Annotated in this window: 72 protein-coding genes, 1 rRNA gene and 1 pseudogene (1 of these 74 running past the window's edge); 45 read left to right on the forward strand and 29 right to left on the reverse strand. The window is 39.7% G+C overall.

Features of this window, described 5'->3' with window-relative positions; all coding sequences use genetic code 11:
- The first annotated feature begins 43 nt into the window (after positions 1-43).
- The 7 genes from rrf to mscL all read left to right on the forward strand — a co-directional run bounded on the left by rrf (position 44) and on the right by mscL (position 5,799).
- A 5S ribosomal RNA gene (gene rrf, locus DPV85_RS08800) occupies positions 44-159 on the forward strand.
- Positions 160-282: 123 nt separating this feature from the next.
- A complete protein-coding gene (def, locus tag DPV85_RS08805) occupies positions 283-792 on the forward strand; it encodes a peptide deformylase (protein WP_111327761.1) in 510 nt (169 codons plus the stop codon).
- A 59-nt stretch (positions 793-851) separates the two neighbouring features.
- The gene (gene fmt, locus DPV85_RS08810; protein ID WP_111327762.1) at positions 852-1,808 is read left to right on the forward strand and encodes a methionyl-tRNA formyltransferase; all 957 of its coding nucleotides are present in this window, start codon (positions 852-854) and stop codon (positions 1,806-1,808) included.
- Positions 1,808-3,145 carry a 16S rRNA (cytosine(967)-C(5))-methyltransferase RsmB gene (gene rsmB / locus DPV85_RS08815; protein WP_111327763.1) on the forward strand — a complete coding sequence of 446 codons (1,338 nt, stop codon included), beginning with the start codon at positions 1,808-1,810 and terminating at the stop codon, positions 3,143-3,145. Before fmt ends, rsmB begins: the two co-directional genes overlap by 1 nt.
- Complete coding sequence (locus DPV85_RS08820) at positions 3,146-3,961, forward strand: glycosyltransferase family A protein (protein ID WP_111327764.1); 816 nt, start codon at positions 3,146-3,148, stop codon at positions 3,959-3,961.
- A complete protein-coding gene (gene trkA, locus DPV85_RS08825; RefSeq protein ID WP_111327765.1) occupies positions 3,958-5,334 on the forward strand; it encodes a Trk system potassium transporter TrkA in 1,377 nt (458 codons plus the stop codon). Before DPV85_RS08820 ends, trkA begins: the two co-directional genes overlap by 4 nt.
- A gap of 78 nt (positions 5,335-5,412) precedes the next feature.
- Complete coding sequence (gene mscL, locus DPV85_RS08830) at positions 5,413-5,799, forward strand: large-conductance mechanosensitive channel protein MscL (protein WP_049364681.1); 387 nt, start codon at positions 5,413-5,415, stop codon at positions 5,797-5,799.
- Between the two features lie 58 nt (positions 5,800-5,857).
- Here mscL and ispF read toward each other — a convergent pair whose 3' ends face one another.
- The 3 genes from ispF to ftsB are packed head-to-tail and all read right to left on the reverse strand — an operon-like array spanning position 5,858 to position 7,292.
- Positions 5,858-6,334 carry a 2-C-methyl-D-erythritol 2,4-cyclodiphosphate synthase gene (ispF, locus tag DPV85_RS08835; RefSeq protein ID WP_111327766.1) on the reverse strand — a complete coding sequence of 159 codons (477 nt, stop codon included), beginning with the start codon at positions 6,332-6,334 and terminating at the stop codon, positions 5,858-5,860.
- Positions 6,331-7,014 carry a 2-C-methyl-D-erythritol 4-phosphate cytidylyltransferase gene (ispD, locus tag DPV85_RS08840; protein ID WP_111327767.1) on the reverse strand — a complete coding sequence of 228 codons (684 nt, stop codon included), beginning with the start codon at positions 7,012-7,014 and terminating at the stop codon, positions 6,331-6,333. The genes ispF and ispD overlap by 4 nt, the downstream gene beginning before the upstream one ends.
- Entirely contained in the window at positions 7,014-7,292 is a 279-nt protein-coding gene (gene ftsB / locus DPV85_RS08845) for a cell division protein FtsB (RefSeq protein ID WP_014064556.1), read from the reverse strand. The genes ispD and ftsB overlap by 1 nt, the downstream gene beginning before the upstream one ends.
- Positions 7,293-7,540: 248 nt before the next feature.
- Here ftsB and DPV85_RS08850 point away from each other — a divergent pair, with 248 nt between their 5' ends.
- Positions 7,541-8,359, forward strand: a complete 819-nt coding sequence (locus tag DPV85_RS08850) for a 5'-nucleotidase, lipoprotein e(P4) family (RefSeq protein WP_049368061.1) — start codon at positions 7,541-7,543, stop codon at positions 8,357-8,359.
- Positions 8,360-8,426: 67 nt separating this feature from the next.
- On the opposite strand, the gene fabR is transcribed toward DPV85_RS08850, so the two are convergent.
- Positions 8,427-9,050: an HTH-type transcriptional repressor FabR gene (fabR, locus tag DPV85_RS08855; protein ID WP_014064558.1), complete on the reverse strand. Its 624-nt coding sequence runs from the start codon at positions 9,048-9,050 to the stop codon at positions 8,427-8,429.
- A 25-nt stretch (positions 9,051-9,075) separates the two neighbouring features.
- Positions 9,076-9,981, reverse strand: a complete 906-nt coding sequence (gene oxyR / locus DPV85_RS08860; RefSeq protein ID WP_111327768.1) for a DNA-binding transcriptional regulator OxyR — start codon at positions 9,979-9,981, stop codon at positions 9,076-9,078.
- A 131-nt stretch (positions 9,982-10,112) separates the two neighbouring features.
- Here oxyR and pgdx point away from each other — a divergent pair, with 131 nt between their 5' ends.
- Entirely contained in the window at positions 10,113-10,838 is a 726-nt protein-coding gene (gene pgdx / locus DPV85_RS08865; protein WP_005695068.1) for a hybrid peroxiredoxin PGdx, read from the forward strand.
- 101 nt (positions 10,839-10,939) lie between these two features.
- On the opposite strand, the gene DPV85_RS08870 is transcribed toward pgdx, so the two are convergent.
- A complete protein-coding gene (locus DPV85_RS08870; protein WP_049381414.1) occupies positions 10,940-11,257 on the reverse strand; it encodes a DUF5389 domain-containing protein in 318 nt (105 codons plus the stop codon).
- Between the two features lie 50 nt (positions 11,258-11,307).
- Between DPV85_RS08870 and DPV85_RS08875 the strand changes: the two genes are divergently transcribed.
- Both DPV85_RS08875 and DPV85_RS08880 read left to right on the forward strand, forming a co-directional pair.
- Complete coding sequence (locus DPV85_RS08875; protein ID WP_111327769.1) at positions 11,308-11,934, forward strand: rhomboid family intramembrane serine protease; 627 nt, start codon at positions 11,308-11,310, stop codon at positions 11,932-11,934.
- Between the two features lie 21 nt (positions 11,935-11,955).
- On the forward strand, positions 11,956-12,711 hold the full coding sequence (locus tag DPV85_RS08880; protein WP_049373094.1) for a DeoR/GlpR family transcriptional regulator: 756 nt from the start codon (positions 11,956-11,958) through the stop codon (positions 12,709-12,711).
- A gap of 422 nt (positions 12,712-13,133) precedes the next feature.
- Here DPV85_RS08880 and trmL read toward each other — a convergent pair whose 3' ends face one another.
- Both trmL and rsmD read right to left on the reverse strand, forming a co-directional pair.
- A complete protein-coding gene (gene trmL / locus DPV85_RS08885) occupies positions 13,134-13,610 on the reverse strand; it encodes a tRNA (uridine(34)/cytosine(34)/5-carboxymethylaminomethyluridine(34)-2'-O)-methyltransferase TrmL (protein ID WP_054418431.1) in 477 nt (158 codons plus the stop codon).
- 9 nt (positions 13,611-13,619) lie between these two features.
- Positions 13,620-14,204, reverse strand: a complete 585-nt coding sequence (gene rsmD / locus DPV85_RS08890; protein WP_070592723.1) for a 16S rRNA (guanine(966)-N(2))-methyltransferase RsmD — start codon at positions 14,202-14,204, stop codon at positions 13,620-13,622.
- A gap of 98 nt (positions 14,205-14,302) precedes the next feature.
- Between rsmD and ftsY the strand changes: the two genes are divergently transcribed.
- The 31 genes from ftsY (at position 14,303) to rplQ (ending at position 31,420) form a co-directional block, all read left to right on the forward strand.
- Positions 14,303-15,760 carry a signal recognition particle-docking protein FtsY gene (gene ftsY / locus DPV85_RS08895; protein WP_111327770.1) on the forward strand — a complete coding sequence of 486 codons (1,458 nt, stop codon included), beginning with the start codon at positions 14,303-14,305 and terminating at the stop codon, positions 15,758-15,760.
- A 14-nt stretch (positions 15,761-15,774) separates the two neighbouring features.
- On the forward strand, positions 15,775-16,431 hold the full coding sequence (ftsE, locus tag DPV85_RS08900) for a cell division ATP-binding protein FtsE (protein ID WP_070592721.1): 657 nt from the start codon (positions 15,775-15,777) through the stop codon (positions 16,429-16,431).
- 9 nt (positions 16,432-16,440) lie between these two features.
- The gene (gene ftsX, locus DPV85_RS08905; protein ID WP_070592719.1) at positions 16,441-17,373 is read left to right on the forward strand and encodes a permease-like cell division protein FtsX; all 933 of its coding nucleotides are present in this window, start codon (positions 16,441-16,443) and stop codon (positions 17,371-17,373) included.
- Between the two features lie 330 nt (positions 17,374-17,703).
- A complete protein-coding gene (rpsJ, locus tag DPV85_RS08910; protein ID WP_001181005.1) occupies positions 17,704-18,015 on the forward strand; it encodes a 30S ribosomal protein S10 in 312 nt (103 codons plus the stop codon).
- Between the two features lie 16 nt (positions 18,016-18,031).
- Positions 18,032-18,658 carry a 50S ribosomal protein L3 gene (gene rplC / locus DPV85_RS08915; RefSeq protein WP_005632753.1) on the forward strand — a complete coding sequence of 209 codons (627 nt, stop codon included), beginning with the start codon at positions 18,032-18,034 and terminating at the stop codon, positions 18,656-18,658.
- Positions 18,659-18,673: 15 nt separating this feature from the next.
- Complete coding sequence (gene rplD, locus DPV85_RS08920) at positions 18,674-19,276, forward strand: 50S ribosomal protein L4 (RefSeq protein WP_005695085.1); 603 nt, start codon at positions 18,674-18,676, stop codon at positions 19,274-19,276.
- Positions 19,273-19,572 carry a 50S ribosomal protein L23 gene (gene rplW, locus DPV85_RS08925; protein ID WP_005632756.1) on the forward strand — a complete coding sequence of 100 codons (300 nt, stop codon included), beginning with the start codon at positions 19,273-19,275 and terminating at the stop codon, positions 19,570-19,572. The genes rplD and rplW overlap by 4 nt, the downstream gene beginning before the upstream one ends.
- 17 nt (positions 19,573-19,589) lie before the next feature.
- Positions 19,590-20,411: a 50S ribosomal protein L2 gene (gene rplB, locus DPV85_RS08930; protein ID WP_014064570.1), complete on the forward strand. Its 822-nt coding sequence runs from the start codon at positions 19,590-19,592 to the stop codon at positions 20,409-20,411.
- 24 nt (positions 20,412-20,435) lie between these two features.
- Complete coding sequence (gene rpsS, locus DPV85_RS08935; RefSeq protein ID WP_005539416.1) at positions 20,436-20,711, forward strand: 30S ribosomal protein S19; 276 nt, start codon at positions 20,436-20,438, stop codon at positions 20,709-20,711.
- Positions 20,712-20,722: 11 nt separating this feature from the next.
- Positions 20,723-21,055, forward strand: a complete 333-nt coding sequence (gene rplV / locus DPV85_RS08940; RefSeq protein WP_005625897.1) for a 50S ribosomal protein L22 — start codon at positions 20,723-20,725, stop codon at positions 21,053-21,055.
- A 17-nt stretch (positions 21,056-21,072) separates the two neighbouring features.
- On the forward strand, positions 21,073-21,780 hold the full coding sequence (gene rpsC, locus DPV85_RS08945) for a 30S ribosomal protein S3 (protein WP_005640982.1): 708 nt from the start codon (positions 21,073-21,075) through the stop codon (positions 21,778-21,780).
- A gap of 13 nt (positions 21,781-21,793) precedes the next feature.
- Positions 21,794-22,204, forward strand: coding sequence for a 50S ribosomal protein L16 (gene rplP, locus DPV85_RS08950; RefSeq protein ID WP_005695088.1), 411 nt, complete (start codon positions 21,794-21,796; stop codon positions 22,202-22,204).
- On the forward strand, positions 22,204-22,395 hold the full coding sequence (gene rpmC, locus DPV85_RS08955) for a 50S ribosomal protein L29 (RefSeq protein WP_014064571.1): 192 nt from the start codon (positions 22,204-22,206) through the stop codon (positions 22,393-22,395). The genes rplP and rpmC overlap by 1 nt, the downstream gene beginning before the upstream one ends.
- Positions 22,395-22,652, forward strand: coding sequence for a 30S ribosomal protein S17 (rpsQ, locus tag DPV85_RS08960; RefSeq protein ID WP_005695091.1), 258 nt, complete (start codon positions 22,395-22,397; stop codon positions 22,650-22,652). The genes rpmC and rpsQ overlap by 1 nt, the downstream gene beginning before the upstream one ends.
- Before the next feature lie 238 nt (positions 22,653-22,890).
- Positions 22,891-23,262 carry a 50S ribosomal protein L14 gene (gene rplN / locus DPV85_RS08965; protein WP_005619403.1) on the forward strand — a complete coding sequence of 124 codons (372 nt, stop codon included), beginning with the start codon at positions 22,891-22,893 and terminating at the stop codon, positions 23,260-23,262.
- Between the two features lie 13 nt (positions 23,263-23,275).
- Complete coding sequence (gene rplX, locus DPV85_RS08970) at positions 23,276-23,587, forward strand: 50S ribosomal protein L24 (protein ID WP_005695092.1); 312 nt, start codon at positions 23,276-23,278, stop codon at positions 23,585-23,587.
- Positions 23,588-23,604: 17 nt separating this feature from the next.
- Positions 23,605-24,144 carry a 50S ribosomal protein L5 gene (gene rplE, locus DPV85_RS08975; RefSeq protein WP_018356926.1) on the forward strand — a complete coding sequence of 180 codons (540 nt, stop codon included), beginning with the start codon at positions 23,605-23,607 and terminating at the stop codon, positions 24,142-24,144.
- 11 nt (positions 24,145-24,155) lie between these two features.
- On the forward strand, positions 24,156-24,461 hold the full coding sequence (rpsN, locus tag DPV85_RS08980) for a 30S ribosomal protein S14 (RefSeq protein WP_007242504.1): 306 nt from the start codon (positions 24,156-24,158) through the stop codon (positions 24,459-24,461).
- A 36-nt stretch (positions 24,462-24,497) separates the two neighbouring features.
- The gene (gene rpsH / locus DPV85_RS08985) at positions 24,498-24,890 is read left to right on the forward strand and encodes a 30S ribosomal protein S8 (RefSeq protein ID WP_005625877.1); all 393 of its coding nucleotides are present in this window, start codon (positions 24,498-24,500) and stop codon (positions 24,888-24,890) included.
- Between the two features lie 15 nt (positions 24,891-24,905).
- Complete coding sequence (rplF, locus tag DPV85_RS08990) at positions 24,906-25,439, forward strand: 50S ribosomal protein L6 (RefSeq protein ID WP_070592717.1); 534 nt, start codon at positions 24,906-24,908, stop codon at positions 25,437-25,439.
- A gap of 13 nt (positions 25,440-25,452) precedes the next feature.
- The gene (gene rplR, locus DPV85_RS08995; protein WP_005695097.1) at positions 25,453-25,806 is read left to right on the forward strand and encodes a 50S ribosomal protein L18; all 354 of its coding nucleotides are present in this window, start codon (positions 25,453-25,455) and stop codon (positions 25,804-25,806) included.
- Between the two features lie 14 nt (positions 25,807-25,820).
- A complete protein-coding gene (gene rpsE, locus DPV85_RS09000) occupies positions 25,821-26,321 on the forward strand; it encodes a 30S ribosomal protein S5 (RefSeq protein WP_005695098.1) in 501 nt (166 codons plus the stop codon).
- A gap of 6 nt (positions 26,322-26,327) precedes the next feature.
- Positions 26,328-26,507, forward strand: a complete 180-nt coding sequence (gene rpmD / locus DPV85_RS09005; protein WP_046339253.1) for a 50S ribosomal protein L30 — start codon at positions 26,328-26,330, stop codon at positions 26,505-26,507.
- 4 nt (positions 26,508-26,511) lie between these two features.
- Positions 26,512-26,946: a 50S ribosomal protein L15 gene (rplO, locus tag DPV85_RS09010; protein WP_005695100.1), complete on the forward strand. Its 435-nt coding sequence runs from the start codon at positions 26,512-26,514 to the stop codon at positions 26,944-26,946.
- 7 nt (positions 26,947-26,953) lie between these two features.
- Positions 26,954-28,279 carry a preprotein translocase subunit SecY gene (gene secY, locus DPV85_RS09015; RefSeq protein WP_005695101.1) on the forward strand — a complete coding sequence of 442 codons (1,326 nt, stop codon included), beginning with the start codon at positions 26,954-26,956 and terminating at the stop codon, positions 28,277-28,279.
- 28 nt (positions 28,280-28,307) lie between these two features.
- Positions 28,308-28,421, forward strand: coding sequence for a 50S ribosomal protein L36 (gene rpmJ / locus DPV85_RS09020; RefSeq protein WP_005625868.1), 114 nt, complete (start codon positions 28,308-28,310; stop codon positions 28,419-28,421).
- Between the two features lie 141 nt (positions 28,422-28,562).
- A complete protein-coding gene (gene rpsM, locus DPV85_RS09025) occupies positions 28,563-28,919 on the forward strand; it encodes a 30S ribosomal protein S13 (protein ID WP_005548758.1) in 357 nt (118 codons plus the stop codon).
- Positions 28,920-28,935: 16 nt separating this feature from the next.
- Entirely contained in the window at positions 28,936-29,325 is a 390-nt protein-coding gene (rpsK, locus tag DPV85_RS09030; protein ID WP_005543603.1) for a 30S ribosomal protein S11, read from the forward strand.
- A 29-nt stretch (positions 29,326-29,354) separates the two neighbouring features.
- On the forward strand, positions 29,355-29,975 hold the full coding sequence (gene rpsD, locus DPV85_RS09035; protein ID WP_005625866.1) for a 30S ribosomal protein S4: 621 nt from the start codon (positions 29,355-29,357) through the stop codon (positions 29,973-29,975).
- Positions 29,976-30,006: 31 nt separating this feature from the next.
- Positions 30,007-30,996: a DNA-directed RNA polymerase subunit alpha gene (locus DPV85_RS09040; protein WP_005695102.1), complete on the forward strand. Its 990-nt coding sequence runs from the start codon at positions 30,007-30,009 to the stop codon at positions 30,994-30,996.
- A 40-nt stretch (positions 30,997-31,036) separates the two neighbouring features.
- Complete coding sequence (gene rplQ, locus DPV85_RS09045; RefSeq protein ID WP_005695104.1) at positions 31,037-31,420, forward strand: 50S ribosomal protein L17; 384 nt, start codon at positions 31,037-31,039, stop codon at positions 31,418-31,420.
- 58 nt (positions 31,421-31,478) lie between these two features.
- On the opposite strand, the gene rluA is transcribed toward rplQ, so the two are convergent.
- Both rluA and rapA read right to left on the reverse strand, forming a co-directional pair.
- Positions 31,479-32,138, reverse strand: a complete 660-nt coding sequence (gene rluA / locus DPV85_RS09050; RefSeq protein ID WP_111327771.1) for a bifunctional tRNA pseudouridine(32) synthase/23S rRNA pseudouridine(746) synthase RluA — start codon at positions 32,136-32,138, stop codon at positions 31,479-31,481.
- Between the two features lies 1 nt (position 32,139).
- Positions 32,140-34,902 carry an RNA polymerase-associated protein RapA gene (gene rapA / locus DPV85_RS09055; RefSeq protein ID WP_111327772.1) on the reverse strand — a complete coding sequence of 921 codons (2,763 nt, stop codon included), beginning with the start codon at positions 34,900-34,902 and terminating at the stop codon, positions 32,140-32,142.
- Between the two features lie 199 nt (positions 34,903-35,101).
- Between rapA and pnuC the strand changes: the two genes are divergently transcribed.
- The gene (gene pnuC / locus DPV85_RS09060; RefSeq protein ID WP_111327773.1) at positions 35,102-35,785 is read left to right on the forward strand and encodes a nicotinamide riboside transporter PnuC; all 684 of its coding nucleotides are present in this window, start codon (positions 35,102-35,104) and stop codon (positions 35,783-35,785) included.
- Positions 35,786-35,819: 34 nt separating this feature from the next.
- On the opposite strand, the gene DPV85_RS09065 is transcribed toward pnuC, so the two are convergent.
- Entirely contained in the window at positions 35,820-36,518 is a 699-nt protein-coding gene (locus tag DPV85_RS09065; RefSeq protein ID WP_165816492.1) for a tRNA1(Val) (adenine(37)-N6)-methyltransferase, read from the reverse strand.
- Between the two features lie 70 nt (positions 36,519-36,588).
- On the opposite strand from DPV85_RS09065, the gene srmB reads away from it, so the two are divergent.
- A complete protein-coding gene (gene srmB, locus DPV85_RS09075; RefSeq protein ID WP_111327774.1) occupies positions 36,589-37,917 on the forward strand; it encodes an ATP-dependent RNA helicase SrmB in 1,329 nt (442 codons plus the stop codon).
- Positions 37,918-37,960: 43 nt separating this feature from the next.
- Here the strand turns inward: srmB and DPV85_RS09080 are convergent, their stop codons facing one another.
- The 14 genes and pseudogenes from DPV85_RS09080 to nudE all read right to left on the reverse strand — a co-directional run bounded on the left by DPV85_RS09080 (position 37,961) and on the right by nudE (position 48,324).
- On the reverse strand, positions 37,961-38,164 hold the full coding sequence (locus DPV85_RS09080) for a YMGG-like glycine zipper-containing protein (RefSeq protein WP_054418456.1): 204 nt from the start codon (positions 38,162-38,164) through the stop codon (positions 37,961-37,963).
- Positions 38,165-38,293: 129 nt separating this feature from the next.
- The gene (locus DPV85_RS09085; protein ID WP_111327775.1) at positions 38,294-38,614 is read right to left on the reverse strand and encodes a DUF4298 domain-containing protein; all 321 of its coding nucleotides are present in this window, start codon (positions 38,612-38,614) and stop codon (positions 38,294-38,296) included.
- A 79-nt stretch (positions 38,615-38,693) separates the two neighbouring features.
- Complete coding sequence (gnd, locus tag DPV85_RS09090) at positions 38,694-40,148, reverse strand: decarboxylating NADP(+)-dependent phosphogluconate dehydrogenase (RefSeq protein WP_111327776.1); 1,455 nt, start codon at positions 40,146-40,148, stop codon at positions 38,694-38,696.
- 87 nt (positions 40,149-40,235) lie between these two features.
- Positions 40,236-40,631 carry a hypothetical protein gene (locus DPV85_RS09095; protein ID WP_111327777.1) on the reverse strand — a complete coding sequence of 132 codons (396 nt, stop codon included), beginning with the start codon at positions 40,629-40,631 and terminating at the stop codon, positions 40,236-40,238.
- A gap of 24 nt (positions 40,632-40,655) precedes the next feature.
- Positions 40,656-40,812, reverse strand: a pseudogene (locus tag DPV85_RS10005) (GNAT family N-acetyltransferase); the annotation flags it as partial.
- Between the two features lie 16 nt (positions 40,813-40,828).
- Positions 40,829-41,161 carry an avidin-fold protein gene (locus DPV85_RS09105; RefSeq protein WP_111327778.1) on the reverse strand — a complete coding sequence of 111 codons (333 nt, stop codon included), beginning with the start codon at positions 41,159-41,161 and terminating at the stop codon, positions 40,829-40,831.
- A gap of 32 nt (positions 41,162-41,193) precedes the next feature.
- Positions 41,194-41,610, reverse strand: coding sequence for a hypothetical protein (locus DPV85_RS09110; RefSeq protein WP_075875579.1), 417 nt, complete (start codon positions 41,608-41,610; stop codon positions 41,194-41,196).
- A gap of 26 nt (positions 41,611-41,636) precedes the next feature.
- The gene (locus DPV85_RS09115; RefSeq protein WP_111327780.1) at positions 41,637-42,029 is read right to left on the reverse strand and encodes a GNAT family N-acetyltransferase; all 393 of its coding nucleotides are present in this window, start codon (positions 42,027-42,029) and stop codon (positions 41,637-41,639) included.
- A gap of 33 nt (positions 42,030-42,062) precedes the next feature.
- Positions 42,063-42,761 carry a 6-phosphogluconolactonase gene (pgl, locus tag DPV85_RS09120; protein ID WP_111327781.1) on the reverse strand — a complete coding sequence of 233 codons (699 nt, stop codon included), beginning with the start codon at positions 42,759-42,761 and terminating at the stop codon, positions 42,063-42,065.
- A gap of 68 nt (positions 42,762-42,829) precedes the next feature.
- Positions 42,830-44,311 (reverse strand): glucose-6-phosphate dehydrogenase, encoded by a 1,482-nt coding sequence (gene zwf / locus DPV85_RS09125; protein WP_111327782.1) that lies wholly within the window; start codon positions 44,309-44,311, stop codon positions 42,830-42,832.
- 72 nt (positions 44,312-44,383) lie between these two features.
- On the reverse strand, positions 44,384-45,190 hold the full coding sequence (gene cysQ, locus DPV85_RS09130) for a 3'(2'),5'-bisphosphate nucleotidase CysQ (RefSeq protein WP_111327783.1): 807 nt from the start codon (positions 45,188-45,190) through the stop codon (positions 44,384-44,386).
- A gap of 9 nt (positions 45,191-45,199) precedes the next feature.
- A complete protein-coding gene (locus DPV85_RS09135) occupies positions 45,200-45,604 on the reverse strand; it encodes an HI_0559 family membrane protein (RefSeq protein ID WP_111327784.1) in 405 nt (134 codons plus the stop codon).
- Between the two features lie 50 nt (positions 45,605-45,654).
- Positions 45,655-47,655 carry an OPT family oligopeptide transporter gene (locus DPV85_RS09140; RefSeq protein ID WP_111327785.1) on the reverse strand — a complete coding sequence of 667 codons (2,001 nt, stop codon included), beginning with the start codon at positions 47,653-47,655 and terminating at the stop codon, positions 45,655-45,657.
- Positions 47,656-47,778: 123 nt separating this feature from the next.
- On the reverse strand, positions 47,779-48,324 hold the full coding sequence (gene nudE, locus DPV85_RS09145) for an ADP compounds hydrolase NudE (protein ID WP_111327786.1): 546 nt from the start codon (positions 48,322-48,324) through the stop codon (positions 47,779-47,781).
- 64 nt (positions 48,325-48,388) lie between these two features.
- Here nudE and hslR point away from each other — a divergent pair, with 64 nt between their 5' ends.
- Complete coding sequence (hslR, locus tag DPV85_RS09150) at positions 48,389-48,784, forward strand: ribosome-associated heat shock protein Hsp15 (protein WP_111327787.1); 396 nt, start codon at positions 48,389-48,391, stop codon at positions 48,782-48,784.
- A 255-nt stretch (positions 48,785-49,039) separates the two neighbouring features.
- Here hslR and DPV85_RS09160 read toward each other — a convergent pair whose 3' ends face one another.
- The 4 genes from DPV85_RS09160 to DPV85_RS09175 form a co-directional block, all read right to left on the reverse strand.
- Positions 49,040-49,597 (reverse strand): TIGR00645 family protein, encoded by a 558-nt coding sequence (locus tag DPV85_RS09160; protein ID WP_111327789.1) that lies wholly within the window; start codon positions 49,595-49,597, stop codon positions 49,040-49,042.
- Between the two features lie 81 nt (positions 49,598-49,678).
- On the reverse strand, positions 49,679-51,289 hold the full coding sequence (locus tag DPV85_RS09165) for a DNA recombination protein RmuC (protein ID WP_111327790.1): 1,611 nt from the start codon (positions 51,287-51,289) through the stop codon (positions 49,679-49,681).
- 115 nt (positions 51,290-51,404) lie between these two features.
- Complete coding sequence (gene aphA / locus DPV85_RS09170) at positions 51,405-52,112, reverse strand: acid phosphatase AphA (RefSeq protein ID WP_111327791.1); 708 nt, start codon at positions 52,110-52,112, stop codon at positions 51,405-51,407.
- A gap of 420 nt (positions 52,113-52,532) precedes the next feature.
- A protein-coding gene (locus tag DPV85_RS09175) for a helix-turn-helix domain-containing protein (protein ID WP_111327792.1) crosses the window boundary here: on the reverse strand, positions 52,533-53,231 show its 3' portion. The gene runs 6 nt beyond the window's last position; 699 of the gene's 705 nt are visible here — the last part of the coding sequence; its start codon lies off the right edge, out of view; its stop codon occupies positions 52,533-52,535.

Raw genomic sequence — 53,231 nt, forward strand, 5'->3', positions numbered from 1 at the left:
ATAGCGGAGCAGAGAGAAATAGAAAAGTTATTAAAGGAATAATCCTGGCGGCGATAGAGCGGTGGTCCCACCTGACCCCATACCGAACTCAGAAGTGAAACGCCGATGCGCCGATGGTAGTGTGGGGTTTCCCCATGTGAGAGTAGGACACCGCCAGGTACTGAATGTGAACCCCGAGCTAAATGGCTTGGGGTTTTTTGTTTATGGAATTTTCAATATTTTAGCAAAGCGTTGATTCTATGATACAATCACCGCTGTAATTTTAATAAAACAAGAGAAAATATGACCGCACTTAATGTATTAATTTATCCAGATGATCACCTAAAGATTGTTTGTGAGCCAGTTGCTGAAGTCAATAATGACATTCGCAAAATTGTAGATGATATGTTTGATACGATGTACCAAGAAGAAGGCATTGGTCTTGCCGCTCCACAGGTAGATATCTTGCAGCGTATTATTACGATTGATATTGAAGGTGACAAACAAAATCAATTAGTGTTGATTAATCCAGAAATTTTGGCTTCTGAAGGTGAAACAGGCATTGAAGAAGGTTGTTTATCTATTCCTGGATTCCGTGCTTTAGTGCCTCGTAAAGAAAAAGTCACGGTAAAAGCGCTAGATCGTCATGGAAAAGAATTTACGCTTGATGCAGATGGTTTATTAGCAATCTGTATTCAACATGAGATCGATCATTTGAACGGTATTTTATTTGTAGATTATCTTTCACCGTTGAAACGTCAACGTATCAAAGAAAAATTAGTGAAATATAAAAAACAAATTGCAAAACAATAATCAAAAGTGCGGTATAAAATGACCGCACTTTTCCTATCAACGCCATAACGTAGAACATTATGAAACCATTGAATATCATCTTTGCCGGTACGCCGGACTTCGCAGCACAGCATCTTGCTGCACTCTTAAATTCACATCACAATATTATTGCTGTTTATACGCAGCCAGATAAACCGGCTGGTCGAGGTAAAAAATTACAGGCGAGTCCTGTAAAGCAATTAGCTGAACAGCATCAAATTCCTGTTTATCAACCAAAATCCTTACGTAAAGAAGACGCACAAGCAGAGCTTAAAGCGTTAAATGCTGATGTAATGGTTGTTGTAGCTTATGGTTTGATTTTACCTCAAGCAGTGTTGGATATGCCTCGTTTAGGTTGTTTAAATGTGCATGGTTCTCTGTTACCACGTTGGCGTGGCGCTGCACCTATTCAGCGATCTATTTGGGCAGGTGATCAACAAACTGGTGTGACGATTATGCAGATGGATGCAGGCTTAGATACTGGCGATATGTTACACAAAGTGTATTGCGATATTGATGCACAAGAAACCTCAACCTCGCTTTACCATAAATTAGCTGAAATTGCGCCAACTGCATTGATTGATGTTTTGGATCATTTGGAAGAAGGGAAATTCATTGCAGAAAAACAAGATGATAGCCAAAGTAACTATGCAGAGAAACTTTCCAAAGAAGAGGCTAAATTAGATTGGTCGCTATCGGCAGCCCAGCTTGAACGCAATATTCGCGCGTTTAATCCTTGGCCGATTAGTTTCCTACAATTAACTGATGAGCAGGGTAATGAACAAACCTTAAAAGTTTATGCTGCAGCCGTGTTGCCACATGTAGATAAACCAGCTGGGACGATTTTAAGTGTCGATAAAAAAGGTATCCAAATTGCCACGAAAGAAGGCGTTTTAAATTTATTGCAACTTCAGCCCGCAGGCAAGAAACCTATGTCTGTGCAAGACTTCCTCAATGGTCGAGCAGATTGGTTCCTGGTTGGTAAGGTTCTAAACTAATGGTATTTCAACGAAAAAAAACGGAAAAATCGACCGCACTTTCGGTACGCGCTATTGCTGCTCAAGTGATTTTACAGGTTTTAGATCAAGGTAAGTCCTTATCAACGTTGCTTCCTGAAGTGCAATCGCAGGTAAAACCACAGGATTTACCTTTATTACAGGAAATCACCTTTGGTATTTGTCGCGTATTGCCTCGTTTAGAAAATATTATAAAAAAACTATTAGATAAGCCATTGAAGGGGAAAACCCGCATCGTGCACTGCTTGCTATTGGTGGGATTGTACCAATTACTTTATATGCGCGTGCCCGCTCATGCGGCGGTAGATGAAGTGGTGAACGCCACAAAATCATTAAAATCAGATAGTTTCCGTGGTTTGGTTAATGGTGTACTGCGTCGCTTCTTACGGGAACAAGAAGATATTCTTGCTGTAGTAGATAAACATTGGCAAACGCTTCATCCCGAATGGTTTGTGAATAAACTCAAAAAATCTTATCCAAATTGGCGTGACATTATTGATGCAAATAACCAAAAACCACCAATGTGGTTACGGGTCAATCAACAGCAAAATAACACAAAAACTTACCGCACTTTGTTGGAAGAGCAAGAGATAGTGGCATTTGAATGTGATAATCCACATGCTTTGCGTTTAGCTCAACCGCTTTCTGTCTCGAAACTACCGAATTTTGAACAAGGTGTAGTGACAGTTCAGGATCTCAATGCGCAATGGTCAGCTTTATTGCTTGAACCGCAGAATGATGAATTAATTTTAGATGCTTGCGCGGCGCCAGGTGGGAAAACTACGCATATTTTAGAAATGGCACCACAAGCGAAAGTAATTGCGCTTGATGTCGAGGCTCATCGCTTAAAACGCGTCGAAGAAAACCTTGCTCGTTTGAATCAACAAGCGATAGTTGTTTGTGGCGATGCGACCGAGCCAGAGAAGTGGCTTGCGGAAATAGGTTTAAGTGGAGCATCTTTTGATCGTATTTTATTAGATGCACCTTGTTCGGCAACAGGCGTGATTCGTCGTCATCCAGATATTAAATGGCTACGTCAAGAAACGGATATTGCCCAATTGGTAGCCTTGCAAGGACAAATTCTAAAAGCGCTTTGGGCAAAATTGAAACCTAATGGTATTTTGCTTTATGCGACTTGCTCGGTGCTTCCTGATGAGAATAGTCAGCAAATACAGCATTTTTTAGCTGAAACACCCGATGCAGAATTAATGCCATTGCCGTTTGAACAAACGGAAAATACGATTGGAATCCAATTCTTGCCACAAGAGAATGGCGGGGATGGTTTCTATTATGCAAAATTGAGAAAACGGTCAGCTTAAATGAATTTGCCTTTAATTGATGTCATCATTCCCTGCTATAACACTGAACACACGCTTGTTCGTGCAGTAGAGTCTGTGTTGCAGCAAAATAATCTTGGTCACCTTTGGCTGATTGATGATGCATCGACAGATAATACATTTGCATTAGCCTTACAGCTTGCAAAACAATATCCAGACAGAATTTCTGTCGAGCAAATGCCGAAAAATAGTGGTGTCGCAATGGCTCGAAATTGGGGCGCGATGCTCTCGGCTAAAAGTGAGGTTGATTTTGTCGCATTTTTAGATGCGGATGATGCATACGAACCTGGAGCATTAGAAGTGGCGGCGGCAACCTTTCATTTTCAGCTAGATACTTCGGTAGTGAGATTAGCATTAAAGCCGATAAATTTAGCCCAACGTTATGCGGAACACCCTAATTTTGATCAGGCATGGCAATATATGCGCATGACCTGCGGGGGAAATATCGTTTTTAATAAAGCTTTTTTCTTAGCATGCGGCGGATTTCCAACACATCAATTATTTCGAGAGCTCGGCGGTGAAGATGGCGCTTTAGGCATTGCAACCACTAAAATGGCAAAAGTAGCGATATTATTTGAAGATGTTGGTGTTCTGCATTTTTGTCGTGAAGGTATGCATGCAGAACGTTTACTCGATGGGCTGTTATTTGGTAAACAAGATCCAGCGATTACAGCCGAAAAAATGGCAGAAGCTGAACAAGTAACAACGACCATTTGTCGCCGTATTGAGGCATTAAAGTGCGGTCTAAATTCAGCTGAAATTGGCATCCGACCTTTGGTTGTGGAGAGAACAGAATGAAAATAATCATCTTAGGTGCAGGGCAAGTAGGCACAACACTTGCGGCAAATTTAGTGAGTGAAGATAACGACATTACACTGGTAGATAATGAATCTCAACATCTGCAGAATTTACAAGATAAGCATGATTTACGCGTCGTTAAAGGTTCCCCTTCTTCCCCTAAGGTTTTGCGTGATGCAGGAGCCGCTGATGCAGACTTGATGGTTGCAGTAACAGCATCAGATGAAATCAATATGATTGCTTGCCAGTTGGGATATACCCTTTTTAATACCCCAACACGTATTGCACGTATTCGTAATGCGGAATATTTGCGTGAGAAAGATAAATTATTTAATGATGAAAACGTACCAATTGATCATCTGATTTCACCAGAAAATTTAGTTACGGATGAGATTACACGTTTAATTGCTTATCCAGGCGCGTTGCAAGTGGCACATTTTGCCAATAATCGAATTAGCATTGTGGTTGTAAAAGCCTATTACGGTGGCCCATTAGTGGGTTATGCGCTATCTGCTTTTAAAGAGCATATGCCACACATTGATTGCCGAATCATTTCGATTTTACGTAATGATAGATTAATTCGTCCGCAAGGTTCGACCATTATTGAGGCGGGCGATGAAATTACCTTTATTTGTGCGACGGAACACATTAAAGCGGTGATGAGTGAGTTGCAACGCCTTGAGAAAACCTACAAACGTATCATGATCGTTGGCAGCGGGAATATTGCCTCAGGTGTGGCAAAACAGTTAGAAGATAAGTATCAAGTAAAACTCATTGAGCGCGATGGAGAAAAAGCGAAAGTTTTAGCTGAAAGACTCTCTAAAACCCTGGTTTTCCATGGTGATGCTTCTGACCAAAATTTACTTTTTGAAGAGCATATTGAGAGCGTCGATGTCTTTTTATCTCTAAGTGCAGATGATGAAGCCAATATTATGTCGGCGTTACTGGCAAAACGCCTAGGGGCTAAAAAAGCCATGGTGCTTATTCAACGCATGGCGTATATCAATTTGATTCAAGGCGGAACCATTGATATTGCGGTTTCACCACAACAAGCAACAATCTCAGCTTTATTAGGACATGTACGTAAAGGGGATATCAAAAATGTGACCTCTTTGCGTCATGGTACTGCGGAAGCCATTGAACTAGTTGTGCATGGCGATGCGACAACATCCAATGTGGTTGGAAGACAAATTGGCGATATTAAGCTGCCAGTAGGGGCGATGATTGCGGCAATTTTACGTAAAAATGAAGTAATCATTGCTCGTCGTCAGGTTGCTATTGAAGAAGGGGATAATGTGATTGTTTATATTAATGACAAGAAATCCGTGTCAGAAATTGAAAAATTATTTCAACCAAGTGCATTTTTTATTTAAATAACAGTTTACTTTTTAATCTGAAAACCTATAATACGCACTCTTTTAATTTTTTAAACCAACACAAAAGGAAATTTTATGAGCTTTCTTAAAGAATTCCGCGAATTCGCAATGCGCGGCAACGTAGTAGATATGGCAGTCGGTGTGATCATCGGTGGTGCTTTTGGTAAAATCGTAAGTTCACTTGTCGGTGACGTAGTAATGCCTGTATTAGGTATTTTAACTGGTGGCGTGGATTTCAAAGATTTGAAAATCACGTTAGCTCAAGCTGTAGGTGAAACCCCAGCAGTAACCTTAAACTACGGTGTATTTATTCAAAACGTCTTTGATTTCATCATCATTGCATTCGCAATCTTCATGATGATCAAAGGTATCAACAAAGTGAAAAAACCAGTAGAAGAAGTAAAAGGTCCTTCACAAGAAGAATTACTTACTGAAATTCGCGATTTATTAAAAAAACAATAAGAATTTAATCCAAATAAAAAAGGTTGGTATTTTACCAACCTTTTCTTTTACCTAAAATTTAAGCTTTTAATAATAATGCGACGGCCTCGCAAGCGATGCCTTCACTTCGGCCTGTAAAGCCAAGTTTTTCTGTTGTAGTTGCCTTCACATTGACTTGCTCAATATCACAATGTAAATCTTCCGCAATCTTCGCTCGCATTGCATCGATATGAGGACGCATTTTAGGGGCTTGAGCAATAATGGTCACATCCACATTGCCGATCTTATAGCCTTTTTCTTGTACTTGGCGGAATGCTTCTCGTAATAAAACACGGCTATCTGCATTTTTATATTGCATATCGGTATCAGGGAAGAGTTTACCAATATCCCCTAATGCTGCCGCACCTAATAAGGCATCCGTTAAGGCATGTAAGGCAACATCCCCATCAGAATGGGCAATAAACCCAGTGTGGTAAGGCACTTCAATGCCACCAATAATTAAAGGGCGGTCTTCACCAAAGGCATGAACATCAAACCCATGTCCAATTCGTATCATAGTGTTTTCCTTGTTAAATAAAATTCGGCTAAAGCTAAATCTTCTGGACGTGTAACTTTAATATTATCACTTCGTCCTGCAACTAAGTGCGGTTGAAATCCGGCAAGTTCCATCGCAGAGGCTTCATCTGTAATATTGGCGCCTTGAGAAAGCCCCTGTTTAAGTGCATTTCTTAATAGATCGCAACGGAAAAATTGAGGCGTCTGAGCAAGCCAAAGTTCAGTTCGATCTTCTGTTTTAATAATATCTTGTTGTTTATTTGCGCGTTTAATTGTATCGACCGCTGGAATAGCTAAAATAGCACCTTGCTCATCATCGATTTGGAGCAATTTATCTAAATCTTGATGTGTTAAACAAGGTCTGGCTGCATCATGCACCAATACCCAAGCTTGGTCATTTTTGATCGCATTTAGTCCATTTAGAACTGACTCAGCGCGTGTTTCACCACCTTCAACGAGGGTGATGTTTTGATGAGGGAATAAGGTAATTTCAGAAAGATAGGGATCATTTTTTCCCACCGCAAGGATAACGTGATTGATTGCAGGGTGGGATAGAATGACTGAGAGCGTGTGTTCCAGAATCGTCTTGTCTAGGATTTTCAGATATTGCTTCGGTTTGTTTGCTTGCATACGACTTCCAACACCCGCAGCAGGAATGACGGCAATAATTTCGCGGTTCATTATTTATGCTCTTTGACGATGTGATAGAACACTTCGTTTGGTTTGACCATATCATGGCTCATGCGTGCACGCTCTTCAATAGATTCAAAGCCTTTTGTTAATCCTTGAATTTCGGCGGAAATCATTTGATTTCTTTGTGAGAGCTTTTCATTTTCAGCTTTATTCTCTTTGATTTGAGCTTCGACATCTTTGTAGTCAAAATAGCCGTTTTTACCAAACCAAAGATCGTACTGAAATAGCACGAGAATACCCACTAAAATTCCAATGAAAAGACGCATAAATTACCTATTATTTCTGAAAACTTGAGATAGTTTACCGTGAAATACAGCGAAATGCGATGAAAAAGTGCGGTTAAAAATAAGATGATTTTGAAATGATTTCATTGTGCTTGTTGGATAACTTAAAAATAAAAATGTGATCTATCTCACAAATTAGTTATAAAGTTTGATAAACCCATAGTCACTGCCCAAATAGGCTTGTTATACTTTTGCCTGTCATTATGACTTTTTAACAGAAGGAACAATCAATGAAAACAACATTAAAACTTACCGCTATTGCAGCGATGTCAGCATTTATTTTAACGGGTTGCGCGACTCAAAATAAAAGTGCAGAAGCGGATGCACAGCTTCAACAACAAGCGGTATTAGGTCTTAACTGGATTCAACAATCAGGTGAATACCAAGCCCTTTCTTACCAAGCATACAATGCGGCAAAAGTTGCATTTGATCACGCTAAAGTGAAAAAAGGTAAGAAAAAAGCCGTTGTGGTGGATTTAGATGAAACCATGCTAGATAACAGCCCTTATGCAGGTTGGCAAGTTCAAAATAATAAACCATTTGATGGCAAAGATTGGACTCGTTGGGTAGAAGCTCGTCAATCAGGTGTTGTACCAGGTGCAGTAGAATTCAATAACTATGTAAATACCCACGGTGGTAAAATGTTCTACGTTTCTAATCGTAAAGAAAGCAATGAAAAAGCAGGTACGATTGATGACATGAAACGTTTAGGTTTTAATGGTGTTGAAGACTCAGCGTTTTACTTGAAAAAAGATAAATCACCAAAAGCAGCACGTTTTGAAGAAATTGAAAAACAAGGCTATGAAATCGTCGTTTATGTGGGTGATAACCTCGATGACTTCGGTGATGCGATCTACGGTAAACAAAATGCAGAACGTCGTGATTTTGTTGCACAAAACAAAGCAAAATTTGGTAAAACATTCATCGTTTTACCTAACCCGAACTACGGCGGTTTTGAAGGTGGTTTAGCGAAAGATTACTTCAAAGGTGATTCAAGCAGCAAAGTGAAAGCGCGCTTAGATGCGATTAAAGCTTGGGATGGTAAATAATTCCCTTTTTTAGATAAAGCAACACCCGCAGAGATGCGGGTGTTTTGTTTTAGTGGAAAAGTGCGGTCTATTTTCGCATCATTTTTTCTTTATGGGCGGCGAAGTCACCACCTTTAGCAAGCATGCGAAGCTGTAAGATAACGCGTTCTTTTAACAAATCTTGTTCAGCTTTGGTCATATCTAAGGCATTAGAGCCCGCCGTGAATACGATGGTTACCATGCCTTCTGCTTGTACATAAGAGACATATTGAGAGTAGTGATTTTTCTTCGCAATGTACTCAGCTAATTCATCGACAAAGTGTTTGATTTCACGGGCCGCTGCGGTACGGAACGCTTGAGAGGTTCCCGAACTTTCACGTAAAAGCAAACGGAACACGTTGGTGCTGTGAGTGATAAATTCAAAAAAGGTTTCAACAGAAACACGGATGACACTGCCGCCGGCATCAATGCGTTTACGCGCTTGGCGCATTAATTGGCGAAGCGTTAAGCCAGCCTCATCAACCATTTCTAATCCGAGCTCATCCATATCGCTAAAGTGGCGATAGAAAGAAGTTGGTGCAATACCCGCTTCTCGTGCAACTTCACGTAAGCTTAAATTAGAAAAGCTTTTTTCTGCACTCAACTGATTGAACGCTGCGTCAATTAAGGCTCGACGGGTTTTTTCTTTTTGAATTGCTCGAACGCCTGCCATTTGGTTTTCCTCAGTCTATGATGAATTATTTTTTATTCGCTAAAATCGATTTAACTTGTTCGCTGATTGCATTTGCAACGCGTTCGTAACGATTACGTAACGGTGAACCTGGGCGGTAAACAAGCGCAATAGTACGAGACGGTTCTGGCGAATGGCAAGGAATATATTTTACGCCTTTACGTGTGCCTTCATTTAATACAGCAAGTTCTGGCATAAAGGTAATACCTGCATTAGCTGCCACCATATTGCGTAAAGTTTCTAGACTCGTCGCTTGGAAGTGCGAGTCTTCTTTCGCACCTGCTGTAAAACAATAATCCAGTGCTTGATTACGTAAGCAGTGCCCATCATCTAACATGAGCATTTCTTGCCCTTTTAGGGTATTCATGGCAATTTTGCTTTCTGAAGCCCATGGATGCTCTTCTGAAACAGCGAGTAACATTTTTTCATCAAAAATGGGTACTTCGATAAAGGCTTCTGTTTCGGGTACACGAGCCACAATTGCGCAATCTAAGCGACCTGTTTCTAATTGCTCTAATAGTTGATGCGTTTGAGCTTCGTAAAGAAAAACTTCTAAATCTGGGAAAGTTTCTTTTAATGTTGGTACAATGTAAGGAAGTAGATAAGGGCCAACAGTAGGGATGAGTCCAATGTGTAATGGACCGGTCATTTCTTTACCTTGATTGCTTGCCATTTCTTTAAGTAATTTTACTTCACGTAATACAGTGCGAGCTTGCTCAACAAGCAACATACCTGATTGTGTGAAAAGCACTTTACGGCTAGTACGTTCAAGTAAAATGATGCCTAACTCATCTTCGAGTTTGCGGATTTGACCACTTAAAGTCGGTTGGCTAACATTGCAAGAATCCGCTGCACGACGGAAGTGTTTGAATTCAGAAAGGGCAACTAAGTATTCTAAATCACGAATATTCATAGGGTTCTCACTTTATAGAATATGTCAATTAAAAGGATAGAATTAATTGATTGTAACTATATCACAAAACTTTCTATAATGCCTATCAAGTTTTTAAGGCAAATTCATTTAACTAACAGAGGAGACACATTATGTCTAATATGGAAGGAAAAAAAGTCCCACAAGTTACATTTCGTACTCGTCAAGGTGATCAATGGGTTGATGTGACTACATCTGAATTATTTGATAACAAAACAGTTGTTGTTTTCTCATTACCAGGTGCGTTCACGCCAACTTGTTCATCTTCTCACTTACCACGTTATAACGAGCTTGCGCCCGTTTTCAAACAACATGGTGTAGATGATATTTTAGTTGTATCAGTAAATGATACGTTTGTGATGAATGCGTGGAAAGAAGCTGAAGAAGCACATAACGTAAAATTCATTCCAGATGGTAACGGTACCTTCACTGAAGGTATGGGCATGTTAGTTGGAAAAGATGATTTAGGTTTTGGTAAACGTTCTTGGCGTTATTCTATGCTCGTGAAAAATGGCGTAGTGGAAAAAATGTTTATTGAACCAAATGAACCAGGCGATCCATTTAAAGTATCAGATGCAGATACCATGTTGAAATACATTGCACCAAATTACCAAGTGCAAGAATCAATCGCTATCTTCACAAAACCTGGTTGCCCATATTGTGCGAAAGCAAAACAACTTTTACGCGATAAAGGTTTAAGCTTTGAAGAAATCGTATTAGGTCACGATGCAACAATCGTGAGTGTACGTGCAGTTTCTGGTCGTTCAACTGTGCCACAAGTATTCATTGGTGGTAAACACATCGGCGGTAGCGACGATTTAGAAAAATACTTTGCATAATTGATTGCAGGTAGGAATTTTTTATATTTTTGATTATTAGGAACATAATTTAAAAGGGAGCGAAAGCTCCCTTTTTTGTTGTCTATTGTCTTGTTATGTTCTTAAGCGTTAAAACCAATGTAGCAAACTGAGATTAAAACGACATAAAAAACGACCGCACTTAACAGTAATAATTTTACGGCTAGTTTTGGTTTATGTTGATGCAATTTATAAAGTAAACGCGCAATTAAGACTAAAACAAAGGGATAAACCCAAAAGATAATAGAGAAAAGATCGATCTGAAAACCGCTCAGTGTAGGGTTTTTTACAAAAGCAGTAGAAAGCAGAGAGGCCATAGGCCACAGTAAAATGGGTAAACAAAATGCCGCAAGTCCCCAAGTGAAGCCACTAAATCCTGTCGGCATAGTTTGTTTTTTCATAATGAACCTTATATGATGAACAAAAATTAAATGAAAAAGGAATATAGCAAATGCAGCCTTTATTTGGTAGCGAAACTGATGGGATTCAAGAGAGAAAATTGGTGAAACGTCTATTAAGAAAGAAAAAAATTACGTTTATTTTGACCGCACTTTGCGCGTTGATTTATCTTTTGCAGAATATCGGATTTGAAGAGCCAATTATGGATTTATTCCATTATCCGGCTTATTCTTGGGAAGATCAGGAAGTATGGCGCTATTTCACTCATGCTATTGTTCATTTGTCGGTACCGCATATTTTATTTAATCTTTCGTGGTTTTGGTTATTCGGTGGCGCGATTGAACGCCGATTTGGTTCTCTCCATTTTTTATTATTAGTTTTAGTCTCTGCTGCAGTGAGTGGCGCTGTACAGAATTATTTTACCGGTCCCGCCTTTTTCGGGCTATCTGGTGTGGTTTATGCCGTGTTAGGTTATGTGTTGGTGGTGGACAAATTGCACCCGCATAGTTTTGACTTACCAGAAGGCTTTTTTACAATGTTACTGGTAGGGCTTGTATTTGGCTTTATTAGTCCGCTTTTTGGTATTAATATAGGGAACGCTGCTCATATTTCAGGCTTTATCTTAGGATTGGTTTGGGGATTTCTGCAGAGTAAAATTAATATTAAAAAGTTTAGCTAATTCAAATTTATAGGCATTTATATGAAACAATCATTACGCCATCAGAAAATTATTGAGCTTGTAAAGCTAAAAGGGTATGCCAGTACAGAAGAGCTGGTTATCGAACTGGAAGTCAGCCCACAGACCATTAGACGCGATCTTAATATCCTTGCAGAACAAGATTTAATTCGTCGTCATCATGGTGGCGCGGCACCTTCTTCTACCGCAGAAAATTCTGATTATATTGAACGTAAACAATTTTTCCCTTCCCAAAAAAGCGCCATTGCTCGTGAAGTGGCAAAACGTATTCCAAACGGTGCATCCTTATTTATTGATATTGGTACCACGCCTGAAGCTGTAGCAAGTGCTTTATTAAACCATGAACGGTTACGTATTGTGACGAATAATATCAATGCCGCTCATTTATTACGCCAAAATGAAACCTTTGATATTACGATGGCGGGCGGTTCCTTACGTAAGGATGGGGGGATTATTGGTGAGGCAACGGTTAATTTTATTTCGCAATTCCGTTTAGATTTTGGGATTCTCGGGATTAGTGCGATCGACCTTGATGGCTCATTATTAGATTATGATTATCATGAAGTTCAGGTGAAGCGAGCTATTATAGAAAGTTCGCGTCAAACATTGTTAGCAACCGACCATTCGAAATTCTCTCGACAAGCTATTGTACGGTTAGGTGAGCTTAAAGATGTGGATTATCTTTTCACCGATGATGTGCCAAAACAAATTGCAGATTATTTAGAAAATAGCAATACAAAGTTAGTGATTTGCAAATGATAGAAATAGGAAGTGCGGCCAAAATTGACCGCACTTTTTTTTGTAGGCATCCATGCTTAGCCACTGCTGTTTCGACCAATCCAAAATTAACCCCATTCATGCCAACATCCTTATTAATATGAGATAAGGCTAATTTTGCTGCATATTAAATTTTAGGGATAAAAACGGACGACAAATCATTCGACTGCCAATTCTTTATTTAGGACTACGGGGAAGGTTTGCTTGAAGAGTCAAGAAAGACAAGATCTTGATAGATCAAGTGGAGTACATCGAGATCCCTCTCTAAATGTAATTTATTTATACTGCTGTTTTTAAAAAAAGGGAATATTAAAATTACAAATCTGTGATCGAGATCACAATTTAAATGCAAAAAGCAAGCCACTTATTTTTGTTAGAAAATAAGCGGCTATTTTACAGATTTTTTATCGATTTAAATTCACAGCGCCTTCATAACCAAGTTGTCGCCACGCCTCATAAATCGTCACGGCTACCGAGTTAGATAAGTTCATGCTACGGCTATTTGCGGTCATAGGAATCCGGATTTTTTGCTCCATTGGCATGCTATCTAAAATAGACATCGGAATACCACGAGTTTCAGGGCCAAACATCAAGTAATCCCCTAATTCAAATTGTACTTCGCTATGTGCTGGGCCGCCTTTGGTTGTAAGTGCAAAAAGACGTTTCGGTTTTTCACTTTCTAAAAAGGCTTCAAAAGTTTTATGCTTTTTGATTTCGGCAAATTCATGATAATCCAGACCCGAGCGACGTAATTTTTTATCATCCCATGTAAAGCCAAGTGGCTCGATTAAATGAAGGCGAAAGCCAGTGTTCGCACAAAGACGAATAATATTTCCCGTATTTTGTGGAATTTCAGGTTCGTATAACACAATATCTAACATAATAATTTCCTAATCTTTTTGATACAGGCGATAACTCACCATGCCTGCGGTTTTCTCTTTCAGTAATTGCCAATTGTCAGGCACGCTAAGTGGTTTGTCTTTTTCTGTTTCAACATAAATCAATGTATGAGGTAAGAGCCAATTCTTTTCTTCTAAAAGTGCAATCGCTTGTTCTGCTAAACCAAAATGGAAAGGCGGATCTAAAAATACTACATCAAAGTGCGGTTGATTTTGCGCTTGTTTTAAAAATTCTAAACTATTTTGATTGATCACCTGAGCTTGTTCACTCGTTGTTTTTAGTGTGTGCAAATTTTTCTTTAATTGATTTGCTACATTTTTATCTAACTCTAAAAACGTCACCTGTTTCGCTTGGCGAGAAAGAGCTTCAAAACCAAGTGAGCCACTGCCTGCAAAGCAATCAAGACAATGGCTATCCACAATGTAAGGCATCAACCAGTTGAATAAGGTTTCTTTTACGCGATCGCCTGTTGGACGCAAACCTTCAGCATTTAAAACCGGTAATTTTCGTCCACGCCAAAGACCCGCGATGATTCGAACTTCGCCTTTGGCATTTTGAACTTGCATTTTTTTCATAAAGAAACAGATTTTTAGTGAAAATTGTGCTTAGTTTAGACGATTTTTTGCTAGAATAGGCAGTATTTTTTACAGATTTGTGTTTAAGAGAAGAATTTATGTCAGAAGAAAAGAAAAAAGGTGGATTTTGGGCCTCCCTTTTTGGTCGCAATAAAAAGCAAGAAGAACAAAAAATTGAGCCAATTATTGAAGAGCCATCTGTAGAACCTGTCGATGTTTCACCTGAGGAAGAAATTGTTCACGCTGAAGAGAACGTTCAATTAGAACAAGTTGAACAGGAAGAATTACAGGAATTAGCTGAACAACTGCAAGAAGATAAAGCAGAAGAGGTCGTTGTTGAGCATCTTGAACCTATCGTAGAACAAGTGATTTCACCTGAAAGTGCGGTCAATATTGAACCTGTTTTAGATACACCGGTGATTGAAACAATTGACGAAGAAACGGTGAAAACAGAAGAAATTTCAATCGCACTTCCTACAGAAGAGCCAGCAGAAAGCATTATTGAACCAGATAATGTCATTGAAGATCTTCCTGTGGTTGAAGCGGAGATTGAATCTGAAATTGTTGAAGATGTTAAAGACGAATTACGTTCAGATATCAATACCGAAACGCAAGAAAAACCAAGTGAAGGTGGCTTTTTCAGCCGTTTAGTTAAAGGCTTGCTCAAAACCAAACAAAATATTGGTGCGGGTTTCCGATCTTTCTTTTTAGGCAAAAAAATTGATGATGATTTGTTTGATGAGTTGGAAGAGCAGCTTTTGATTGCCGATATTGGCGTGCCAACAACCAATAAGATCATTAAGAATTTAACGGAGCACGCAAGTCGTAAACAATTACAAGATGCGGAATTACTTTACCAACAACTTAAAGTTGAAATGGCGGAGATCTTAAAACCTGTCGCGCAGCCGTTAGTTATTGATAGCACTAAAAAACCGTACGTTATTTTAATGGTTGGCGTAAATGGTGTAGGTAAAACAACCACAATTGGTAAGTTAGCTCGTAAATTCCAAAATGAAGGTAAATCAGTCATGTTAGCAGCAGGGGATACTTTCCGTGCCGCAGCAGTAGAACAACTTCAAGTATGGGGTGAGCGAAACAATATTCCGGTGGTGGCACAAAGTACGGGTTCAGATTCTGCGTCGGTGATTTTTGATGCAATGCAATCTGCCGCAGCACGTAACATTGATATTTTAATTGCGGATACGGCAGGACGTTTACAAAATAAAAATAATCTCATGGATGAATTGAAGAAAATTGTTCGTGTCATGAGAAAATACGATGAAACCGCACCGCACGAAATCATGCTTACCTTAGATGCGGGTACAGGGCAGAATGCCATTAGCCAAGCCAAACTCTTTAATGAGGCTGTTGGGTTAACAGGTATTACATTAACCAAATTAGATGGAACAGCAAAAGGTGGGGTAATTTTCGCCATTGCAGATCAGTTTAATTTACCAATTCGTTATATTGGTATGGGTGAAAAAATTGAAGATTTACGCGAATTTAATGCAGAAGAATTTATTGAAGCATTGTTTGTTCACGAAAATGAAGAATAAAAAGGAATAATAAAGTGATTCGATTTTCAAATGTCTCTAAAGCTTATCATGGTGCGACTCAGCCGGCCTTGCAGGGTTTGAATTTTCATCTGCCTGTCGGAAGTATGACTTATCTTGTTGGGCATTCTGGCGCGGGTAAAAGTACCTTGCTTAAATTAATCATGGGAATGGAAAAGGCGAATGCCGGTAATATTTGGTTTAATGGTCATGATATTACGCGTTTGTCTAAATATGAAATCCCATTTTTACGTCGTCAAATCGGTATGGTTCACCAAGATTATCGTTTATTAACGGATCGTAGCGTGGTAGAAAATGTGGCGCTGCCATTGATTATTGCTGGCATGAACCCGAAAGAAGCACATACACGTGCATTGGTTGCATTAGATCGTGTGGGCTTACGTAGTAAAGCGAATTATATGCCGCCACAAATCTCAGGTGGGGAACAACAACGTGTAGATATCGCACGCGCAATCGTACATAAACCGCAACTTTTATTAGCGGATGAGCCGACTGGCAACCTTGATGATGAACTTTCCTTAGGGATTTTTAATCTTTTTGAAGAGTTTAATCGTTTAGGCATGACAGTCTTAATTGCGACACACGATATCAATTTAATTCAACAAAAACCAAAACCATGTCTTGTACTTGAACAAGGCTATTTACGCTATTAAGGATAAAAAATGACAAGACGTATTGATGCTTCTTTTGGCGTGCAAACTGCCTATACCTTGCGTTCTGTTTTGGGCGATTTGGTAAAACGTAAATTTGGTACATTGCTAACAATTTTAGTCATTGCCGTGTCTTTAACGATTCCAACGGTGAGCTATTTGTTATGGAAAAATTTACATTTAGCGACGACTCAATTTTATCCGGAAAGCGAACTCACAATCTACTTACACAAAAATTTAAGTGAAGAAGATGCTAACTTAGTGGTGGAAAAAATCCGTCAACAAGAAGGCGTGGAATCTTTAAATTATGTTTCTCGCCAAGAAAGCTTAAAAGAATTCAAGAGTTGGTCTGGTTTTGGTGAAGAATTAGAGATTTTAGATGATAATCCATTACCGGCTGTCGTGATGGTGAAGCCGTCTAAAGACTTTAATGCATCTGAAAAACGAGCAGAATTACGTACCAATTTAAATAAAATTAAAGGGGTGCAAGAAGTTCGTTTAGATAACGATTGGATGGAAAAATTGACCGCACTTTCGTGGTTATTTGCGCATGTGGCAATTTTCTGTACGGTTTTGATGACTATTGCGGTGTTCCTTGTTATCGGAAATAGTATTCGCTCTGATGTCTATAGTAGTCGAGCAAGTATTGATGTGATGAAACTATTAGGTGCGACAGATCAATTCATTCTTCGTCCTTATCTTTATACCGGTATGATTTATGCGGTGTTGGGCGGATTGGTTGCAGCACTCTTTAGCAGTCTTATTGTCGGGTACTTTACTTCAGCGGTGAAATATGTAACGGATATCTTTGCGGTTACATTTGAGCTCAATGGATTAGGCGTAGGCGAGCTGATCTTCTTATTAGTCAGCTGCTTGATTATGGGCTATGTTGGCGCTTGGATTGCAGCAACAAGACATATTGCAATGTTAGATAACAAACTATAGATTTCATTTATATTAAAGTGCGGTCATTTTTTGTCGTGTTTTCATCTGAAAACATTCGGGAAAATGACCGCACTTTTTTGTATGTGGAAATTAATTGAACAAAAAGCTTGCATAATTAGGTGTTTTTGTGTAATATCCACGGGCTTTCAGATATTGAAAGCCGTTTAATGTAATCATTTATTAAACGAGTATTACGATATGTAATACTAACAATGTTTCCGATTTGGAGACTATATAACAGGTAACTTACACCTCCTTTTCTATTTTGAAGTTAGAATTGTGATTGGTGTTAGTTTTTTATTAGCTAAATTTTATTGGAGCTCTGGTCTAATGCAGAACCAAAGAATCCGTATCCGCTTAAAAGCTTTCGATCACCGTTTGATCGATCAATCTACTGCGGAGATCGTAGAAACAGCTAAACGTACTGGTGCACAAGTTCGTGGTCCAATCCCTTTACCAACTCGTAAAGAGCGTTTCACCGTGTTGATTTCTCCACACGTGAACAAAGACGCGCGTGATCAATACGAAATTCGTACACACAAACGTTTAGTAGATATCGTAGAGCCAACAGAAAAAACTGTTGATGCATTAATGCGTTTAGATTTGGCTGCCGGCGTGGACGTGCAGATCAGCCTAGGTTAATTAAGAGGTTATTACAATGATTGGTTTAGTCGGTCGTAAAGTTGGTATGACCCGTATCTTCAATGAAGACGGTGTTTCTGTACCAGTTACCGTTATCGAAATCGAAGCCAACCGCGTAACTCAAGTTAAAACTCTTGAAAACGATGGCTATACTGCAGTTCAAGTTACTACTGGTTCTAAAAAAGCGAATCGTGTAACTAAACCTGAAGCAGGTCATTTCGTGAAAGCAGGTGTTGAAGCTGGTCGCGGTTTATGGGAATTTCGTACTGAAGGTGAAGAATTCACTTTAGGTCAAGAAATCAATGTTGACATCTTTGCAGATGTTAAAAAAGTAGATGTTACTGGTACTTCTAAAGGTAAAGGTTTCCAAGGTGGTGTTAAACGTTGGAACTTCCGTACTCAAGATGCTACACACGGTAACTCTTTATCACATCGTGTACTTGGTTCTATTGGTCAAAACCAAACTCCAGGTCGTGTGTTTAAAGGTAAAAAAATGGCAGGACATTTAGGTGCTGAGCGTGTAACCGTTCAATCACTTGAAGTTGTTCGTGTAGATGCTGAGCGTAAATTGCTATTAGTAAAAGGTTCTGTACCTGGTGCTATCAATGGCGATGTTATCGTTAAGCCAGCAGTTAAAGCATAAGTCTAGGAGATAGAGATGGAATTACAAGTTGTAGGTGCAAACGCACTAACTGTTTCTGAAACTACCTTCGGACGTGAGTTTAACGAAGCTTTGATTCACCAAGTTGTTGTTGCTTATGCAGCAGGTGCTCGTCAAGGTACTCGTGCGCAAAAAACTCGTGCTGAAGTGTCTGGTTCAGGTAAAAAACCTTGGCGTCAAAAAGGTACAGGTCGTGCTCGTTCTGGTGATATCAAATCACCAATCTGGCGTTCTGGTGGTACAACCTTCGCGGCTAAACCACAAGATCACAGCCAAAAAGTGAACAAGAAAATGTACCGTGGTGCTATCAAAAGCATTCTTTCTGAATTAGTTCGTCAAGACCGTTTGGTTGTTGTTGAAAAATTCGAATTAGATGCACCAAAAACTAAAGTTTTAGTACAAAAATTAAAAGATTTAGCAGTTGAAGATGCGTTAATAATCACAGCAAGTTTAGATGAAAATCTATTCTTAGCGGCACGTAACTTATATAAAGTTGATGTACGTGATGTTCAAGGTATCGATCCAGTTAGCTTAATCGCTTTCGATAAAGTGATTGTTACTGTTGACGCTGTGAAACAAATTGAGGAGATCCTAGCATGAGTCAAGAACGTTTGCTAAGCGTGCTACGTGCACCGCACATCTCTGAAAAAGCAACTAACAATGCTGAAAAATCTAACACTGTTGTACTTAAAGTTGCTTTAGATGCGAACAAAGCTGAAATTGCTGCTGCTGTTGCTCAATTATTTGAAGTAAAAGTTGACTCAGTTCGTACTGTGGTTGTTAAAGGTAAAACTAAACGCCGTGGTAACAAAATGGGTCGTCGCAGCGACTGGAAAAAAGCTTATGTAACTTTAGCCGAAGGCCAAAACTTGGACTTCGTGGACAGTGCAGAGTAATCGGAGGAAATTAGAGAATGGCTATCGTTAAATGTAAGCCGACCTCCGCTGGTCGTCGTCACGTTGTTAAAATCGTGAACCCTGAATTACACAAGGGTAAACCTTACGCGCCTCTTCTAGATACTAAATCTAAAACTGGTGGTCGTAACAATTATGGTCGTATTACCACTCGCCACATCGGTGGTGGTCATAAACAACATTACCGTTTAATCGATTTCAAACGTAACAAGTTAGATATCCCAGCGGTTGTTGAACGTTTAGAATATGATCCAAACCGTTCAGCTAACATTGCTTTAGTGCTTTATAAAGATGGTGAACGCCGTTATATCTTAGCACCTAAAGGTTTGTCAGTTGGCGATCAAATCCAATCTGGCGTTAACTCACCTATTAAAGTAGGTAACTCATTACCAATGCGTAATATCCCAGTTGGTTCAACAGTACATAACGTTGAATTAAAACCAGGTAAAGGCGGTCAAATCGCTCGTTCTGCTGGTGCTTATGTACAAATCATCGCTCGTGAAGGCAACTACGTAACTTTACGTTTACGTTCAGGCGAAATGCGTAAAGTATTAGCTGAATGTGTTGCTACAATCGGTGAAGTTGGTAACTCAGAACATATGCTTCGCGTATTGGGTAAAGCTGGTGCTAATCGCTGGAGAGGCATTCGCCCTACAGTCCGTGGTACTGCAATGAACCCAGTAGATCACCCACACGGTGGTGGTGAAGGTCGTAACTTTGGTAAACACCCAGTAACTCCTTGGGGCGTTCAAACTAAAGGTAAGAAAACTCGTCACAACAAACGTACTGATAAATTCATCGTACGTCGTCGTGGCAAATAATTTAAATTAATAAGAGGATAAGCCATGCCACGTTCTCTCAAGAAAGGTCCTTTCCTTGACCTACACTTGTTGAAGAAGGTAGAGAAGGCGGTGGAAAGCGGGGATAAAAAACCAATCAAAACTTGGTCCCGTCGTTCAATGATCATTCCTTCAATGATCGGATTGACCATCGCAGTCCATAATGGTCGTCAGCACGTTCCTGTTTATGTATCTGATGAAATGATCGGCCATAAATTAGGTGAATTTGCACCGACTCGTACATACCGCGGTCACGCGGCAGATAAGAAAGCTAAGAAATAAGAGGTAAATAGATGGAAACTATCGCAAAACATCGTTACGCTCGCACTTCTGCCCAAAAAGCTCGCTTAGTTGCCGATTTAATTCGTGGTAAAAAAGTTGCGCAAGCATTAGAAATCTTAACTTTTACTAACAAAAAAGCTGCGGCTTTAGTGAAAAAAGTATTAGAGTCTGCTATTGCTAACGCAGAGCATAATGATGGTGCAGATATCGATGATCTTAAAGTTGCTAAAATCTTCGTTGACGAAGGTCCTAGCATGAAACGTGTTATGCCACGTGCTAAAGGTCGTGCAGATCGTATTTTAAAACGTACTAGCCACATCACTGTGGTTGTGTCAGATCGTTAATAAGTAGAGGAATAGCAATGGGTCAAAAAGTAAATCCAAATGGTATTCGCCTAGGTATTGTAAAACCTTGGAACTCTACTTGGTTCGCGAATACACAAGATTTCGCCGACAATCTTGACGGTGACTTCAAAGTACGCAAATTCTTAACTAAAGAATTAGCAAACGCTTCGGTTTCACGTATTACTATTGAGCGTCCAGCGAAAAGTATTCGTGTAACAATTCACACAGCTCGCCCTGGTATCGTTATCGGTAAAAAAGGTGAAGATGTTGAAAAATTACGTAACGCAGTATCTCAAATCGCTGGCGTTCCGGCTCAAATCAACATTGCTGAAGTGAAAAAACCGGAATTAGATGCAAAATTAGTTGCAGACAGCATCGCTTCTCAATTAGAACGTCGTGTAATGTTCCGTCGTGCTATGAAACGTGCGGTACAAAGCGCAATGCGTTTAGGTGCTAAAGGTATCAAAGTTGAAGTTAGCGGTCGTTTAGGTGGTGCAGAAATCGCACGTTCTGAATGGTATCGTGAAGGTCGTGTACCTCTACATACTCTTCGTGCGGACATCGATTATAACACTGCAGAAGCTCATACTACATACGGCGTAATTGGCGTTAAAGTATGGATCTTCAAAGGTGAAATTTTGGGTGGAATGGCTGCAGTTGCGCAATCAGAACAACAACCTGCCGACAAGCCTAAAAAGGCTCCGCGTGGCAAAGGTCGTAAGTAAGGAGAAACGCTAAATGTTGCAACCAAAACGTACAAAATTCCGTAAAGTTCACAAAGGTCGTAACCGTGGTATCGCGGGTGGTACTGAAGTTAGTTTCGGTACATTCGGGTTAAAAGCAGTTGGTCGTGGTCGTTTAACCGCTCGTCAAATTGAAGCGGCTCGTCGTGCAATGACACGTGCAGTTAAACGTCAAGGTAAAATCTGGATCCGTGTTTTCCCAGATAAACCAATTACTGAAAAACCATTAGAAGTCCGTATGGGTAAAGGTAAAGGTAACGTTGAGTACTGGGTAGCCTTAATCCAACCGGGTAAAGTACTTTATGAAATGGATGGTGTGTCTGAAGAGATCGCAAGACAAGCATTTGCATTAGCAGCTGCTAAATTGCCAATCAAGACTACCTTCGTAACTAAGACGGTGATGTAATGAAAGCTCAAGATTTACGTACAAAAAGTGTTGAAGAGCTGAATGATGAATTAGTGAACCTTTTAGGTGAACAATTCAAATTGCGTATGCAAACAGCCACCGGTCAGCTTCAACAAACCCATCAGGCTAAACAAGTGCGTCGTGATATCGCACGTGTTAAAACCATTTTAACTGAGAAGGCGGGTGAGTAATGACTGATAAAATTCGTAGCGTACAAGGTAAAGTTGTTAGCGACAAAATGGAAAAATCTTTCGTTGTTGCTATTGAACGTAAGGTAAAACACCCGTTATACGGTAAATTTATCCGTCGTACAACTAAATTACACGTACACGATGAGAACAACGAAGCCAAATTAGGTGATGTAGTAGAGATTCGCGAATGTCGCCCTCTCTCTAAAACTAAATCTTGGACTTTAGTTCGTGTTGTTGAGAAAGCAGTTATTGCTTAATTAACAAGTTAAAAATAAAAGCCAATGGTTTATACCGTTGGCTTTTTTCTTTCCAAAGTTTGCTAAAAAGTCATAAAAATTTGACCGCACTTTAAGCACTCTGATTTAAGCATAAAATTTTGATTGCGTTTATAGCTTGATTTTGGTAAACTCCGCCACCTATCCGCCATATATCTTTATAAGGCATGGATAGGTTCGTCCCGAAAGGGTGTATTATTAACTTAACGGAGCATAAAATATGATCCAAGAACAGACTATGCTGGATGTTGCCGATAACTCTGGTGCTCGCAGCGTAATGTGTATCAAGGTTCTAGGTGGATCGCACCGTCGTTATGCTGCTATTGGTGATATCATCAAAGTTACTGTGAAAGAAGCAATTCCACGCGGTAAAGTTAAAAAAGGTGATGTATTAAAAGCAGTTGTTGTGCGCACCAAGAAGGGTGTTCGTCGCCCAGACGGATCAGTCATTCGCTTCGATGGTAACGCTTGTGTAATTTTAAACAATAACACAGAGCAACCAATCGGTACTCGTATTTTTGGACCGGTGACTCGTGAACTTCGTTCTGAGAAATTCATGAAGATCATTTCTTTGGCACCAGAAGTACTGTAAGGAGAAGTGAGAAATGGCTGCAAAAATTCGTCAAAACGATGAAGTAATCGTACTTGCCGGTAAAGACAAAGGCAAGCGTGGCAAGGTAACTAAAGTGTTACCAAACGGTAAAGTGTTTGTTGAAGGTATCAACATCATCACTAAACATGAAAAACCAGTTCCTGCTTTAGGACAAGCTGGTGGTTTAGTGAAAAAAGAAGCAGCTATCGATGCTTCTAATGTTGCGATTTTCAATCCAAAAACAAACAAAGCTGACCGTGTAGGTTTTAGATTCGAAGACGGCAAAAAAGTACGTTTCTTCAAATCTAACAATGAAATTATCTAACAAACTGGAGTAATGCGATGGCGAAACTGCATGATTACTACAGAGATCAAGTAGTAAACGAGTTAAAAAATAAATTCGGCTACAAATCTGTCATGCAAGTCCCACGAATCGAAAAGATTACCCTGAATATGGGTGTGGGTGAAGCATTGACCGATAAGAAATTGCTAGACAACGCAGTAGCGGACTTAACAGCAATTAGCGGTCAAAAACCTTTAGTAACTAAAGCTCGTAAATCTGTTGCTGGCTTTAAAATCCGTCAGGGATATCCAATCGGTTGTAAAGTAACACTACGCGGTGAGCGTATGTGGGAGTTCTTTGAACGTTTAATTACAATTGCTGTTCCACGTATTCGTGACTTCCGCGGTTTAAGCGCGAAATCATTTGATGGTCGTGGTAACTACAGCATGGGTGTGCGTGAACAAATCATCTTCCCTGAAATCGATTACGATAAAGTAGATCGTGTACGTGGTTTAGATATCACTATCACAACTACTGCTAAGAATGATGAAGAAGGTCAAGCACTACTTGCTGCCTTTAATTTCCCATTCCGTAAATAAGGCAGGTTATAATGGCAAAACAATCAATGAAAGCACGCGATGTAAAACGCGTTAAATTGGCTGAAAAATTCTTCGCTAAACGTGCAGAATTAAAGAAAATCATTTCTGATGTCAATGCCTCTGACGAAGATCGTTGGAATGCAGTGTTAAAATTACAAACTTTACCACGCGATTCTAGCCCTAGTCGTCAACGTAACCGTTGCCGCCAAACTGGACGTCCTCACGGCGTTTTACGTAAGTTTGGTTTAAGCCGTATTAAGGTTCGTGAAGCTGCTATGCGCGGCGAGATCCCAGGCCTTAAAAAAGCGAGCTGGTAATATACCACTTTATTTTGGAATCGGAGAAAAAGTACAATGAGTATGCAAGATCCAATCGCAGATATGTTGACTCGTATTCGTAACGGTCAAGCTGCGAACAAAGTTGCAATCAATATGCCTTCTTCCAAGCTAAAAGTGGCAATTGCCAACGTATTAGCTGCTGAAGGTTATATCGAAAGCGTTAAAGTTTTAGAAGGTGCAAAACCTGAATTGGAAATTACTTTAAAATATTTCCAAGGCAAACCGGTTGTAGAAAGCATCCAACGTGTAAGCCGTCCTGGTCTTCGTATTTACAAACGTAAAGACGAATTACCAAAAGTTATGGGTGGTTTAGGTGTTGCTGTAATTTCTACATCTAAAGGTGTTATGACTGACCGTGCAGCTCGTCAAGCGGGCTTAGGCGGTGAGATCATCTGTTACGTAGCTTAATAGAGGGGTAGGAAAATGTCTCGTGTTGCAAAGGCACCTGTTAATATTCCTGCCGGCGTTGAAGTTAAACTCGACGGTCAGCTATTAACAGTAAAAGGTAAAAATGGCGAGTTATCTCGCGCAATTCATAACTCAGTTGAAGTTAAACAAGATAATGGTCAATTTACTTTCACTCCACGTGAAGGTTTTGTTGGAGCGAATGCTCAATCGGGTACAGCTCGTGCATTAGTTAATGCAATGGTTATCGGTGTTACTGAAGGCTTCACTAAGAAATTACAACTAGTGGGTGTTGGTTACAGAGCTCAAGTTAAAGGCAACGTAGTTGCATTAAGCTTAGGTTTCTCTCACCCTGTGGAGCACACTTTACCAGCAGGTATTACTGCTGAATGCCCTTCACAAACGGAAATCGTTTTAAAAGGTGCTGACAAGCAGTTAATTGGTCAAGTTGCAGCAGATATTCGCGCTTATCGCCGTCCTGAACCTTATAAAGGTAAAGGTGTACGTTACTCTGATGAAGTAGTACGTATGAAAGAGGCTAAGAAGAAATAATTAAGGTAACACTATGGATAAGAAATCAGCTCGTATCCGTCGTGCAGCTCGTGCACGTCATATGATGAGAGAGCAAGGTGTAACTCGTCTAGTTATTCACCGTACTCCGCGTCATATCTACGCACAAGTTATTGCACCAAACGGTTCAGAAGTGCTTGCCGCTGCTTCAACTGTTGAAAAAGCAATTCGTGAGCAAGTTAAATATACCGGTAATAAAGATGCCGCAGCAGTAGTAGGTAAACTTGTTGCTGAGCGCGCATTAGCAAAAGGCGTTAAAGACGTTGCTTTTGACCGTTCCGGTTTTAAATATCATGGTCGTGTCCAAACTTTAGCGGACGCTGCACGTGAAGCTGGTCTACAGTTCTAATGAGGTAAATTGAGATGTCAAACATCGAAAAACAAGCTGGTGAACTGCAAGAGAAGCTAATCGCAGTAAACCGTGTATCAAAAACTGTAAAAGGTGGTCGTATTATGAGCTTTACTGCTTTAACAGTAGTAGGCGATGGTAACGGTCGCGTAGGTTTTGGTTATGGTAAAGCTCGTGAAGTTCCGGCAGCGATCCAAAAAGCGATGGAAAAAGCACGTCGCAATATGATTAATGTCGCTTTAAATGAAGGTACATTACAACACCCAGTTAAAGGTGTTCACACTGGTTCTCGCGTATTCATGCAACCAGCTAGCGAAGGTACAGGTATCATCGCAGGTGGTGCAATGCGTTCAGTGTTAGAAGTTGCTGGTGTACGTAACGTTCTTTCTAAAGCGTATGGTTCAACCAACCCAATCAACGTTGTTCGTGCAACTATTGATGCATTAGCAAATATGAAATCACCAGAAATGGTTGCTGCTAAACGTGGCAAAACCGTTGATGAAATTTTGGGGTAATTGATAATGGCTAAAACTATTAAAGTAACTCAAGTTCGTAGCGCAATTGCTCGTTTACCGAAGCACAAAGCTACCTTGCGTGGCCTTGGTCTTCGCCATATGCACCATACTGTTGAGTTAATCGATACTCCGGCAGTACGTGGTATGATTAACCAAGTTTCATACATGGTTAAAGTGGAGGAGTAAGAGAATGCGTTTAAATACTCTATCTCCGGCTGAAGGTGCTAAGCATAGTGCAAAACGCCTTGGTCGTGGTATTGGTTCAGGTTTAGGAAAAACTGGTGGTCGTGGTCATAAAGGTCAAAAATCTCGTACTGGCGGCGGTGTTCGTCGTGGTTTCGAGGGTGGTCAAATGCCATTATACCGTCGTTTACCAAAATTTGGTTTCACTTCAATGAAATCAGCTGTAACTGCTGAAGTTCGTTTAAACGAATTAACAAAAGTTGAAGGAAATGTTGTCACTTTAGAAGCATTAAAAGCTGCAAACATTTTAACTAAAGATATTCAATTCGCTAAAGTTATCTTAGCTGGTGAAGTGAAGTCTGCAGTTACTGTACGTGGTTTACGTGTAACTAAAGGTGCAAAAGCAGCAATCGAAGCTGCTGGCGGTTCAGTTGAGGAATAATTAGCAAATGGCTAAACAACCAGGTTATCAAAGCAGAAGTACTAATAGTGGTACTGGTGAACTAAAAAGCAGATTGCTTTTTGTATTAGGTGCACTTATCGTTTATCGTATTGGTTCTTTTATTCCGCTTCCTGGTATTGATGCCGCCGTGTTAGCTCAATTAGTTGAACAACAAAAAGGCACCATCATTGATATGTTAAACATGTTCTCTGGTGGTGCATTGAGCCGAGCATCAATTTTAGCATTAGGTATTATGCCGTATATCTCGGCATCTATCGTGATGCAATTGCTTGCTACGGTTTCACCTGCTTTAGCAGAATTGAAGAAAGAAGGCGCAGCAGGACAAAGAAAAATCACCAAGTATACTCGTTATGCAACGGTGGTTTTTGCTACTATCCAAGCTATCGCAATTTCTACCGGTTTACCGAATATGTTGCCACAGTTAGTGCCAAATATCGGTTTTACTTTTTACTTCACTGCAGTAGTGAGTCTTGTGACCGGAACCATGTTCTTAATGTGGTTAGGTGAGCAAATTACTGAAAGGGGTATTGGTAACGGTATCTCAATTCTTGTTTTTGGTGGTATTGTTGCAGGGTTGCCACATGCAATCATCGAAACAGTTGAGCAAGCTCGTCAAGGACAAATGCATCCTTTAGTTCTTCTACTAATCGCTGCTATTGTTTTTGCAGTAACTTATTTTGTTGTCTTCGTAGAACGTGGACAACGTAGAATTCGTGTTGAATATGCTAAGCGTCAACAAGGACGTCAAATTTTAGGTGGTCATTCAACTCACTTACCATTAAAAGTTAATATGGCAAACGTGATGCCAGCAATTTTTGCTTCAAGCATTATTTTATTCCCAGCTACATTGACACAATGGTTTGGTCAGAATGATAAGTTTGAGTGGTTAAATGACTTATCAATGTTGTTGAATCCTGGACAACCTTTATATCTTCTTGTTTATGCGGTAGCGATTATTTTCTTCAGTTTCTTCTACACTGCAATGCAATATAATCCACGTGATACAGCAGATAATCTAAAAAAATCTGGTGCATTTATCCCAGGAATTAGACCAGGTGAACAAACATCACGTTACATTGATAAAGTAATGACTCGTTTAACATTAATTGGCGGTCTTTATGTAACGTTCGTATGTTTAGTCCCTTACATTATGACATCAGCATGGGATGTTAAATTCTACTTCGGTGGTACTTCCTTATTAATCGTTGTTGTTGTAATTATGGATTTTATCGTGCAAGTTCAGAGTCACTTAATGTCGTCTCAATATGAATCTGCGTTAAAAAAAGCAAACCTTAAAGGTTTTGGACAGTAATTGTTCATTTAAGTAAAAAGGATAAGCAATGAAAGTTCGTGCTTCCGTTAAGAAGATGTGTCGTAACTGTAAAATTGTTAAACGTGAAGGTGTTGTTCGCGTATTATGCAGCGACCCTAAACATAAACAACGTCAAGGTTAATTAACATTTCTTCTTGCAAAGAACCGGTTGAGTAGTTATACTACTCAACTCATTTATGTCCTTGGTATTCTGTTTGAGTATCCTGAAAACGGGCTTTTCAAGATCAGAATGCCAAATTAGTTAAAATAATAGGAGTGCATAGTGGCCCGTATTGCAGGCATTAACATTCCTGATCACAAACACGCTGTAATCGCTTTAACTGCAATTTACGGTATCGGTAAAACTCGTTCTAAAAGCATTTGTGCTGCAGCGGGTATTGCTGAAGATGTTAAGATCAGCGAATTGTCTGAAGAGCAGATTGACAAACTGCGTGACGAAGTTGGTAAATTTACCGTTGAAGGTGACTTACGTCGTGAAGTAACACTAAACATCAAACGTCTTTTAGACTTAGGTTGTTACCGTGGTTTACGTCATCGTCGTAGTTTACCGGTACGTGGTCAACGTACTAAAACTAATGCGCGTACCCGTAAGGGTCCACGTAAGCCGATCAAAAAATAGTCGGGGTAAATAAAGAATGGCTAAAACACCAGTTCGTGCACGTAAACGTGTAAAAAAACAAGTTGTAGATGGCGTAGCACACATTCACGCATCTTTCAATAACACAATCGTTACCATTACTGACCGTCAAGGTAATGCTTTAGCTTGGGCTACAGCAGGTGGTTCAGGTTTCCGTGGTTCTCGTAAATCTACCCCGTTCGCTGCACAAGTTGCTGCAGAACGTTGTGCTGAAATCGTTAAAGAATTCGGTTTAAAGAACTTGGAAGTTATGGTTAAAGGTCCGGGTCCGGGTCGTGAATCAACAATCCGTGCATTAAATGCAGCGGGTTTCCGTATCACGAACATCACAGATGTGACTCCGATCCCTCATAACGGTTGTCGTCCACCGAAAAAACGTCGTGTTTAATGGCGTAATAGGATAGTTGGAGAAAGAAAATGGCAAGATATTTGGGCCCTAAACTCAAGCTCAGCCGTCGTGAAGGCACTGATTTATTCCTTAAATCAGGTGTGCGTGCGATTGATTCAAAATGTAAAATTGATACAGCACCAGGTCAACACGGTGCTCGTAAACCGCGTTTGTCTGACTATGGTAGTCAATTACGTGAAAAACAAAAAGTTCGTCGTATCTATGGTATTTTAGAACGTCAATTCCGTAACTACTATAAAGAAGCAAACCGTTTAAAAGGTAATACTGGTGAAAACTTACTAGTATTATTAGAAGGTAGATTGGATAACGTTGTTTATCGCATGGGATTTGCTGCAACTCGCGCAGAAGCTCGCCAATTAGTGAGCCACAAAGCGATTGTCGTAAATGGTCGTGTTGTAAATATCCCATCTTTCCAAGTTTCTGTAAATGATGTTGTTGCTGTTCGTGAGAAATCTAAAAAACAAGCACGTATTAAAGCATCATTAGAATTAGCAGAACAAAGAGAAAAACCAACTTGGTTAGAAGTTGATTCTGCGAAAATGGAAGGTGTGTTCAAACGTGTTCCTGAACGTTCTGATTTATCAGCAGACATTAACGAACATCTGATCGTTGAGCTTTACTCTAAATAATAGTTAAGCTTAAAAGCAAAGAGAGGATAAAATGCAGGGTTCTGTTACAGAATTTTTAAAACCACGCTTAGTAGATATCGAGCAAATTAGCTCTACTCATGCTAAGGTGATCTTAGAACCGTTAGAGCGTGGCTTTGGTCATACTCTAGGGAATGCATTACGTCGTATCCTTCTGTCTTCAATGCCAGGTTGTGCTGTAACTGAAGTAGAAATTGATGGCGTACTGCACGAATATAGTAGTAAAGAAGGTGTTCAGGAAGATATTCTTGAAGTTCTTTTAAACCTTAAAGGTCTAGCGGTTAAAGTACAGAATAAAGATGATGTTATTCTGACATTAAATAAATCTGGAATTGGCCCTGTTGTTGCAGCTGATATCACCCATGACGGTGATGTTGAGATTGTTAATCCATCACATGTAATCTGTCACTTAACAGACGAAAACGCATCTATTAATATGCGTATTCGTGTTCAACGTGGTAGAGGTTATGTACCTGCATCTGCTCGTACTCATTCACAAAATGAAGATCGTCCAATTGGTCGTTTATTAGTAGATGCTTGTTATAGCCCGGTTGACCGTATTGCTTACAATGTTGAAGCAGCACGTGTTGAACAACGTACTGACTTAGATAAACTAGTTATCGAGTTAGAAACTAATGGGACTATTGATCCGGAAGAAGCAATTCGTCGTGCAGCAACAATTTTAGCAGAGCAACTCGATGCATTCGTTGATTTGCGTGATGTTCGTCAACCTGAAGTCAAGGAAGAAAAACCGGAATTCGATCCGATTTTATTACGTCCTGTTGATGACTTAGAGTTGACAGTTCGTTCTGCTAACTGTTTGAAAGCAGAAACAATTCACTATATCGGTGACTTAGTACAACGTACAGAAGTTGAGTTATTAAAAACGCCTAATCTTGGTAAGAAATCTCTTACTGAAATTAAAGACGTTCTCGCTTCACGTGGCTTGTCACTTGGTATGCGCCTTGAGAATTGGCCACCAGCAAGTATTGCTGAAGACTAGTTTGGTCATAGGTTAAGATTTTTCTGAGAAGGATAAGATCATGCGCCATCGTAAGAGTGGTCGTCAACTAAACCGTAATAGCAGCCATCGCCAAGCGATGTTCCGTAACTTAGCAAGTGCTTTAGTTAGTCATGAAATCATCAAGACTACTTTACCAAAAGCTAAAGAATTACGCCGTGTAGTTGAACCGTTAATTACATTAGCAAAAGAAGATAGCGTTGCAAACCGTCGTTTAGCATTCGCTCGTACTCGTAACATCGAAACTGTTGCGAAATTATTCAATGAATTAGGTCCACGTTTTGCTCAACGTGCAGGTGGTTACACCCGTATCTTAAAATGTGGTTTCCGTGCAGGTGACAACGCTCCAATGGCATACATTGAGTTAGTTGATCGTCCAGAAGTTGCAGAAGCAGCAGCGGAATAATAATTTGTTATAAAATAAAAAGGCTCACTGATGTGAGCCTTTTTTATATCTTGTTTTCCTAAAATTCAGCTTTAGCTCTGAATGTCATTTTTTCACCTGTGATAGGGTGCGTAATCGTAAGTTCTTCTGCATGTAAGCATAAGCGAGGTGACATTGATTTAGCTTGTGGGTGAGAATAAAACTTGTCCCCTAGAATGGGATGTCCAAGCGCGAGCATATGTAAACGAAGTTGATGCGAACGTCCTGTGATTGGAGTCAGTTTCACTCGAGTACAGTTAGTCGGTAATCTTTCTAAAACTTCATAAAAAGTGACCGCTCTTTTGCCAAATACAAAATCAATGCGTTGGCGCGGGCGATTTTCCCAATCACAAATCATGGGAAGATTAATTTCCCCATTATCTCGTTCTAAGTGTCCCCATACTAAAGCTTGATAATATTTCTTTGGCTCACGTTCACGGAATTGACGTTTCAACTCTTTATCTGCCGCTTTACTTAATGCAAATAGAATAATCCCACTTGTGGCCATATCTAAACGATGTGCAGGTTCACAAAATCCAAATTTCTCTTTTACCCGACTCATTGCACTATCGTAGTATTCAGGTTGATTGCCAGGAACTGAAAGTAAACCGCTTGGCTTGTTTACCACGCAGATATGATTATCTTGATAGATAATATCTAAATAGGGTTCTAAAGGGGGATGGTATTCAATAAGTGCCATATTATTCCTTGTTTGTCACTATTACTCGAAGGCTATCTAATCGCCAGCTTGCTTTACTTAACTCTTCCAGAGAAAGCACGCGTTGTTTTTCTAATGCATCAATTTCCGCCTGGCGAATATTTTTATTTACTGCTTTCAAGGCTATAAGTCGATTGAGCTCTGTGCTCAATGTTTGATCTGCTAATTTACTGGCTTCTCGAATTTGAGCTTGTGCGATTTCAGTTATTTTGTAATCGACTAGTTTAATTAATTGCTCAATATTGGGACGAGCCATTTTGACCATTTTATTTGCGATATCTTTACCTAGCGGCTTAAGTTTATTTTGCAATGTGTCAAAATTAACTTGTCCGGCCAGATCGTTTCCTTTGCTATCCAGTAATAAGCGAACAGGTGTAGGCGGAAGAAAACGATTCAGTTGCAAACCTTTTGGTGATTGGCTTTCAATCATATAAATCAATTCAACCAACAGAGTGCCAGCAGGCAGTTGTTTATTGATTAATAATGCCATCGATGTTTTGCCAATGTCACCAGAAGCGATTAAATCAATGCCTTGGCGTATCATTGGGTGATCCCAAGTAAGAAATTCTAATTCCTCACGAGCAAGAGCAAGTTGTCGGTCAAAAGTTACTGTAACACCTTCTTCTTTTAATCCAGGAAAATCAGGAACAAGCATAGTGCCCGTTGGTGTGATAACAATGCTGTTTTCACCTAAATCATCTTGTTCTACACCAATAATATCAAATAAATTCAGTGCAAAATCGACTAATTGTGGTGAATTATCTGTTTGAGCAATTTCTGACGCAAGTCGTTGTGCCTTTTCTCCACCATTAGAATTTAATTCTAACAAACGATCACGCCCTTTCTCTAAGGCTAAACGCAATGCTTTTGCTTGTTTTTGCGTTTGGAGAATGAGTTGCTCAAAATCCGCTGTATTTTCTGACCGCACTTTTAGTAACGATTCATATTGTTCAAACAGTGTCATTCCGATAGGGCAAGTTTGTTCAAAGGCATTTAAACCTTCATGATACCAACGAGCTAAATCTTGCTGCGCAGAGTTTGCGAGGCAAGGTACATAAATTTGTACATCTCGCATTTGCCCGATACGATCTAAACGGCCAATACATTGCTCAAGTAAGTCAGGATTTTCTGGTAAATCGAAGAGTACGAGATGACAAGCAAATTGGAAGTTTCTGCCTTCAGAACCAATGCTTGAACTCAGTAAAACTTGTGCGCCATTATCGGTATCGGCAAAATAAGCCGCTGCACGATCTCGTTCAATGATTGACATCCTTTCATGGAAAACAGCACTGCGGATGGCTTCTTTTTCTCGTAAGATTTGCTCAAGTTGAATTGCCGTTTGTGCTGTTTTACAAATGATTAAGATTTTTTCATTTCGGTGTGATTTTAGGAAATCAATTAACCAATGAATTTTTTCATCTACTTCAGCCGCATCAATCGTTACTTGGTGATAAACCCGATGCGGGAAACCTTTTACACCTTGGCGTGTATTGCGAAATAAAATACGGCTTGTACCGTGTCTGTCGATGAGATTTTGAATGAGCTCTTGTCGCGCAGCTTGCTTCTCCTCATCATTATGACAGGCTAAAGCTTTAAATAATGGTTCTACATCCTGCTCATGAAGTAAATCAGAAATATGATTTTTTTCGACCGCACTTAGCGGCTTCTCTGAGAGTAAAGATTGCACCGCATCGGCCACAGGTTGATAATTTTCCTGTTCTTTTAAGAAGGCTTGGTAATCATAAAAACGCTCAGGATCAAGCAAGCGCAAGCGTGCAAAATGGCTTTCCAAACCTAGTTGTTCAGGTGTTGCAGTGAGTAATAAAACAGACGGAATATCGTTCGCTAATTGTTCCACCAATAAATAAGCGGCACTCGGCGCATTTTCTGACCAAGCCAAATGATGCGCTTCATCGACAATTAAACAGTCAAATTCAGCTTCAATGGCTTGTTGTACGCGATGAGGATGAGCTTTCAACCAATCTAATGCACATATAATTAAGCTTTCCGTGCTAAATGGATTGATGGCTTGTTCGGCAAAATCTTCACAACGTTCTTCATCAAATAATGAAAAATGTAAATTAAAACGGCGAAGCATTTCGACAAGCCATTGATGTTGCAAGGTTTCCGGTACAATAATTAAAACACGTTGTACTTTTTCAGCAAAAAGCTGGTTCTGCAAAATCATCCCAGCTTCAATGGTTTTACCTAACCCTACTTCATCCGCTAAGAGCACGCGAGGATTGATACGATTTCCTACCTCTTGCGCAATATGAAGCTGATGAGGAATTAATCCTGCACGATTGCCTCGTAAGCCGCGCAAAGGCGATTGAAATTGATCTTGTTGATGCAGAAGTGTTTGATAGCGCAACGCAAAATGTTCACTACGATCAATCTGTGATGAAAAGAGGCGATCTTTCGCTTGGCTAAAAGAAATTATCGGAGAAAGTTCTTTTTCATTGACGATAACATCTTCGCCTTGTGCATTTTTGACTAAATAAAATAAGAGACCATTCATTTCCTGAACATCAAGGACTTCACCTTGCCAACCCGCTTGGTGATGAAGTTGCTCTCCTTTATTTAATGCAATTCGGGTTAATGGCGCTTGTGTCACCGCATAAATTCGGGTTTCATCTGTGGCAGGAAAGTGAAGAGTTACAGAACGGAAATCTAAGGCGGTAATCATCCCTAATCCGAGGCTATTTTCTGTTTCGCTAATCCAACGTTGACCGATTGCAAATGACATTATCTTCCTCTTAATGAATCTCTTAAAATGGGGCGATATTGTAGTCTGATTATAAGGGAATGCAAGGCGAAGGCGAGTAAAAGCATGAAAAATAAAGTGTGATTTTTCTCACAATAATTAAATTAAATATCACCTAAGCTTTACTTTAAAAAAGTGCGGTGTAAAAATGACATACTTTTTCATAAAACAGGAGTGTTCCATGAATTGGACAGAACGACTTAAAGAAGAATTTTTATCAGGTTGGAAACCTTTTGAAGTGGCATGGGTAGTTATTTTCCTTGCTGCACAAATTATTGCTTATGTTCTTATGCCGGATAGCCCATTAGGCATGATTTCGGGTATTGCAGGTATTCTCTGTGTAGTATTTGTGAGTAAAGGAAAAATTAGTAACTATTTCTTTGGGCTTATTTTTGCTTATACCTATTTTTATGTCTCCTGGGGAAGCAATTTTCTTGGTGAAATGAATACGGCGCTCTATGTCTATATTCCATCACAATTTATCGGGTATTTCATGTGGAAACAAAACATGCAAAACGATGATGGTGGTGAAAGTGTGATTGCCAAAGCCTTGACTCCAAAAGGTTGGGCAATTTTGCTTGTGAGTGTTGCGATTGGTACTCTTTGTTTTGTACAGGCTTTAAAAGCAGCGGGTGGGAGTTCTACAACGCTAGATGGTTTAACCACAATTATCACTGTAGCGGCGCAATTATTGATGATTTTGCGTTATCGTGAGCAATGGTTATTATGGATTGTCTTAAATGTGCTTTCCATTTTGCTTTGGCAAGGGCAGCCAGCGATGTATTTAATGTATAGTGCTTACTTACTTAACTCATTATACGGTTATTACAACTGGACGAAACTCGTCAAAGTGGAAAGCCACTAATCACATCAATAAAAAAGGGCATAGTAATATGCCCTTACATTTTTAAATAAAATGCCTTCGTCAACGCAATAAATGCTTCGGTGTACTGATTGTTTTCGTCATAAATCACCAAGCTATCTTTTACCTGTAGTAAATGCTCTCGGCTAAACGTGAGTAACATCCGTTGTGGCTCTTTTCCTATTTTTGTAATGACATCAGTCTGCTTAATGCAATAAAGTGCGGTTGAATTTATCAATGTTTTCCCCGCCTCATAAGGCAAGACAAAACTAATCTTCCCTTTTTCGGATAAACAACTCGTCGCCCAATTTAACCAATCTAAATGGCTTTGTTGAACATAACGGGCAAGCGCTCGTTCGTCATTTTTACATTCCACACCTTGCGCAAAATAAGGCGGATTAGCCACAATTAAATCAAATTGATGTGCTGTTTGTAGGCAATAGGTTTGCACATCTTGGCGTGTTAAATGAAGGCGATTGCGCCATGGCGAAGCCTTAAAGTTTTCTTGTGCTTGTTGTGCTGCAAGGGGATCAAGTTCAACGGCTTCAATTTGGCAATGCACATGACTTCGTTGGGCGAGCATTAATGCAACCAAGCCTGTGCCAGTTCCCATATCAAGAATACGTTGACAATCAGACACATCTGCCCAGGCACCCAGTAAAATTCCGTCAGTACCGACTTTCATCGCACAATGTTGTTGATTAATATGGAATTGTTTAAAGGTAAAGCTGCTCATAAAATCTTGCGGAAAATGACCGCACTTTCAGGTATAATCAGCCCCAATTTTAACAAATTAACGCAAAATAATGAATTTATCCCCATTTGAAGAATTCGATCTTTCCCCCGAATTATTAAAAGCCTTAGAAAAGAAAGGCTACACCCGCCCAACCGCAATCCAATTAGAAGCGATTCCTGCTGCCATGGAAGAGCGGGATGTGCTCGGTTCTGCACCAACAGGTACAGGCAAAACGGCTGCATTTTTATTGCCGGCAATTCAGCATTTATTGGATTACCCACGTCGTAAACCAGGTGCGCCTCGCATTTTAATTTTAACGCCAACCCGTGAGTTAGCGATGCAGGTTGCAGAGCAAGCGGAAGAGTTGGCGCAATTCACGCATTTGAAGATTGCAACCATTACCGGCGGTGTGGCGTATCAAAATCATGGGGAAGTATTTAATTCAAATCAGGATATCGTGGTGGCAACACCGGGGCGTTTATTGCAATACATCAAAGAAGAAAACTTTGATTGTCGCGCGGTGGAAATGCTGATTTTTGATGAAGCAGATCGCATGTTGCAAATGGGCTTTGGGCAAGATGCGGAGAAAATTGCCGCTGAAACGCGTTGGCGTAAACAAACGCTCCTTTTCTCAGCCACATTAGAAGGCGAGCTATTAGTTGACTTTGCAGAACGTTTATTGAATGATCCGGTAAAAATTGATGCCGAGCCAAGTCGTCGTGAGCGTAAGAAAATCAATCAGTGGTATTATCACGCCGATAGCAATGAACATAAAATTAAGTTGCTTGCACGTTTTATCGAAACCGAGAAAGTGAGCCGTGGTATTGTGTTTGTCCGTCGTAGAGAAGATGTGCGTGAGCTTTCTGAAACTTTGCGTAAACGTGGCATTCGCTCTACTTATCTAGAAGGCGATATGGCACAAACGCAACGTAATAATGCCATTGATAAATTGAAATCAGGAGTTGTTACTGTGTTAGTAGCCACTGACGTGGCTGCTCGCGGAATTGATATTGATGATGTCACACATGTCATGAACTTCGATTTGCCTTACAGCGCAGATACCTATTTACATCGTATTGGTCGTACGGCTCGCGCAGGGAAAAAGGGTACAGCAGTTTCTTTTGTGGAAGCCCATGATTACAAATTGCTCGGTAAAATTAAACGCTATACGGAAGAGCTTTTGAAAGCACGTATTTTAGAAGGATTAGAGCCTCGCACTAAACCACCGAAAGATGGGGAAGTAAAATCCATGTCTAAAAAGCAAAAAGCGCGTATTAAAGAAAAGCGTGAAGAAAAGAAAAAATCAGAGGTGAAGAAGAAAGCTAAACTTCGTCATAAAGATACGAAAAACATTGGTAAACGTCGTAAACCAAGCACAGAAAAAACAGCCGAGAAATAATAAAAAAATAACCGCCACTTGTTAAGTGCGGTTATTTTTTTGACTATTTATTGACTTGGCTACCGATTACGCCACCTAATGCGGCACCACCTAATGTGGTCGCGGCATTACCACCAAGCATATAGCCTGCTGCACCACCAATAGCTGCACCAGCTGTTGTATTTTTTTGTGTACGGTTCATATTTCCACATGCAGCAAGGGAAATAACAGTCATCGCGATAACAAGTGATTTTCCAATTAATTTCATAGGATCTCTCCGTGTTTAACATATAAAACTATCCATATTGATAGTACTCCATAAGACAAACAGAGATGAATGAAAGTTCAAAAATATGTGTTTTTCGATGTTTTTTTGAACAATTGAATATATTGAATGTTAATCTTTAGCTTGATCTAATACTTTCGCAACCACTTTCAAATATTCAATCGCCAATCCATGGTGTCCTGTACTCGCATTAAATACTAAATCTTCACTTAATACACCACAAGGCATATCCTCTGGGATTTTACCGTCCTCATAAGCTTGATAATCTTCTCGCCAGTCACCATCAAAATAATAGTGTTCTAAGGTTTTCATTTTTGGTAAGAAAGCTTGCCATTTTTCAAGAAATTGTTCCGCGTCAGCTAAGAAACTCTCCGCTTCATTGAGAAGGTTTTCCATTTCTGAAATTTTATCTAAGCGTGATTGAGGTAACATAGGTTTCTCCAAAATAAGGTAAAAATAAACCGCACTTTATGCGAACAAAGTGCGGTGAGTTTATCATACGTTTTTAGACTTACACATCATAAGTAGTAGATGCAGTATTACCACCGCGACCTGTCCAGTTGGTGTGGAAGAATTCACCACGTGGTTTATCAGTACGTTCATAAGTGTGAGCACCGAAGTAGTCACGCTGTGCTTGCAATAAGTTTGCTGGTAAGCGTGCTGAAGTATAACCATCTAAGAAAGTGATTGCAGATGCCATACAAGGCATTGGGATACCCACTTCGATCGATTTTGCCACCACCTTACGCCAGTCGCTTAATGCGTTTTCTAAAATGCCTTTGAAGTAGCTATCTGAACCCAAGAAGATTAAGTCTGGATTTGCTTCATATGCATCACGAATGTTACCTAAGAAACGGCTACGGATAATACAACCTTCACGCCATAATAATGCCGTTGCGCCGTAGTTGATGTTCCAGCCAAATTGTTCAGAGGCTTCGCGAATCAGCATAAAGCCTTGTGCGTAAGAAATGATTTTTGACGCCAATAATGCTTTACGTACTGCTTCAATCCACACTTTTTTGTCGCCTTCAACCGGTTGAATTGTTTTGCCAAATAATTGATTAGCGGCAACACGTTGATCTTTAAATGAAGATACGCAACGAGCAAAGACGGATTCAGTGATTAAGGTTAATGGAATACCGAAATCTAATGCATTGATACCTGTCCATTTACCAGTCCCTTTTTGGCCAGCTGTATCTAAGATTTTTTCAACTAATGGTTCACCATCAGCATCTTTATAACCAAGAATATCGGTGGTGATATCAATTAAATAGCTATCAAGTTCAGTTTTTTTCCATTCTGCGAAGATAGCTTGCATTTCTTCATAGCTTAAGCCTAAACCTTCTTTTAAGAATTGGTAAGCTTCACAGATTAATTGCATATCGCCATATTCGATACCATTGTGAACCATTTTCACAAAGTGGCCAGCACCTTCACCGCCAACCCAGTCACAGCAAGGCTCACCTTGTTCGGTTTTAGCTGAGATTGCTTGGAAGATTGGTTTGACATATGACCATGCTTCTTGGTTACCACCCGGCATGATAGATGGCCCATGGCGCGCGCCTTCTTCACCGCCCGAAACACCCGAACCGATAAAACGAATGCCTTTTTCTGCCAATGCTTTAACACGACGGTTGGTATCAGGATAGTTTGAGTTACCCCCATCAATGATGATGTCGCCTTCTTCTAAGTGCGGTAATAATGCCTCAATGAATTGATCCACTACATCACCCGCACGTACCATTAACATCACTTTACGTGGTTTTTCTAATTTAGAAGCTAAATCTTCTAAAGAGTATGCGCCGATAATATTGGTGCCTTTTGCCGCACCTTGTAAAAATTCATCCACTTTTGAAGTCGTACGGTTATATGCCACAACTTTAAAGCCATGATCATTCATATTTAAAATGAGGTTTTGCCCCATTACGGCTAAGCCGATAACACCGATGTCGCCTTTTACTGACATTGTTTTCTCCTGTTGTAGGGCGGGGGATTATCCCACCATTATTTTTAAATAATTAATAGTGGGATAAATCCCACTTTAAGATATAAACTATTTATGTTTATTTTTTATAATATAATCAAAAACATCTCTATTAAAAAATCCAGAATTATAGCTATTTGTTCTTTCCCGCAAAGGAGTAATAATTCCTTCATTTATATATTCAGGTAAGTTTTTAATAAAAATAACATCTGAAGGGTCTTTATGATATCCCAGATAAATTAGAATTTGAGCTTGTATATCATTTATCTGAACTAACTTTACTCTATCAAATTTATATCTTTGATAATCAACAGCAATCAGATAGCCGATAGCATCTAAATATTCTTCGAATTTTTCTCTGCTAAAAAAAGAATTGTGACAAAAGTCGTGTAAAAAACTATTAGGATTTTCTTCATAATTATCATCAATAATTTTTTTCGCATTTTCAATCTGTGTTGTAGACATCAAGGTTTCCCTTATACAATTAAATTAACTCTTTGCCCACGCACTCATATGTTGCATAAATCTAATGCGGATAATAATCTACAGCTTACGTAGCATATAAAAGCACAATTTTAGCTTGTGGATGTAAGACTTGTTTAGTATGTTCAATCAATTGCAAGATGATACCTTGTTTCAGATATTCTATAGCAAAAATTCTTTTAAATTTCTCTAATTAAAGAGCTGCCTTGCTCTAACGTGTCTAGCCACTGCCATTTTTCATGGCCGATGAGTTTGCTTTCTTCTAAAGAAAATGTTGTACAGCAACGCCCCAAACGATTTTCTAGAGATTGATTTAAATGTTGATACGTAAATTCAATTTGAGTATCGTTAATCCACTTCCCAATTAAAAAGCCTTTTAAAATTTCACCACCACAATATTCGGCCCAAATCATTTTACCTTGTTGATGGTAATGAAATTCTGTTTGGCTACTCACCTCACCATTTGCGGTGTTTTCAACAGCAACAAATTTTTTATTATCTAAATTCAACATTAAAGTCACCCTGCATCTGATGTATCTATATCTTATTTTTGCATAATGTAATGCATTTCTACATTTTTCGCTTTTGCGGCTTTTTCTAGATCTGCTTTATCACTTTGACTATCTCCAACAAGGTATAAAGATACATCCTTGCCGACCTTTTCTGCATTATTTAGTCCATACATAGCAACTGCTTTATTCACAGATTGACTGTTCCCTGCAATTCCGATGTGTAAATTATCTGTAGCTAAAAGAGATACGAGTCGTTTTCCTGAAGTACCACCTGCGGTTCTAATCGTTGCTACAAGCATTCCATTTGAAACTGGGTTTCCTGCTTCTGGAACTTGAAGCATTACTGAGCGATTATCTTTTGGCATTTGTGCCACTAACTGATCTAAAGATGGACCAGATGAACAAGCAAATAATAATGTTGAAGTAAGTAGTACAAACAGTTTTTTCATTTTTGTCTCCATATCATTCTAATAAATTAACTCTTCGTCCATGCACTCATATGCTGCGTAAATCCAATATGCGGATAATAATCCACTGCTTGCGGAGCCGATAAAAGCACAATTTTGGCTTGTGGATGTAAGGCTTGTTTAGCATGTTCAATTAACTGTAAACCGATACCTTGTTTTTGATATTGTTCATCAACCGCTAAATCAGATAAATAACAGCAATAGGCAAAATCCGTCACGGAACGTGCCACACCTACTAATCGTTCACCATCCCACGCTGTGATTAATAAATCTGCATGGTGTAACATTGCCGCGACACGTTTTTCATCCTCTAACGGACGGCGTGCCCCAAGCGTTGTTTTATTTAACAATTCAATAAATTGTTTAACTGAAATTGGTTCATTTACTTTGTAGTCTATCATTTTGCAATCCTATGATATTTGATACTCAACTTGTTATAGCAATTTCGCCGCCGCTTTATCCAAATACCATTCCGTCACCCCATTTTTTGCTTTAATTTTGGCAGCAGGGTAAGGCAGATTTTCTGCAGGCGTCGTTTGGATTTCTTTCAGAATTTCTGCTTTGCTTTCGCCGGTGACCAAATAGGTAATGCGTTTGGCTTGTTCAATGAGTTTGGCTGTTTTAGAAATGCGGATTTGACCGCTTTCAGGGTGTTTTGCAATGATGGCAAGATTTTCGTCATCAAAATTGGTTTGATGTGGGAAGAGAGAAGCGGTATGACCATCAGTTCCCATACCTAAAATGATCCAATCAAAAACACCGTTTGGAATGACCGCACTTAATTCTTCTTCGAAGCGTTTTAGTTCAAAGTGCGGTTCATTTTCGCCACGAATTCTGTGGATGTTTTCCGTTGGAATTTGAATATGATCGAATAAGAGTTTTTGCACTTCGCCATAGTTGCTTTCTGAATCGGTTAGTGGAACCATGCGATCATCACCCCACCAAAAATGCAGATTCTTCCAGTTAATTTGTTCTGCATAAGGCGCTTTGGCTAAGGTTTTAAATAACAACTTAGGCGTTGAACCACCAGAAAGGGAAATATGTACAGGGTGATTTAATTGGCTATAAATCACAAATTCTTGGGCGATCTTTTCAACAGCGTGTTGAGCCGTTGGGAAGGTGATGGTGTTCATGTTTGCTTCTCTTTATATTGGATATAAGCCTTCTTCCGCTTGTAGGGAAGAAGGCTTGCGATTAATGATTAAACCTTTTTCTTCATTTTACCGCTTGGTTTACGCCATACGCGACCACTTTTCGCAATGAGTTTTTCGGCTGCAACGGGTCCCCAAGTGCCCGCTTCATATTCATGAACTCGGCCGCCAGCTTCTTTGTAGTCTAAAATTGGTTGAACGAATTTCCATGCAGCATGAACGGCATCTGTACGAGCAAAGAGTGTCGCATCGCCTTTCATCGCATCAAGCAATAGGCGCTCATAAGCCGTCAGGACTTGGTCATCGGCTAAATCAGCATAACGGAAATCCATTGAGACTTCTTTGGCTTCAAAGCCTGCCCCTGGTTTTTTTAAGCCGAAACGCATTGAAATCGCTTCATCGGGTTGAATACGGATGATCAATTTATTCTCAGGCGCATTTTGACTGAATACCGGATGTGGTGTGGTTTTAAAGTGAATCACAATTTCTGTCACACGTGCCGGTAAGCGTTTACCGGTACGTACATAGAAAGGTACGCCCGCCCAACGCCAGTTTTCGATTTCGCAACGTAAAGCCATAAAGGTTTCAGTGCGAGAGTTAGAAGGCACGCCTTTTTCTTGTAAATAACCTTTGACTTCTTTGCCATCAATTTCTGCTGCGATGTATTGACCTAGCACTAAATTATGCTCAACGTCATCTTGCGTTAATGGACGTAAAGAGTGCATGACTTTGGCCACTTCATCACGCATTGAGTTCGCATTAATGATAGCAGGTGGTTCCATGGCAACCATGGCTAAAACTTGTAATAAGTGGTTTTGGAACATGTCACGCATTGCACCGGAACCATCATAATAGCCACCACGTTCTTCTACACCAATGGCTTCGGCTCCCGTAATTTCGACATAATCAATGTAATTACGGTTCCAAAGCGGTTCGAATAAACCATTTGAGAAGCGTAAAACAAGTAAGTTTTGTACGGTTTCTTTACCAAGATAATGGTCGATACGATAGATTTGATGTTCTTCAAAGAAACGATGAATTTTGACGTCGAGTTCTTGTGCGGTTTTTTCATCATAACCAAAAGGTTTTTCGACAATAATCCGTTTCCAACCGTCTTCTTCTGTGTTTAAACCATGAGCTGCAAGGCATTCTGGAATCACACCATATAAGCTTGGTGGCGTAGACATATAGTAAAGGGTGTTGCCATTCGTTTGATATTTAGTATGTAATTCTTTTAAACGTGGGACTAATTTTCCGTAATCGGCCGCATCAGATGTGTTTACCGCTTGGTAATAGAGATGACTACAAAAAGCGTCTAGCGTTTCAGGTGTGGTTTCTTCTGTTTCAAGTAACGCTTCACGCATTTTTTCACGGAAAGTCTCATCGTTTAATTCTGAACGAGCGACACCTAATACAGAAAATTTGTTTAAACGACCAAATTTAAAGAGATTATAAAGTGCTGGAATGAGTTTACGGTGAGTCAAATCACCGGAAGCACCAAAAATCACGATACAGTTATTATTAGTTTGCATATTATTCCTTATTGTTCCGAGTAGTATTTTTAAATAATGCAATATATTACTGCACTTTACCAATCGAACCAATCAATTAAATTGAAAGACAGATGCCCAATTTTGTGTATTATCTGCCACCATCACAAAGGGGGGATTAATTAAACTTTCACGCTGATTATAGGTGAGCGGCTGATAGTGCGGATCGAAAATCATTCCATTGATTTCAGCTAATAAAATTTCAGCGCCTGCCGTATCCCATTCGCCAGTTTTACCGAGTCGAACATAGCAATCAACAGCTCCCTCAGCAACCAAAGCGCTTTTCAAACTGCTCGAACCCACCACCGTAAATTCGCATGCCAAATTCTTTGCTAAAATTGACCGCACTTTTTCTTGTGAGGTAGTGGCGCCTACGGCGATTTTTAACGGTTTGGTGAGATCGATTTTTCTGGGTTGTAAGGTTTTTATTTCTTTGTTGCTTTGCTTGAATGCCCCAAAACCTTTCATTGCGTAATAGGTGATATTCAAAATAGGGAAGTGGATAACACCCAGTACAGGTTGATGGTTTTGTACGAGTGTAATCAATACGGAGAATTGATCTGTGCGATCAATAAATTGCTGCGTGCCATCAAGGGGATCGATTAGCCAATAAGTTTGCCAAGTTTGGCGTTGTTCAAAGGGAATATTGCAGTTTTCCTCTGAAAGAACAGGAATGTCAGGGAAAAGTGCGGTCAGTTTTTTGATTAAAAATTGGCTGACAAATAAATCTGCTTCCGTGACAGGGGTGTTATCCGATTTAGTTTGTATTTTTACATCCTGTTGGTAAAAATGAGCTAAATGTTTTCCCGCTTCATTAGCGAGTGCACGGACTTGATCGAGAAGAGATTGAGATAATTGCATGTTTATTTCCTACTTTGATTTCGGTAATAACAAGGAGAGGAAAATTGTCGTATAGATTGCCAGGATGACAGAACCCTCTAAGACAAATAATACGCGGTCAGTCAGATATTGAGTATTTTGTGCGATGAGAAGGTTGCCGATACTCCAATAACAAAAAAGAATGATGAATGAAAAAATGAGAATTTTATTCCACTGATGACGTAGATAGCCGCGGTATTTAGCAAAGTAAGCATTGATTATTGCTGGCACGGTGAGAGGCCAAAATGTTAGAAAGAAACCAAATAATGCGGCATCGAAGTTGCCTTCTTTGCAGTAGTCCATTCCGAAAGCGACATAAGCAATAATGCTACCGATTAGCTGTGTAACCAATGGGAAGATGATAATTGCTTTTAGATAAGGGGATTGCGTTGACACCTTAAGCTCCTAGAAAAATAGGCTATCCGAGGACAGCCTATTTTCATCCATTATTTTGATTTCTTCGCACGTAATACACGAGAAACGAAAATAAAGACACCGAAGATAAACACGGCAAGACCGAGTAATTCGCCCATATTATCCCAGTTTTCTAACGCCAAGGCTAATGGTGCTTCAGATCCGCCAGATGTTACAGATGCCGCAATAATGAAGGCTAAGATGACGCCCATCAAGCTTTCACCCACAATTAAACCCGCAGCGAAAAGTGTGCCGAAACGTTCTGCTTTTTTCTCTACTTCAGTATCGTTAGTGCGTTTTGCATAGTTTTTAATGTGACGGGTGATAAACCATGCCATTACCGCACCGACCACAACCGGCATATTGATTGATGGTGGAAGGTAGATACCAATCCCAACCGCTAATACTGGTAAGGCAAAGCGGCTGTCACTGGTTTTACGCATGAATGCATCCACAATGATCAATACAATACCTAAACCTACACCTGTTAAAATGTAGGTCCATTCTAAATGGTCGGTGAAAATACCTTGTGAAATGGTGGTCATAAGGGTTGCTTGTGGCGCTGAAAGCGCTTGTGCTGGATCCATATCTGGGCGTGGTAATGCGCCAGTGAAACCATAAGCGTGGTATAAAATTTCTAATACCGGTGCAATCACTAATGCACCAACGAAACAACCAATAATCAATGCAACCTGTTGTCTCCAAGGGGTCGCTTCAACTAGAAGACCGGTTTTTAAGTCTTGTAAGTTATCGTTTGAAATAGTTGCTGTAGTTAATACGATAGATGCCGTGAATAAGGTCAATGCCGTTAAGAATTTTTGACCGTCAGCTGTTTCAAATAAACCACTGCTTTTACCAATGGTCACTAAAACAAGTGAAATCACGATAACAGAAATGATCCCGATACCAGAAATAGGGCTAGAAGATGAGCCCACAAGTCCAGCCATATAACCAGACGCTGCTGCAACGAAGAAACCAATTAACACCGCGAGTAGCGTACAAACAACTACTAATAACACGGCAAGCTCAGCAGAAATTGGTGCGGCTGCAATGAAGTGATATAAAGAAATCACGATTAGCACGACAGTCGCCAATAAAATGTAAATGATAGTTTTTGGCGATAAGTCGATATCAATACGATGTTCTGACTCAGCTTGTGAGCCTTTTAACATACGGAAAGAATGAACCATCCCTTCAATCATTGGTTTGAAAAGGATTAATAATGTCCAAATTGCCGCAATACCGATAGTACCCACACCGATAAAGCGAACTTTCGTTTTCCATTCAGCCATGGCATAACTAACAATAGAGGCATCCGTTGGCATATCGCCTGTTGCAGTGAAATAAGGTACCGCAATACCCCAAGCAAGGAATGTACCGAATAACATGGCAAGACCGCCCACGATACCAATTAAGTAACCCGCACCCACTAAGGCAAGAGAGAAACCCATCGGTAATTGGAAAACGGCTTTACCGTTAGAGAACCATGCGCTCGCGCTATCAGACATGACACGTAATGCGTTGGTTAAGAATGCAACAGTTCCTGCAAAAATACCGCCGTAAGCAATATCTTTTACACCACTGTCGCTTTCGCTATTGTTACCTGCTTTTAAGATTTCAGCTGCCGCCACACCTTCAGGGTAAGGTAAGTCGCTGTTTACAACCATCGCACGACGTAATGGAATGGTAAATAGTACGCCCAATGTACCGCCAGCGGCACAGATTAGCACTGTTTGCCAGAATGGAAATTCTTGCCAGTAACCCATCATTAACAGGCCTGGAAGAACGAAAATAACAGAAGACAATGTTCCCGCTGATGAAGCTTGGGTTTGCACCATGTTATTTTCTAAGATACTGGAATCCTTGAAGAATTTTAAAACTGCCATAGAGATAACAGCAGCAGGAATGGAGGACGCAAACGTCATCCCCACTTTAAGACCCAAATAAACGTTAGATGCAGTGAAGATCACTGTAATTAACGCCCCAAGGAACATCCCCCGGAAGGTCAATTCTTTTAAATTATTATCAGACATAAATTTTCCTATATATATTTTTTGAAAAATGGCGATACATTCTCAAAAAAAGAATATTTATGCAAGTTTTCTTTAAAGTTAATCGCTTGCTATTAGAAATTATTTAAATTTATTCAATTAAATTTATCGTTTTTTTAAGTGTTCGCGTAAAGAATAAAGTGCAGCAAGATTTCTGGCCTCATTAAATTCATCACTGTCCAAAAGTGCATCAAGTTGAGATAACGGATAACGGACTATTTCTAATGGTTCAGGCTCATCGCCTTCCAGTTTATTGGGGTATAGATCTTCACCCAATAAAACGTGCATTTTATGACCCATGATTTGTGGATTGATCTTCATAGTACGTAAAAATGTCCATTTTTTTGCGCCAAAACCAATTTCTTCCTGCAATTCACGATTCGCACTTTGTTCGGGCGTTTCTCCCGTATCCATTCCACCTTTTACAAAACCGAGTTCATATTGTTCTGTTCCAACAGCATATTCGCGAATCAGGAGGAGCTCCTCTCCATCAATAGCAATCACCATGACAGAATCGCGATTAAAAGGGCGGAAACGTTCGTAAATGCGGTCAATGCCATTAGAGAATTTGAGTTCTACGGCTTGAATTTCAAACAAACGTGATTTTGCCACGGTAGAAAGGGAGAGAATGTGTGGAAGTTGTTTTTTCATAATATTAGCCCTATTATCTTGTTATTGGCTCATCATACGCAAAGTGAGAGAAATAGGAAGAGTTATGGCTGAAAATAACGAAGTACGATTAGATAAATGGCTTTGGGCGGCGCGTTTTTATAAAACCCGTAGCATTGCGAAAGCGATGATTGAAGGGGGCAAAGTCCATTACAACGGTCAACGAGCTAAAGTGAGTAAAAATGTAGAAATCGGTGCTATGATTAAGTTACGCCAAGGCAGCGACGAAAAAGAAATTGAAGTGATTGCATTGAGTGACCAACGCCGTGGCGCCCCTGAAGCACAATTGCTTTACCAAGAAACGGTACAGAGTGTGAAAAAACGCGAAGAAATGGCATGGGCAAGAAAAAATAATGCACTTTCGATGCCACATCCTGATCGTCGTCCAAACAAAAAAGAACGTCGAGATTTATTGAAATTTAAACACCAAGATGAGTTCTAGAAAACAAAAGTACGGTCAATTTTGACCGCAATTTTGATTCATTATTTTATTCTGTTTGGATTCCATCCACATAGTTTAGCCAATCGAGAGTATTCCTCATCTGGCATACTTTTGATGTGATCTGGATGAATGTAACAATCTTCATATATTTTGTCGTGAACTTGATCGACCAAAAAGCATCCATTAAGAAGGAAAATAGAGCCAATTGCTAGGCATGCTGAACTTATTTTATAGATTATTTTCATTTGTTATCCTTTAATGATTTTTATGACTTGTACTGTAGAGAATTTTATCGGTATAAGCCATGGCAATCGCTGAAATCAAGAAAGAAAAATGAATAATCACTTCCCACATAATCGTTTTTTCAGAAATTTTTGAGGCATTCACAAAGGTTTGCAATAAGTGAATAGACGAAATGCTGATAATTGACATAGAAAGTTTCACTTTCAGCACAGTTGCATTCACATGACTCATCCATTCAGGTTGATCAGGATGGTTTTTTGTACGAAGTTTTGAAACAAAAATCTCGTATCCGCCTAATGTTACCATTACTAATAAGTTAGCAATCATTACCACATCAATGAGATTGAGTACGGCGAGCATAATGGTGTCCGCATCCATTTCATTAACATTGGTGATGAGATACCACAAGTTTTTCATAAACTTGTAGGCATAGATGCCTTGCACGACAATTAAACCTAAGTAAATAGGCACTTGTAACCAACGACTTGCAAAAATCGTTTTGCTTAGAAAGCTAGTCTGTTCATTATATTTTGCACATGGATCCGAGATTTCTTTTTGTTCCGTTGCCATAAAATTCCTCATAAATAAAAATTCAAATAAAAAAGCGGCAAGAAAATAGCCGCTTTTAAAGAAAAATTCAACCGATGTTTTTTATTTTACCTCATTCTCGGTAGTGATAAGGGATAGGCGCGTTAAATCCACGTCATTATTGAGCAATTCAACGTTTGGCATGCTCTTGTTAGCTTTCGCTGACAAGTCTTTAAAGCGTTCCACTTTCCCCACTAAACCTTGTTGCCCCACAAGGGCGGTGACGGTGCTGTTGTATTGATTGCTCACAGTGGAAAGAGTGTTGCCTAGTTTGTTCAAGCGTTCGGCCACCAAGCAAATCTGGTTGTAAATTTCACCTGCTTTTTCTGCGATTTCTTTGGCTTCGGCATTGCCTCGTTCAATACGCCATAAATTCGCGACCGTACGTAAAATTGGCATAAGGGTGGTATGTGAAACCATAATCACATTTTTCTCATAACCATAATTAAACAGGCTTGGGTCTAATTTTAAGGCTTCAATATAAGCGGGTTCTACGGCAATGAACATCAAGACAAAATTAGGACTGCGCATGCCAATCAAATTGCTGTAATCCTTGCGGTGCAAGTCATCAATGTGATTTTTCAGGGCTTTAATATGCTCCCTTAGTAAGCACTCACGTTCGAATTCATCCTCAGAATTGACCGCACTTTCATAAGCATTCAATGACATTTTGCTATCAATGATGATGTTTTTTTCATCGGGTAAATTAAGCACAAAATCAGGATAGTTTCGACCGCCTTGTTCATCTTTAAAATGGGCCTGTGCACTGTAATGCACGTTTTCAATCAAGCCTGCCAGTTGAAGTGCGCGTTCAAGTTGCACTTCTCCCCAGTTACCTAAGGTTTTCTTTTCACCTTTTAAGGCTGAAGTTAAATTATTGGCTTCTTGCGACATATTTAAGCCAATTTCCAACACTTTTTTTATTTCCGCTTCTAAGCCCGCATTGCCTTTTACGGATTCTGAATGGATTTCATTGACTCGTTTTTGAAAGCCTTCGATTTGTTCACGGAAAGGCTTCAACAAGGTTTCCAATGCAGTTTGATTGGTTTGGTTAAAGGATTGGCTTTTTTCTTCCAAAATACGGTTAGCCAGATTTTGGAATTCCACACCTAGCTGTTGTTTAGATTGTTCAATATGCTGTTGCTGTTCGGCAAAATGCTTTTCTTTTTCGGAAAGGGTAGTTTTCAACTCCGTTAATTCTTGTGAAAGTGCGGTCAATTTTTCCTGCGTTTTTTGCTGCTCTTGTTCTTTTCTAAGTACATTTTCTTGCGCTTGTTGTAATTGACCTTGCAAGCTTTCTGCTTGTGCAGATGCTATCCCAAAGCGTTCTTTTAATGCGGTGATTTGCCCGCCAATTTGATCGTGGCGGAGCTGTTCTTCATCTAATTCTTTTTCTAAATATTGGATTTTTTCATCACGTTCATTAAGACGAGTTTGCAAACCTTCCGCATGAGTTTGTACTTTAACGGCTTGTTGTTCTAATTGATTTTTGACCGCACTTAAGGAGTCAAAACGCTCAGCCAATTGATTGTAATCGCCGATAGTTTTATTGAGATCTTGTTGTAATTCTTGTGTATCTCGTTTGCTACGGCTTAATAGAAAAAGCATCACAATACTGATAAAAACCAGTACGGCAATGATAATTAAGTATTGATTAGACGTGAGTTCTGACATAAATAGGCTCCTGAAAACAGAAAAATTTTAGCATATTCCCAGAAACTTTTTAAAAATTAAGATGGTTAATTAGATAAGAAAAGTGCGGTCAAAATAACCGCACTTTTTAGGAAGATTAGTAATTTGAGTTAATCAATACTTCTTCACCGTAGCCACCAAGGGTTGGCATTGGTTGGTAAGTAGAGTTTGCTGCACGCATTAAACGAATACCACGAACACCTGCTTCTTTTGCTGCGAGTATATCGTCATCGCTGTCTCCATAGTGAATACTCACTTTGTGGTCAATAATACCCGGTGTTTTGTTATATTTAGTTGGAAGTTTGCGACCGCCCATGAATTCTACAGGGTGCATATCTTTAATATTAAAGGCTTTTTGTAGCACAGGTGTCACACCATCTTTATCGCCCGCTGTACGACCTGTGATGAAATAAATTTGGTCACCACGTGCTTGGTGCATATTAATTAAATCCACCGCAATTTGTTTTGGAATGGAATATTGGTCACAACCCGCATTCACTTCATTCCAGAAATCTTGATTTTTTAAGTAATCATTTTTACCTGGTGAGTATTTTTCTTGGCCGTGGTAGAAACAAGGGCTGCTGAAAAGTACAGTATCATCAATGTCGAAGCTCACATTAATTGGTGCTTTGCCTTCTAATTCTTTTTTCAACTGCTCAACAGAGATCCAGTGAATCGGTTTTTGCTCTGTCATTTCACGAGCATTCGTACCTTGTTCAGTGTAAGGTTCTTTGTTTGATGCAAAAGTAGAGGCTGCGCTTGCCGCTAAAATTGCAATGGCAGAAAGTTTAAGTAAATTTTTCATGTTTTCCTCATTAAGTAGTTTGTTTTATTTGTAACAAATCATATTCCTTTAAAATAAAGGTGTGAAATAATAGCAATCGTTTGCTATTTAAAAAAGTGATCTTTGTCACATTTTTTAAAACTGATTGTCTAATAAAGCATCAAAGAAAAATTTTCCCTTGAATTTGGTGGAATTGATCGCCTGTATCCAACCACTAAATATGAGAAACATAAAAACAAATAGGGATTGGGCGGGAATTTTCGGGAATAAGTGGGATGGATATAGATAAAACGGGGCTTGGCGGCGTGCTAGCCCCTTTTTTATTAGTTAAAAAATAGAAATAATGAAATGAGAAAATTTTTCTAAATATTGGCAGTTTAACCGCTAAAAATGGGAAACGTTAAACGCGGTTTAAATGGCTTTAAATTTAGGTTTAAATCTTTAAATTAAGTCGTGGCCGATGAAAACAACCTGGCCCAACACTTCAAAGTTTAAATTATCTTCAAACATCAGCTCTATCGGGGCGTAGATTTCTTTATTATCGCTAATCAAGCGAATGCCGCCAGGAATACCCTGGACGCGCTTAACCCAAAGCTGATCGCCCGAACGGATAACATATATCTGCCCATCACGCGGCGTGGTTACGGCACGGTTGATTAATAACATATCGCCGTGGTGGATTGTTGGGGTCATGCTATCGCCGGAGGTTAGAATAAATGCCAGCTTATTCTTTTGAAGGCCGCGTTGCTGCAACCAGCGCGCGCTTAGCCCAACAAAATCATCCGGTTCATACACGTCATCATTAAAAGCCCCAAAGCCGGCAGAAGCGAACGTCTTATAAAAAGGCACGCTAACAAGCTCAGTGGCTTTATTTAAGGCTTCTTTTATATAACGCCCCGCCGTTTCTGCAATATCAGGAACGTGCATGCGCATTTCAGTGGGGTAAAAGCCCAATTCCTTTTGTATTTCAAGTGGGAAGGACGAGTAATGGTACTCAAACGTCTTTCCTTTTACACCCTCTCTTTGACGTTTAACCCAATTCTCGCGGTCAGCTTTTTTAACAATTCCTTTGTCCGAGGCCGGAAGCCCTATTAAGTTTTCATCCATCAATTCCTTTATTGAAAACCACTCTTTCAAGTT

It is taken from the genome of Haemophilus parainfluenzae (assembly GCF_003252725.1).
GTDB lineage: Bacteria > Pseudomonadota > Gammaproteobacteria > Enterobacterales > Pasteurellaceae > Haemophilus_D > Haemophilus_D parainfluenzae_L.

Excerpts from the sequence above, each read along its gene's own strand:
- def (WP_111327761.1), top strand. The coding sequence starts at position 283 with ATGACCGCACTTAATGTATTAATTTATCCAGATGATCACCTAAAGATT.
- fmt (WP_111327762.1), top strand. The coding sequence starts at position 852 with ATGAAACCATTGAATATCATCTTTGCCGGTACGCCGGACTTCGCAGCA.
- rsmB (WP_111327763.1), top strand. The coding sequence starts at position 1,808 with ATGGTATTTCAACGAAAAAAAACGGAAAAATCGACCGCACTTTCGGTA.
- DPV85_RS08820 (WP_111327764.1), top strand. The coding sequence starts at position 3,146 with ATGAATTTGCCTTTAATTGATGTCATCATTCCCTGCTATAACACTGAA.
- trkA (WP_111327765.1), top strand. The coding sequence starts at position 3,958 with ATGAAAATAATCATCTTAGGTGCAGGGCAAGTAGGCACAACACTTGCG.
- mscL (WP_049364681.1), top strand. The coding sequence starts at position 5,413 with ATGAGCTTTCTTAAAGAATTCCGCGAATTCGCAATGCGCGGCAACGTA.
- ispF (WP_111327766.1), bottom strand. The coding sequence starts at position 6,334 with ATGATACGAATTGGACATGGGTTTGATGTTCATGCCTTTGGTGAAGAC.
- ispD (WP_111327767.1), bottom strand. The coding sequence starts at position 7,014 with ATGAACCGCGAAATTATTGCCGTCATTCCTGCTGCGGGTGTTGGAAGT.
- ftsB (WP_014064556.1), bottom strand. The coding sequence starts at position 7,292 with ATGCGTCTTTTCATTGGAATTTTAGTGGGTATTCTCGTGCTATTTCAG.
- DPV85_RS08850 (WP_049368061.1), top strand. The coding sequence starts at position 7,541 with ATGAAAACAACATTAAAACTTACCGCTATTGCAGCGATGTCAGCATTT.
- fabR (WP_014064558.1), bottom strand. The coding sequence starts at position 9,050 with ATGGCAGGCGTTCGAGCAATTCAAAAAGAAAAAACCCGTCGAGCCTTA.
- oxyR (WP_111327768.1), bottom strand. The coding sequence starts at position 9,981 with ATGAATATTCGTGATTTAGAATACTTAGTTGCCCTTTCTGAATTCAAA.
- pgdx (WP_005695068.1), top strand. The coding sequence starts at position 10,113 with ATGTCTAATATGGAAGGAAAAAAAGTCCCACAAGTTACATTTCGTACT.
- DPV85_RS08870 (WP_049381414.1), bottom strand. The coding sequence starts at position 11,257 with ATGAAAAAACAAACTATGCCGACAGGATTTAGTGGCTTCACTTGGGGA.
- DPV85_RS08875 (WP_111327769.1), top strand. The coding sequence starts at position 11,308 with ATGCAGCCTTTATTTGGTAGCGAAACTGATGGGATTCAAGAGAGAAAA.
- DPV85_RS08880 (WP_049373094.1), top strand. The coding sequence starts at position 11,956 with ATGAAACAATCATTACGCCATCAGAAAATTATTGAGCTTGTAAAGCTA.
- trmL (WP_054418431.1), bottom strand. The coding sequence starts at position 13,610 with ATGTTAGATATTGTGTTATACGAACCTGAAATTCCACAAAATACGGGA.
- rsmD (WP_070592723.1), bottom strand. The coding sequence starts at position 14,204 with ATGAAAAAAATGCAAGTTCAAAATGCCAAAGGCGAAGTTCGAATCATC.
- ftsY (WP_111327770.1), top strand. The coding sequence starts at position 14,303 with ATGTCAGAAGAAAAGAAAAAAGGTGGATTTTGGGCCTCCCTTTTTGGT.
- ftsX (WP_070592719.1), top strand. The coding sequence starts at position 16,441 with ATGACAAGACGTATTGATGCTTCTTTTGGCGTGCAAACTGCCTATACC.
- rpsJ (WP_001181005.1), top strand. The coding sequence starts at position 17,704 with ATGCAGAACCAAAGAATCCGTATCCGCTTAAAAGCTTTCGATCACCGT.
- rplC (WP_005632753.1), top strand. The coding sequence starts at position 18,032 with ATGATTGGTTTAGTCGGTCGTAAAGTTGGTATGACCCGTATCTTCAAT.
- rplD (WP_005695085.1), top strand. The coding sequence starts at position 18,674 with ATGGAATTACAAGTTGTAGGTGCAAACGCACTAACTGTTTCTGAAACT.
- rplW (WP_005632756.1), top strand. The coding sequence starts at position 19,273 with ATGAGTCAAGAACGTTTGCTAAGCGTGCTACGTGCACCGCACATCTCT.
- rplB (WP_014064570.1), top strand. The coding sequence starts at position 19,590 with ATGGCTATCGTTAAATGTAAGCCGACCTCCGCTGGTCGTCGTCACGTT.
- rpsS (WP_005539416.1), top strand. The coding sequence starts at position 20,436 with ATGCCACGTTCTCTCAAGAAAGGTCCTTTCCTTGACCTACACTTGTTG.
- rplV (WP_005625897.1), top strand. The coding sequence starts at position 20,723 with ATGGAAACTATCGCAAAACATCGTTACGCTCGCACTTCTGCCCAAAAA.
- rpsC (WP_005640982.1), top strand. The coding sequence starts at position 21,073 with ATGGGTCAAAAAGTAAATCCAAATGGTATTCGCCTAGGTATTGTAAAA.
- rplP (WP_005695088.1), top strand. The coding sequence starts at position 21,794 with ATGTTGCAACCAAAACGTACAAAATTCCGTAAAGTTCACAAAGGTCGT.
- rpmC (WP_014064571.1), top strand. The coding sequence starts at position 22,204 with ATGAAAGCTCAAGATTTACGTACAAAAAGTGTTGAAGAGCTGAATGAT.
- rpsQ (WP_005695091.1), top strand. The coding sequence starts at position 22,395 with ATGACTGATAAAATTCGTAGCGTACAAGGTAAAGTTGTTAGCGACAAA.
- rplN (WP_005619403.1), top strand. The coding sequence starts at position 22,891 with ATGATCCAAGAACAGACTATGCTGGATGTTGCCGATAACTCTGGTGCT.
- rplX (WP_005695092.1), top strand. The coding sequence starts at position 23,276 with ATGGCTGCAAAAATTCGTCAAAACGATGAAGTAATCGTACTTGCCGGT.
- rplE (WP_018356926.1), top strand. The coding sequence starts at position 23,605 with ATGGCGAAACTGCATGATTACTACAGAGATCAAGTAGTAAACGAGTTA.
- rpsN (WP_007242504.1), top strand. The coding sequence starts at position 24,156 with ATGGCAAAACAATCAATGAAAGCACGCGATGTAAAACGCGTTAAATTG.
- rpsH (WP_005625877.1), top strand. The coding sequence starts at position 24,498 with ATGAGTATGCAAGATCCAATCGCAGATATGTTGACTCGTATTCGTAAC.
- rplF (WP_070592717.1), top strand. The coding sequence starts at position 24,906 with ATGTCTCGTGTTGCAAAGGCACCTGTTAATATTCCTGCCGGCGTTGAA.
- rplR (WP_005695097.1), top strand. The coding sequence starts at position 25,453 with ATGGATAAGAAATCAGCTCGTATCCGTCGTGCAGCTCGTGCACGTCAT.
- rpsE (WP_005695098.1), top strand. The coding sequence starts at position 25,821 with ATGTCAAACATCGAAAAACAAGCTGGTGAACTGCAAGAGAAGCTAATC.
- rpmD (WP_046339253.1), top strand. The coding sequence starts at position 26,328 with ATGGCTAAAACTATTAAAGTAACTCAAGTTCGTAGCGCAATTGCTCGT.
- rplO (WP_005695100.1), top strand. The coding sequence starts at position 26,512 with ATGCGTTTAAATACTCTATCTCCGGCTGAAGGTGCTAAGCATAGTGCA.
- secY (WP_005695101.1), top strand. The coding sequence starts at position 26,954 with ATGGCTAAACAACCAGGTTATCAAAGCAGAAGTACTAATAGTGGTACT.
- rpmJ (WP_005625868.1), top strand. The coding sequence starts at position 28,308 with ATGAAAGTTCGTGCTTCCGTTAAGAAGATGTGTCGTAACTGTAAAATT.
- rpsK (WP_005543603.1), top strand. The coding sequence starts at position 28,936 with ATGGCTAAAACACCAGTTCGTGCACGTAAACGTGTAAAAAAACAAGTT.
- rpsD (WP_005625866.1), top strand. The coding sequence starts at position 29,355 with ATGGCAAGATATTTGGGCCCTAAACTCAAGCTCAGCCGTCGTGAAGGC.
- DPV85_RS09040 (WP_005695102.1), top strand. The coding sequence starts at position 30,007 with ATGCAGGGTTCTGTTACAGAATTTTTAAAACCACGCTTAGTAGATATC.
- rplQ (WP_005695104.1), top strand. The coding sequence starts at position 31,037 with ATGCGCCATCGTAAGAGTGGTCGTCAACTAAACCGTAATAGCAGCCAT.
- rluA (WP_111327771.1), bottom strand. The coding sequence starts at position 32,138 with ATGGCACTTATTGAATACCATCCCCCTTTAGAACCCTATTTAGATATT.
- rapA (WP_111327772.1), bottom strand. The coding sequence starts at position 34,902 with ATGTCATTTGCAATCGGTCAACGTTGGATTAGCGAAACAGAAAATAGC.
- pnuC (WP_111327773.1), top strand. The coding sequence starts at position 35,102 with ATGAATTGGACAGAACGACTTAAAGAAGAATTTTTATCAGGTTGGAAA.
- DPV85_RS09065 (WP_165816492.1), bottom strand. The coding sequence starts at position 36,518 with ATGAGCAGCTTTACCTTTAAACAATTCCATATTAATCAACAACATTGT.
- srmB (WP_111327774.1), top strand. The coding sequence starts at position 36,589 with ATGAATTTATCCCCATTTGAAGAATTCGATCTTTCCCCCGAATTATTA.
- DPV85_RS09080 (WP_054418456.1), bottom strand. The coding sequence starts at position 38,164 with ATGAAATTAATTGGAAAATCACTTGTTATCGCGATGACTGTTATTTCC.
- DPV85_RS09085 (WP_111327775.1), bottom strand. The coding sequence starts at position 38,614 with ATGTTACCTCAATCACGCTTAGATAAAATTTCAGAAATGGAAAACCTT.
- gnd (WP_111327776.1), bottom strand. The coding sequence starts at position 40,148 with ATGTCAGTAAAAGGCGACATCGGTGTTATCGGCTTAGCCGTAATGGGG.
- DPV85_RS09095 (WP_111327777.1), bottom strand. The coding sequence starts at position 40,631 with ATGTCTACAACACAGATTGAAAATGCGAAAAAAATTATTGATGATAAT.
- DPV85_RS09105 (WP_111327778.1), bottom strand. The coding sequence starts at position 41,161 with ATGTTGAATTTAGATAATAAAAAATTTGTTGCTGTTGAAAACACCGCA.
- DPV85_RS09110 (WP_075875579.1), bottom strand. The coding sequence starts at position 41,610 with ATGAAAAAACTGTTTGTACTACTTACTTCAACATTATTATTTGCTTGT.
- DPV85_RS09115 (WP_111327780.1), bottom strand. The coding sequence starts at position 42,029 with ATGATAGACTACAAAGTAAATGAACCAATTTCAGTTAAACAATTTATT.
- pgl (WP_111327781.1), bottom strand. The coding sequence starts at position 42,761 with ATGAACACCATCACCTTCCCAACGGCTCAACACGCTGTTGAAAAGATC.
- zwf (WP_111327782.1), bottom strand. The coding sequence starts at position 44,311 with ATGCAAACTAATAATAACTGTATCGTGATTTTTGGTGCTTCCGGTGAT.
- cysQ (WP_111327783.1), bottom strand. The coding sequence starts at position 45,190 with ATGCAATTATCTCAATCTCTTCTCGATCAAGTCCGTGCACTCGCTAAT.
- DPV85_RS09140 (WP_111327785.1), bottom strand. The coding sequence starts at position 47,655 with ATGTCTGATAATAATTTAAAAGAATTGACCTTCCGGGGGATGTTCCTT.
- nudE (WP_111327786.1), bottom strand. The coding sequence starts at position 48,324 with ATGAAAAAACAACTTCCACACATTCTCTCCCTTTCTACCGTGGCAAAA.
- hslR (WP_111327787.1), top strand. The coding sequence starts at position 48,389 with ATGGCTGAAAATAACGAAGTACGATTAGATAAATGGCTTTGGGCGGCG.
- DPV85_RS09160 (WP_111327789.1), bottom strand. The coding sequence starts at position 49,597 with ATGGCAACGGAACAAAAAGAAATCTCGGATCCATGTGCAAAATATAAT.
- DPV85_RS09165 (WP_111327790.1), bottom strand. The coding sequence starts at position 51,289 with ATGTCAGAACTCACGTCTAATCAATACTTAATTATCATTGCCGTACTG.
- aphA (WP_111327791.1), bottom strand. The coding sequence starts at position 52,112 with ATGAAAAATTTACTTAAACTTTCTGCCATTGCAATTTTAGCGGCAAGC.